Genomic DNA, 57,671 nt, shown 5'->3' with positions numbered 1-57,671 from the left:
AATCCAGTTCGTTTGCTAGCAGGAAACCATCAATACTGTTTTCGATGTAGGGCAAATTATCCGAATAAGATATCAGGGTGCTGCCCTTTACTGCGATCTGTGTTTGCGCCACATGATGGCGAATAGCGGAGCCCGGCAGGCCTATTTCACTGCTCAGATTGCCCAGTTTCACCATGTTATAGCCAAACACCCGTTGGCTTAATTCATCACAAACACCTTCGATAGCTTGTTTTAATTCTTCGCCCCCCGGTAATTCAGACCAGCTTTGTGGGTAACGCAATGGTTTGGGGTGAAACGCTGATTTCATAAACGCCTGATGTGTATAAACTGCCCGGATTAACTGACCGCATGTATTGCATGCAACCACACAACTTTATAGTATCTAAACAACCATGTACAACTTACGGACTGGACTATGCCTACCGACAGTTTTCCGGCAACTATCTCAGTTACGCCGATCCCCGCTTTTAACGACAACTATATTTGGTGTTTGCACAACGAGCAATATGCCGTTGTCGTTGATCCCGGAGATGCTGATCCGGTGCTGGCGTTTTGTAAAGCCAATAACGTATCACTGGCCGCCATTTTAATTACCCATCACCACCCTGATCATACTGGTGGAATTACTAAACTCAGTACCGCGGTGCGGGATTTACCGGTAATTGGCCCTCGCGGCGGTCATATTAGCGGTATCACAAAATCTGTAGCCCAGGGCGACCTGGTGAAACTGCCTCTGATTGGTTGTGAATTTAATGTGCTCGAGCTTCCCGGTCATACTCTTGATCATATCGCGTTTCTGGGCCATAACGCACTCTTTTGTGGTGATACGCTATTTTCTGCAGGATGCGGTCGATTATTTGAGGGCACACCGGGCCAGATGCACCGTTCACTGAATAAAATCAAACGCTTGCCAGCCTCTACCGTAATTTACTGTACCCATGAATATACTCAGGCAAATGTGAATTTTGCTTTGGCGGCAGAACCTGAAAATCAGGCACTGCAAACCTATGATAGCTGGGTAAAAGAGACTCGCGCACAAAACACTCCTACCCTGCCTACTACGTTAAGTACGCAGCTAGACATAAACCCTTTCTTACGTTGCGACTCACCGACTATAAAAAGTTCGGTCGCCAGCCACTCAGGTGCGGAACTTATTGACGAAATTGCCGTCTTTACTCATCTGAGACAATGGAAAGATAATTTCTGACTGTTGATAGAGTGGTTGGGCGACTGTGTCGCCTATAGTATTAGTTTCAACAGGATGCATTGAGACGCGAATTTGCGTACACTGGTAGGCTGTTGAATTACCTAAGGGTTCGTTTCTCAATGAAATTAAAGTTGTCTGCGCTTCATCTTATCGTTGTTGCTTCACTCAGTGGTTGTCAGTTAACTGAGCAAACCGAGCAAGCCGAGACTGAATTGCAGGACAACCGTTCAACCTGCGAGATTGCTCACACTAATATTAACGATCAGGCCGATTGCGAACTGGCCAATGAAGGCGTTATTGAAGTGATGCACCCAACCGAAGAGGTTGAAGTCGAAATTTCCCCGGTTGAGGAAGCCGTTGAGCCGGTTGTCATTGAAAACCTGTGGTTACGAGCCAGTAATCAATTTGCTTTTGAGGTGCCAGCTAACAAACGGGTGGCGGTTCAGCGCGACTGGTATTTAAAGCACCCGGCCTATATGGAACGGGTCTCAAAACGGGCCAGACCTTTCCTTTACTATATTATCCAGCAAATTGAAGCCCGCGAAATGCCCTTAGAGCTGGTATTGCTGCCTATCGTAGAAAGCGCCTTCGATCCATTTGCTTATTCCCACGGTCGTGCTGCCGGCATGTGGCAGTTTATTCCCGGCACGGCAAAACGCTTCGGTATTGAACAAACCTGGTGGTACGACGGCCGTCGTGATGTCATTGCCTCCACCGATGCTGCGTTAGATTATCTGACTTACCTGAACAAGATGTTTGACGGCAACTGGTTGCACGCTCTGGCTGCCTATAACAGCGGTGAAGGCCGCGTGGGCAAAGCGATTAAACGCAACCAGAAAGCCGGTAAACCAACTGACTTCTGGTCGCTTGATTTACCGCGTGAAACCCGCGCTTATGTGCCTAAGCTGCTTGCACTGGCAGACATTTTAAAACATCAGGACAATTATGAATTCAGCTGGCCTGAAATCGACAATGCCCCGGTCATTGCTACGGTAGATACCGGTTCACAGCTAGACCTCGCCTTTGCGGCCGAACTGGCTGGCATGGAGTTAAAATCACTGCATGCTCTTAACCCTGGCTATAACCGCTGGGCCACCGATCCGGATGGTCCACACCGCCTGGTATTACCGCTGGATAAAGCAGAAGGCTTTACTACCCAACTCGCCCAGGTCGACCGTAAAGAACGCCTGAACTGGGTGCGTCATGAGGTGAAGTCCGGCGACAGCTTGCTGAAACTGGCCAAGGAATATCACACCACCGTTGATGTAATAAAAAGCATCAACGATATACAAAACAACATGATCCGCATTGGCGATCATCTGATGGTGCCGGTTGCGCTTAAAAAACTGGATGCTTACACGTTGTCTCAGGATCAGCGTCTGGCGTCTACGCAAAACCAGAAACGAGGCAGTTACCAGCTCACGCATAAAGTGGCCGCCGGTGATACACTTTGGGATATTGGCCGTAAATATAAAATAAGCACCCGTTCGCTGGCAAAATGGAATGGCATGGCGCCTACCGATCCGCTCATGCCGGGAAAAACTCTGGTGATTTGGGTGGATGAAGCCAGTGATGAGCAAAAGCGCGATGCCATCATGCGCACGCTCACCTACACGGTAAAGCGCGGTGACTCACTGGCCCGTATTGCGCAAAAGTTTAATCTGCGCACCAGTGACATTACCAAATGGAATAACCTGAACCCGAAGAAGTACTTACAGCCAGGGCAAAAACTGACCCTGCACGTGGATGTGACACGCTTACGCAATTTAGGATAAACGCCAACTATACAGAGGGCCCATGTTTAGGATAAACCGGGAAAACCTGCGCAACAGCCACGAGGGCCCCTGGCTACTGCTCGACATCGTGATGTTGGGGCTGTTGCTGCTGAACCTGCTGTTTTTACTGTTTGATGGCTTGTATAACACAGCCTTTATTCGCGATACATTAAGCGCCTGGTCGCCGGCGTTTGTCAGTTTTTACGACCCTATCCACCGCAACTTTATTCTGGTCGATCTGGTTTTTATCACCATTTTCTTAACCGAGTTTTTTGTGCGCTGGATTGTCGCCATTAAAACCGAGGAATACCTGCGCTGGTATTTTTTCCCGTTTTTACGCTGGTACGATTTAGTCGGTTGCATTCCCCTAGGCGGTACCCGGATATTCCGTTTTCTGCGGATATTCTCAATCCTCTACCGACTGCATAAAAATCAGATTATCGACCTGAACGATACGGGGATCTATCGGTTCTTTGCTTTTTATTACGACGTGTTTGTTGAAGAATTAAGTGATCGTATTGTGGTAAAGGTACTTACCGATGCGCAACAGGACATCGCGGCCGGCTCTCCTCTGATTGACGACATCACTCAAAACGTTATTGCCCCGCGCCGACCGGTGATCAGCTCCTGGCTTTCCAACATTGTAAACCACCTTGGCCAGTCAATTAATGACAGCCAGCACGGTGATGTCATTCGCCGCCATGTCAAAGAAAGCGTTGGTAAAGCCGTCCGCGATAACGCTCAGGTCTCCACTTTATCCTATGTACCTGTGGTAGGCCGTACTATTGAAAATACCCTGGAAAGCGCAGTCACCGATATCGTTACCGCGTCCATCGTTAACCTGCTAACCGACTTAGAAGCCAGGGACATCGAGGATTTCGTGAGCTCCGGCCTGAAAGACTTTACGCCGGAGGAACAAAACCTGGATAAAGAATTTTTACTGGTGGTCAATGAGTGTATCGAGGCAATCAAGGGGCATGTTTCACAACAGCGCTGGAAGTCGCAGCTGATTGAGAAACAGCAGCAGAAGAAAGAAGCAAAATTAAAGCCGGTGGTGGACGATTCCGATGTTAAAGCACCTTGAGCTCAAAGTTCCGCCGGTGGTGGTATTTATTGCCGCCCTATTGCTAACCTGGTATTGCGCCAGTATTGATGTGATGCCGCTGCCCCACCCATTACGCCCCTTTGGTTTTGTGATGTTTGTCGCCGGCGGTTTAATTGGCGTGGCCGGTGTGGTGGCTTTCAGGCAGCAGCGCACCACCGTAAATCCCCACCGACCGCAAAATGCCAGTAGCCTGGTAGACGGTGGCATTTTTACCTACACCCGTAATCCCATGTATTTAGGATTGGTTGTTGGCGTGGCAGGTGCGGCATTTATTGTTCGCGATGCCAGCGGGTTAGTATTCGCGCTTCTCACTATGGCCTATTTACAGCGGTTCCAGATTATCCCTGAAGAGCGCTTTATGCTTGAGCTGTTTGGTGATGAGTTTAACCAGTACTGCCAGCGAACCAGGCGCTGGTATGGCCGCCAGGGTTAAGCAGTTTCCAATTTGCTGTTAGCCATAGCAGCCAGAATGTCTCCCAATACCGCTATACTCTGTTCACGGGTAGCCAGATCGCGGTCTATATAGTTAAAGCGTAAACAGTTGCGGTATTTTCCGGTAGCGGAGAACATCTGACCCGGCGCCAGGATGATCCCCCGCTGTTTGGCAAGCTCTGCCAGCCTGGCCGCATCATAGCCTTCTGGTAACTCGAGCCATAAGATAAAACCGCCTTCCGGAAAGCTCACCCGGGTGTGTGCCGGAAAATGTTGTTCAATTCCTTTTAGCATGGCATCTCTGGCCTTACGGTAAGATTGCCGCATCGACCGTAAATGCCGGTCGTAACCGCCCTGGCGAATAAAATTACCAATTGCCAGTTGTGGCAATGTGGGGCACATGGAACTGCTGACATATTTGATGTGGGTGACCTTATCACGATACCGCCCCGGCGCAATCCACCCTACCCGAAAGCCCGGAGCCAGGGTTTTAGAGAAAGACGAGCACAACAACACCCGACCATCCTCGTCAAAAGATTTAATGGTTTTGGGGCGCGGATATTCAAAGGCGATATCACCGTAAATATCATCTTCGATTATCGCTATATCGTATTCTCGTGCCAGCTGATACAGCGCCTGTTTTTTCGCAAGCGGCATCACGTAGCCCTGGGGATTATTCACCGTAGGGGTAACCAAAATGGCTTTCACCGGCCATTGATCCATGGCCAGCTTGAGCGCCTCAATACTCATTCCATCACGGGAGTCGGTGGGAATTTCCAGCGCTTTTAAATTAGCCGCTTTGATAGCCTGCATGGCACCGTAAAAGCCCGGTGATTCCACCGCAATCACATCTCCGCTTTGCGCTACCGCTCTTAAACAAACCGAAAGCGCTTCCTGACAACCAGAGGTCACTACAAAGTCTTCGGCATCAAGCTGACACCCGGTGGTGGCGGTAAGCCTTGCAAGCTGTTCACGGAGGCCTAGTTCGCCCTGCACATGGCCGTAAGACATGCCATCCTGCGGACGGTGTCTGTTGAGTTCGTAAATGTTTTTCAGCAGCGGCTTAAGAGTAGAGGAACTCATATCCGGCATGGCATGCTGAAACTCGCAGCTGGCATCCACACCATGGCCCATCAGCATGGCCAGTACATCTTCCCACAGTGACACGTCCATGGGCCGCTGGGGTGGCTTCGATTCCTTAGGCCGGGCAATTCGTTCTTTGGCGCGGGCCACAAAATAGCCGGATTTGGCTTTCGCCTCAACCAGGCCATCCTGTTCCAGCACTCGGTAAGCTTCCTGCACGGTTGAGATGCTAACCCCGTGTTCACCCGCCAGTTGCCGAACAGAAGGCAGCTTATCGCCGGGCGCAAAATAGCCCATCTGAATGTGTTCCCTGAGGCGGGTGGCCAAGTGTAAATATCTGCTCATCAAAGTGCCCGTTACCGTTAAAACCATACAATATCCAATATATCAGTACTTTTTAACAATAACCCATACAGATTGACGCAATTTGCACCACACAGCCAGGCAAACTCACAAACTGTATGGCTAAACAACGTACCTTTTGCATCTAACTAAGTACAGAAGGATACCGCATGCTATGTGTACAGCGGATGCTGATTATAAATCTGACTATTCACCCCCTAGGGAGCATATTATGGAAACATCATTATTGCTGGGCATTGCTACCTTTGCCTTTATTACCTCAGTCACTCCCGGCCCCAATAATATGATGCTGCTGGCATCAGGGGCACAGTTTGGCTTTACCCGCACGTTACCGCACATGCTGGGAATTGTATTTGGTGTAGCGATGTTATTGCTCAGTGTACTGCTGGGGCTGGGTGTGTTGTTTCAGCTTTATCCGCTAATGTATTCTGTGCTGAATGTTGCCGGTGCGGCATACTTAATCTGGCTGGCTTTCAAAATTGCCTCGGGTCCGGTTACCGGCATTCATAGTGATAATAGGCAATCAACACAACCATTCACCTGGTGGCAGGCAGCACTGTTTCAATTTGTTAATCCCAAAGCCTGGATGATGGCACTGGGTAGTGTGAGCACCTTTAGCCAACCCGGCAACAACTACGTTGAATCCGGCGCGATGATTATGCTGGCTTTTGCACTGCTCGGGTTACCAGCGATTTCCCTATGGGCAGGCACCGGCGCCAGGTTGCGGGTATGGCTGAATAATCCTCGTCGGCAGCGCGGCTTCAACCTGGTGATGGGTGCAGCAACTGCTGCAACATTATTGTTGATTGTGGAGGTTTAGTCAGGACGTTATCAGAGGCGGATATTTAGACTCCCCAATAACATGTATTGAGGTCCCCGCTAACAACGTGCGGGGATGACGATGGGGAAGCATGCGGGGATGACTATGGGGAAGCATGCGGGGATGACGAAATGGGAGTGATCATACCGGCCAAGCCTGTGTCACGAAGGAAGGCCGGAGATGAAGACGTTTTTTATCGGGGGTGACGAATTGGGTTATCAGCCCTTTACTATTACTGACGGCGCCAGGTAGTACCACCGGCACCGTCTTCCAGCACAATCCCCATGGCTGTAAGCTTGTCGCGCGCCGCATCGGCCGCCCCCCAGTCTTTGGCCGCGCGGGCATCATTACGCGCCTTAATAAGTGCTTCGATTTCTGCTACGTCATCGTCGTTGCCCGACTGCATGAATGCTTCCGGATCGCGCTGTAAGAAACCCAGGATCCCACCGATACCTTTAAGCAGGGCAGCAAGCTTACCGGCTTCTTCAGCACCGGCATCACCCTGTGATTTATGCTTATTTAAATCACGGGCTAAATCGAACAACACTGAATAAGCTTCCGGCACGTTCAGATCGTCATTCATTGCCTGCTCGAAACGCTCCAGGTAACCGCCGTAACTGAGGTCGGTTACGCTGTCGACTTTAACACCGCGCAGAGCAGTATATAAACGTTCCAGCGCTGCTTTCGCCTGATCGATATTATCCTGTGAGTAGCTTAACTGGCTACGATAATGCGCCGACATTAAAAAGAAGCGCAGGATTTCCGCGTCGTGCTCACCGAGCACATCGCGCAGGGTAAAGAAATTGCCCAGTGATTTAGACATCTTCTCGTCGTTTACCTGCACCATTCCCGTGTGCATCCACGTATTCACATACGGTGTATCAAAAGCACAGCAGGATTGCGCCACTTCATTTTCATGGTGTGGAAAAATAAGGTCTGAACCGCCACCATGAATGTCAAAATGTTCACCCAGATGCTTATGGTTCATCGCGCTACATTCAATGTGCCAGCCCGGACGACCTTCGCCCCAGGGCGAAGACCAGGCGGGTTCCCCTGGCTTAGCGGTTTTCCACAGCACAAAATCCAGCGGATCGTCTTTGCCCGCTGCCACTTCTACCCGGGCACCAGACTGTAACTGCTCGAGATTCTGACGGCTCAGTTTGCCGTATTCATCATACTTACTTACATCAAACAGCACATCACCGCTTTCAGCCTGATAGGCATACCCTTTTGCCACCAGCTTTTCGATGACGTCGATAATTTCAGCCATATGCCCGGTAACTCGCGGCTCGATGTCAGGCTCAACCAGATTTAGCGCCGCAAAGTCTTCGTGCATCATGCCAATGGTGCGTTCGGTAAGCGCTTCAGTTGTTTCACCGTTTTGATTAGCGCGGGCGATAATTTTATCGTCTACATCGGTGATGTTACGTACATACTTTACATCATAATCAAGGTGGCGCAGATAGCGTACCAGTACGTCAAAACTCAGATAGGTACGGGCATGGCCCATATGGCTGAGATCATACACAGTTATGCCACAAACATAGAGTCCCACCTTCCCTTCTACCAGCGGCTGAAAACGCTCTTTCTGACGGGTTTTGGTGTTAAACAGTTGCAACATATCCTAATTTCCTCATAAACCGGTTTGGGTGGCGAAGTTTAGCACTGTAATTATCGTCTGACCACGCTCTGGCACCAGTAATGGGTGCATTTTCAGGTGAATAAACAATTAGGTACTTAAGAGGGGTTTTCGCATTCTGGCATTTGGGCTACCATTAGCGGTCTATATAGCCAAAAACTAAACTAAATTAAGGTAAGGTTAAACATTATGGTGACGTTTAAAACAAATCACGGCGACATTACCCTGGAACTGTATGCCGATAAAGCACCAAAAACGGTTGAGAACTTTCTGTCTTATGTGCAGGAAGGTTTTTACGATAACACCATTTTTCACCGCGTGATTGATGGCTTTATGATCCAGGGCGGCGGTATGACCCCGGATATGGAACAAAAAGACACCAAAGCACCAATCGACAATGAAGCGAACAACGGTGTGGCCAATGAAGCCGGTACCATTGCTATGGCCCGTACCAACGACCCTCACTCAGCCACTGCGCAGTTTTTTATTAATGTAAAAGACAACGACTTCCTCAACTTCAGCAGCGAAAGCATGAATGGCTGGGGATACTGTGCATTTGGTAAAGTGACCGAAGGCATGGATGTGGTTGAAAAAATTAAAAATGTAAAAACCGGTAATTACGGTTATCATCAGGATGTGCCGGTTGAAGCGGTTATCATCGAAAAAGCTGTGATTAGTGAATAATCTGCACTTTGCAGCCTGACCACTGAACACGCTCCGGGGAGTCTGCAGGCTCCCTTTTTAATGCCTAAAAGCTAATAATTAATGCCGTTTACTTACTTTATTGCTGACATACATTTAAGCGCTGAGCGTGATGACATCACCGAGTGTTTACTCACCTTTCTTAAGCAGGATGCCCCGCAGGCGGAAGCACTGTACGTGCTCGGCGATCTGTTTGAGTTCTGGTTGGGTGACGATGATATCACGCCACTGTCTGAACGCGTGGCCAGTGCTTTTAAAACGCTGTCGGCTACTACTCCGGTATATTTTATTCACGGCAATCGCGACTTCGCTATTCGCCAGGGCTGGACCGACAAAGCCGGTATGACCCTGCTGCCTGAACAACAGGTTATCGACCTTTACGGCACCCCTACACTACTATTGCACGGCGATGAGTTGTGTACTCTGGATATTGAGTATCAGAAATTCAGAAAGAAAGCCCGAGGATGGTGGTGGCCCCGCCTGGTAGGTGCTCTACCGCTGTGGTTACGTCGTAAGCTGGCTCAGCGCGGACGAAAGACTAGCCAGAAAAACCAGCAAAACCTTACCGCTGAGATTATGGATGTCACCCCCGATGAAGTGGTTTACGTTATGGTAAAACACAATGTCCAGCAGCTTATCCACGGCCACACTCACCGGCCCAACATTCACTCGCTTACCGTTAACGGCAAGCCCGCCCACCGTATCGTAGTAGGCGACTGGTATACCCAGGGCAGCGTGTTAAGAGTTAGTCCGGTTGACGTGCGCCTTGAAAAGCGACAGTTTACGCTTAGCGGGTAACTTTTCTGCAACATTAACATCACCATTCTGACAACAAACCTTCATTTATAGGTCAACTATCCTTCACACATCCTGATTAGGCTAATTTTCAATCAACGCTTTGTGTAGTTTACAACCTGCACAACCGTCCAGCCGCGTTGATTAAACCTCGTTAAGCAACCCTTGGTTTGCATGACAAAAAATATAAAATGTCATAATTGGGAATACAAAAATGAAATTGATCTTGAAAGCCGCAGCAAGTGCGATAGCCCTTGCCGTTTCTTCAGGACTGCACGCTGATGTTCTGCCTGATTCTCAGGCACAAAGCGCGTGGTTTACTGACGCTCAATCTAAAATTGCACAAAAACTTGAAGTAAACAGCAAGTTTAAGGCAAAGAACGTTATTTTATTTGTGGGTGACGGCATGGGGGTTTCCACTCTCACCGCTTCACGTATCTTAAAAGGTCAGATGGCCGGAGAGATGGGTGAAGAAGGTTACCTGGCCTTTGAAGAATTTCCGTACACCGCGTTGGTGAAAACTTATAACGTGGATGCACAAACCCCTGATTCAGCCGGTACCATGACCGCCATGATGTCGGGTTTAAAAACCGACGTAGGCGTGATTGGTGTTGACGAAGACATTGAGCGTGGCGACTGCTCGACTGTGGCAGGTAACGAAGTGATTACCGCACTGGAGTTGGCCGAAATTAAAGGCTTGTCAACCGGCATCATTTCTACCGCACGTATTACCCACGCTACACCAGCAGCTACGTATGCAAAGTCTGCCGATCGTAACTGGGAAGATGTATCAGACATGCCTGAAGCTGCAGTAACTGCAGGTTGTAAAGACATTGCCGATCAACTGGTTAATTTTGAAAACTATCTGGAAGATCGCTACACAGGTATAGATGTAGACGGTATTGAAGTTGCTTTCGGCGGTGGTCGTCGTCACTTCCTGCCTCGCGATGCTGCGTTTAACAGCCCGGATGCCGTTAGCTCGGTAGAAGGCGATCGCACCGATTCACGCGATCTGACTGCAGAATGGCAGGATATGTACGAAAATGGTGTCTATGTATACGATCAGGCAGGCTTTGACGCCATTGACCCTGCCAGTACCGAACGTGTATTTGGTTTATTTAATGAATCACACATGCAGTACGAAGCAGACCGCGCTAATGATGTGGCCGGCGAGCCATCTGTAGCTGATATGACCACAAAAGCCATCGATATTCTGGACAATAATGAAAAAGGCTTCTTCCTGATGGTGGAGTCTGGCCGTATCGACCATGGGCATCATGCTGGCAGTGCCTACAATGCCCTGACAGACACCCTGGCATTTGAAGCGGCAGTAAAGGCTGCCTACGAAAATACAAATCCTGAAGACACGCTTATTCTGGTTACCGCTGACCACAGCCACGTATTTACCATTGCTGGTTACCCTAAACGCGGTAACCCTATTCTGGGTAAAGTGGTAAATGTTGGCTCTGATGAGCCAGCAATGGCCGCTGATAACATGCCTTACACCACGCTGGGTTACACCAACGGTCTGGGTTTCCAAGACCTGGGTAACGAAACAGATGCCGATGCAATCTATGCTTATACTGCCAATACGGGCCGCATGGATATTACAAACGTTGATACCGAAGCTTCTGGTTATCACCAGGAAGCCCTTATTCCTTTGGGTTCAGAAACCCATGCTGGTGAAGACATTTCACTGCATGCCTCGGGCCCGGGCAGTCAACTTGTCCAGGGCGTAGTTGAACAAAACGTCGTGTTCCACCTGATTAATCAGGCACTGGATCTGGTAGAAGAATAAGCGGAGTAATCATAATGAATTTATTTAAATTAAGTTTAGTGGCGGTAGCCATAATGGGGCTTAGCGCTTGTTCTCTCGACGGTGACGACGGGCGTGACGGTGTAGATGGTATCGATGGTGTTGACGGTACTGCTGGTACCGATGGTGCCGATGGTCAAAATGGCGCAGACGGTCAGGATGGCACTAACGGACTCAATAGTCTGGTGATCCAGACAGCTCTTGCTGTAGGTGATACAAACTGCCCTAACAGCGGTGTGCAAATTGACTCTGGTTTGGATGCCAACAGCGATGGCGCACTTACCGGTGACGAAATTGAATCCACCAGTTACGTATGTGTGCCGGCTTCAACCGAAGTTAGCAATTCAGAGCTGCTTACCTCACTCAATAATGACTGGTTTGTAGCAGCAGCTGCCGAAGTAGAAGCCAACAAAACCGTATGGCTGGAAGCCACCGGCGCGTTAACGACTAACAGCACCAGCTCAGCCAAAGTCGTAGTAACGTCCAAAGAAAATCTGCAACGCACCGTTACTGAAATGCGTGGACAGGCTAAAAACGTCATTTTATTTGTGGGTGATGGTATGGGTGTCTCTACCGTAACCGCTGCACGTATTTTAGATGGTCAGATGAAAGGTCTGGACGGAGAAGAAAACAAACTGAGTTTTGACAACTTTCCGTTTGCAGGGTTAGCGAAAACCTACAACGTGGATGCACAGACCCCCGATTCCGCTGGTACCATGACCGCCATGATGTCTGGTGTAAAAACCGATGTGGGTGTTATCGGTGTTGATGAAGACATAGAGCGTGGCGACTGCTCCACTGTGGCCGGAAACGAGTTAGTTACAGCACTGGAACTGGCGGAAATTGCGGGCAAATCAACCGGTGTAATCTCAACGGCGCGGATCACCCACGCAACGCCCGCAGCGACTTACGCCAAATCAGCAGATCGTAACTGGGAAGATGTATCTGACATGCCTGCAGAGGCTGTGACCGCCGGCTGTACCGACATTGCCGATCAGCTGGTCAATTTTGAGAGTAACCTGGAAGCACGATTTGCCGGCCTTGATGTAGATGGCATTGAAGTTGTTTTCGGTGGTGGTCGTCGTCATTTCCTGCCACGCGATGCCGCATTTAACAGCGCGGATGCCGTTAGTGCAGTAGAAGGCGATCGTACTGATAACCGCGACCTAACCGCTGAATGGCAATCCATGTACACCAATGGTGTTTATGTATTCGATCAGAGCGGCTTCGATGGTCTGAGCACCGAAACCACAGAACGTGTATTTGGCCTGTTTAATGAGTCTCATATGCAATATGAAGCCGATCGTGCCAACGATGTGGCCGGTGAACCTTCACTGTCTGAAATGACCGAAAAAGCCATTCAAATCCTTGATAATAATCAGGACGGCTTCTTCCTGATGGTGGAGTCAGGCCGCATTGATCATGGCCACCATGCTGGCAGTGCCTATAATGCGCTAACGGATACCATTGAGTTCGCGAACGCCGTTGCTGCGGCTGATGCCATGACCAGTGATGACGATACGTTGATTATTGTAACCGCCGACCACAGCCATGTATTTACCATTGCTGGCTATCCTAAGCGTGGAAATCCCATTCTGGGTAAAGTAGTGAACGTTGGTTCAGATGAGCCCGCGCTGGCTGCTGATGATATGCCTTATACCACATTGGGCTACACTAACGGTTTTGGTTTCCAGAATCTGGGGAATGAAACAGACGCTGACGCAGTGTACAGCCTGAACATCAATACTGGACGTATGGACCTTACCAGTGTGGATACCACTACTACCGGTTATCACCAGGAAGCGCTGGTACCGTTAGGCTCTGAAACCCATGCTGGTGAGGATGTTGGGATTTACGCCAAGGGTCCGGGTGCCTGGCTGGTGAATGGTACCAACGAACAAAGCGTGATTTTCCATGTAATGGATTACGCTGGTGACATGGTTGAGCAAGCCAACAACGAAGTGGAATAATCCACGACGGTAAATGCCACAGGGCAACCGTAAGGTTGCCCTACTTTGGTTAAAAAAGAGATACCTAAGATGTACAAAACGATTTTTACGCTTTTCGCCTTTTGTTTTGCCCCACTGAGCTTTGCACAGAGCTGTGAAAACAATGCTAACGCCCTGGTAGCACGCTACACCGTAGAGACTCACAACGCCCGGGGTGACCAACAAAAACTACTCGAACTGTGGCGAAACGAAAGGGTAGTCGCTCACCGCTATCCCCAAACACAAATTACTGAAGCCTGGGAGCAGGTAAATACTTCCCTGATCAAGCCTACCCGCTATTTTGATGCGCATGCCAGAGCCATTGAATATCAGCCTGGAGAAAAAGTGCACGGTAAAAGCGAAACAAACTGGTCTTTCCGCAATCAGTTATTCAGCGATGAACTCATTGCCACAATGACAGAGACCAGCCGGACTGGCAGTGGTTGTAATACATTAATTACTTTTGAACGAGAGGATAATGGCACCAGAATCACCTTGATTTGGCAGCCCGCACTCAAACTGGCCACTTCATTCAAGGCAGAATCAGCTCACCAGTCAGTTCACTGGACACTCACAAACACTGAGTTTGATAAACAACAAATTGAGCAGTTTTTTGCTGCGCGCTACGCTTATCAAAGCACCGATTTTGCAGATATAGGCGATGACCATACCGACCCGTTTTTAACCAGAATGGTCCACCAGGGGTTTATTGAAAAAGGGGCTTCCGGTTACTACAACAGTGATGGCGACGCGCTGCAAGGCGGTCACCAGCACTAATTTTACTAACAGGTTGCTGAGCACCAAGCTCGGCAACTAATGACTGACTGCGCGTTTGTCGGCAACCGGCAGGCCTGCACCCATCCAGTTTTTAAAACCACCTTCTAAGTGACAAACGTTATCCATGCCCATTTGCTGCAGTGTTAGTGTGGCCAGCGCAGAACGCCAGGCCGACTGACAATACAAAATCAACGGGCCAGACTGACCAAACACCTCACGATAATAAGGGCTGTCCGGATCAACCCAAAACTCCAGCATGCCACGCGGCGCGTGAACCGCTTCCGGGATCATACCATCACGCTCTAACTCGCGAATGTCTCTGATATCAATAAAACAGGCTTCACTTAACTCATACAGCTCCCTGGCATCTTCCAACGGGATTGTTTTTATTTGCTGCATCGCCTCATCCAGCAATGCTTTATAACCTTTACTGATCGCCATCTGCACTATTCCGGTTTACTAAAACTCAGAGTCTAACCAGCTGGCAGATACCCGACAACAAGACCTTAGTGGTATAGCCGGACTGGCGGTTTACAAATGATGTGCTATAAACAAAGGGGTGTGGATTGAGTATCCGGTTTCACACCCTACTTTTTAGGACGATCGCGACATCAGGGAAGGAGACAATGTCGGTGTTTCTGTTTACCCAGGCTTATTTTATCTACAGCGTGCCCATTCTCGTTGGGTTAATGCTGTGTACCATAGAAAGCTTGTTTCTGCTGCGCGGCAAATCGTTTTTAGGTTTATTGGATATGCCGCAGCAATTCGGTCGGCCGGAAATTACCCCATATCACTTTGTTCCGCAAACACTGCGGTTATACGAAGTAACCATTGTCTTCTGGTTTATGGTGTTTTTTATCACGTTTGGCACCAGCGGTATGCTGATCCAGCGCTTGTACTTTGCCTACTGGCAGGCTTATGCCCCTCAGGCCCTATTGTTTCCTGTTACGCTGGTAGTTGCAGCTACTGCTACTGCGGTGGTTATTCATCATCTGGCACCACATTTACGCAGCTATAACAGCCTGCTTGCAAATGAAGAATATGCCGGGCGTATTGCCACCATCGTGGGTTACAGCGAGTTTCTGGGCGCTGAAGTCCGTGCGACGGTCTTTGATCAAAACCACCAACTGCTGAACATTAAGGTTCAGCCGATGGAAGCCAGTGAACGTTTGCTGTGCGGCGATAAAGTAGTCTTGGTTAAGCGCACCAATGAGAGTTGGCTGGCCACCCGCCATATCAGCCGCGAACAGTTGAACCCTCAAACCCGGGTGAAAGTAACCCGGTAATTATTAACGCCTGGATAGCTTGTCTACCGCACTGATGATTTGTTTTGAGCCGGAGGCAATTTCACTCATCGAGGTTTTAGTTTCTGCCACGCTCTGAGCTACCTCATCTAACGTTTCCAGCCCCTGTTTAATGGTACTCACAGCATGCTTGGTTGACTGGTCGTTGCGAGAAAACACGGCCATGATCTCTTTGGTAGATTCGGTGGTGCGAGACGCCAGTTCCCGCACCTCATCAGCAACCACAGCGAATCCCCTGCCCTGGTCGCCGGCTCTCGCCGCTTCGATAGCAGCATTAAGTGCCAGCAAATTCGTTTGATCGGCGATGGCGCTAATGGCACTGACCATTTTATTCAGCTCTGAGGATTGTTGTTCCAGTTCACTGATTTCGGTTGATGCTTTCGTCATTTGTTCAGTTAGTGAAGCCAGCGAGGCCACCGTTTCAGTCATCAGTTGCTGACCGCGATCGGCTTGTGAGCCGGTCTCGGCAGACATCGACGATGCCATTTCTGCAGCCTCCTTCACTCGCCGTTCATTATCTACTTGTTGAGTTACGTTGCTGGCGAATTTAATCACCTTGTACACCTGGCCGTCGTCATCAATCACCGGGTTGTACGACGCCTCAAGCCACACCGGATTACCATGCTTATCGACTCGTTCAAAACGCCCGGAAATAAATTTACCACGGGCCAGAGCATCCCAGGTTTGTTGATAATCCGGTGCATCACTGACCACCTGTGGACAAAACATACGATGGTGTTTACCTCGGATTTCATCCTGCGAATAACCGGTGGTTTGTAAAAACAATGAATTGGCTTTGATGATAATTCCGCCAGGCTCAAACTCAATAATAGCCATGGAGCGGTCAAGGGCTTGAAGAATATCCTCATTACTCAGAGAAGACTGAGTATCTACTTCCAGGCGGGTGCCAAATACATCGATGTGATCACACACCCCCTGAGCAGTATAATGAGGTTGGATAATAAGCTGCACGCTGGTGGCTGTTTCAGCGGCCTTTAAATTAATACTGCCGGTCCAGTGATGCTGACTTTTGATAGCATCAGACAGATAACGAAACGACTTGGACTTAAGGTCCTTATCGGCAACATTTGCCGTAAAAGGCTCCCCCGCCATTCTGCCCGACCGAGACCCCAGCACACTTTCATTTTTACTGCCGCTCGACTGCACCACGCCAGCAGGCGTTAACTGCCAATATAAAAGATCGTTCTTAAGGTTGTTCGAGGCACGCTTATATTGATTAAGCTCAGCCTGGAGGCTGGCAATTTCCGCTTTTAATTTCTGATTGAACATGAATAACAGGACTTAAAATACTACATTTGCATCTAGTATGGCACAAACCAAAGCAAGTGCCATTTGCCTGTTTAAAAAGATGCCAGCCTTGGTTGCATTAAGAGAGCAATGCAGCGCGAACCAGTTTTCTATTCATCAACCTGAGTGACCGGTGCGCCACTGTGAAATTTAAAATCATCATCAGCAGATGAGATCAGCTCAGCTTCGACATCGCCAAAAAATTCCACACGCTCGGAAATATCCGTGCCGGCAATCTCTTCAGCCAGTGTCAGATAATCCTGATAATGACGTGCCTCAGAACGTAGTAACGATACGTAGAAGTCGCCCAGCCGTTTATCTACATGCGGGGCCAGCGCAGCAAAGCGTTCGCAGGAACGCGCCTCAATGTAAGCACCGCAGATCAGCTTATCGATAAGTGCCTGAGGCTCATAAGTACGCACATGTCGCAGCATCCCTCTGGCATAACGGCTGGAGCCAACGGATTCGTAAGGGATACCGTATTCTTCCAGAATTTCCAGTACCTGATAAAAATGATGCAACTCTTCTTTTATCAGCATCACCATTTTATCTATCAAATCCTGACTGTAAGGTGCGCCGGATTTGGGGATCATCGATTTAGTCAGCTTTTCATGATTGGCCAGTTCACGCCAGTCGCCCTGTTTACGGTAGGTAAAATCCTCGAAAGGTTTTAACCAGGCCAGCAGGGCTTCACCACTTTCTTTATCCACCGCATATTTGCGGATAAGGTACATGGCGGATTGGGCGGCCTTCAATTCACAAACCAGATGGTCGAGCAGCACGACCGGCAGGTTTTCCCGCTTCGTGGCCTCGTTTATCCAGCTTTGTGGTGTGGGACATTTTAGAAATGCGTTAATGGGTGATAATAGTTCATTCACCTGAGATTCTCTGACCTTATTGATACTGGTTAATAACAAACCCACGTAGTCTATCATAGGGCGCAGCTTTGAATTTAGTCTCATAAAGCATAATCACCGCTTAATTTATAAATAGTTCACGACGATTAAGGGTTTCAGGTATAGTGTTGTGACCAGGGCAAACGACAAAACCGGCTATTTAACTCGTTGTAATTCTAAAACTAATGAAACGTATTATTCAATTCCTTTTGCCCTCACTATTGTTAATACTCACCCTCGCCGCGGTGGAGTGGTTTGTTGGCTGGCAAACGATTGCGCGAGGATTTGTTCTATTACCCGGGCCGTATTTATGGTCGGCAATGGCATTGATGCTATTTTCTTATGTACTGCGCACCTGGCGGATCCAGGCGAGCCTGATGATTATTGGCCACTTCACCAGGCTGTTTAAGCTCTCACTTACACATAATATCCTGAATATCATGATGCCCATGCGGACCGGAGAAGCCAGCTTCCCCATTTTTATGAAAGCGCAATTTAGCGTTCCCATGCTCACAGCATCATTACACCTAATCATGTTCAGGCTGCTGGACTTACTTTGTCTGCTTTGTATTGGCGGCGTTTTGCTCTTATGGCGAGACTTCCCGCTTCTGTCAGTAGTCATCACCGGTTTATTTGTAGTGGTGATCATGTTTACTGAAAAGCTCAAATTACTGGCCCTCCTACTGCTGCGGCGCACTCATCAACCATTACTGGTTAAGCTCAGAGAAACCCTGGCTCAATTACCAACCAAAGGTAAAACTTACGTCATTATTGCCCTGCTCACTCTCACGTCCTGGCTCAGCAAACTGAGCGCATTTGTGTTAATTGTTTTAGGCATTTCTGAATTATCCTTCCACACTGCATTACTGGGGATTGTTGGTGCCGACTTATCGTCTGTGCTACCCATACACGGTGTCGCCGGTAGTGGTACCTTTGAGGGCGCATTTATTCTGGCAGCAGAAATGACGGGGCTCAGCAATCTGAAGTCGAGTTTCCCGGAACTCCTTGAGGCCAGCGTGCAGCTTCATGTTTTCTTGCTCGCCAGTGCCGCCTCGATTTATGCCTTGAGCATCGTCATGGTGGCTGCTAATCCCCTACCCGCCAGTAAGTCTTAACACCTGCCGGCTCCCCTATATGGTTGGTGCAGGTCCCGTAATCTGCTGTGCTGTTTAATTTATCAACAAAATGTGTTGACTTAGTTTTCGCTTTGGATAAAACTGAAATTGTTGATTATTTGTTAAATAAATAACAAATTAAAAACATTCTCAGCACTGAGGGAAAGAATATGATCCTGAACCACCTGTGGGGTATTTACACCCATCCAAAAGAAGAATGGCAAACCATTGATAAGCGCCACGAAAACTACTTTTATGCGTTTAGCCACATAGCCATCATTGCACTGATCCCTGCAATCGTCGCCTATTACTCGGCTGCCCACCTGGGCTGGAGCTTTGGCGCAGGTGAGGTCATTAAACTCACCCCGCAAAGTGCTATGACCATGAGCGTAGCAATGTATTTTGGTTTAATTGCCGGAGTGGTCGCGTTGGCGGCACTGATGCATGAACTGGCAAAAGCATTTGATACGTCCCCCACTTATACTCAGTCACTGGAACTGGCAGCTTACACAGCAACGCCGCTGTTCATGGTTGGCTTTGCCGGTTTATACCCAGAACTGTGGTTTATTATGACCGTTGGCCTGGTAGGACTTTCCTATTCTGTATACCTGCTTTATTCGGGCGTGCCAATCATGATGCACATTCCTGAAGAAAAAGGGTTTATCTACTCAAGTTCAGTGGTTACTTGCGGGTTGGTGTTGCTGGTAATACTAATGGCAAGTTCGGTGATTTTATGGAGTATGGGCCTGGGCCCGATTTACATGCATTAATACAAGTTCACATAAGCAATAAAAAGCCGTTCATCTGAACGGCTTTTTTATATCGGTTATACCACTTACGACTCGAAGTTATGCATATCGAGATTGGATAGCTCAGCCTGAACCACCGGCGCTTTTCTGGCCAAATCATTACGGGCTGCATCAATACGTTCAAGGTAAGCCTGGTCCACGTCGCCAGTAATGTAATTACCATCAAACACCGAGGTTTCAAACCGTGAGATCTGCGGATTCTCATGTTGAACGGCATCTACCAAATCTGAAATATCCTGGAAAATCAGGCCATCAGCCTGGATCAGGTCTGAAATCTGGTCAATTTCGCGGCCATAAGCAATCAGTTCGTTAGCCGACGGCATATCGATACCGTACACATTAGGGAAGCGAATCTCAGGCGCCGCTGACGCAAAGTAAACTTTTTTGGCACCAGACTCTCGGGCCATCTCGATAATCTGTCCTGAAGTGGTACCACGTACAATAGAATCGTCAACCAGCAGTACGTTTTTACCTTTGAATTCAGAGGAAATCGCATTTAGTTTACGACGCACTGATTTCTTGCGCTGGGTCTGGCCGGGCATAATAAACGTTCGACCAATGTAACGATTTTTTACGAAGCCCTGACGGTAAGGTAAATCAAGGGTAATCGCAATTTGTAACGCGACATCCATGGAGGTTTCCGGAATGGGAATAACCACATCGATATCCAAATCGGCCCATTCACGAGCAATTTTCTCACCGAGCTTTTTACCCATGTTGACGCGAGAGGCGTAAACAGAAATACCGTCAATAAAAGAATCCGGGCGGGCAAAGTAAACAAATTCAAAAATACACGGTGAGGTCACTGGCGTTTGGGCACATTGTTGAGTGAATAACTCACCCGCTTCGGTAATAAATACCGCTTCGCCCGGCGCTACGTCGCGAATAAACTGAAAGCCTACCGCATCCAGTGCAACGCTTTCAGAGGCAACCATGTACTCTTCACCCATTTCTGTAATGCGCTTACCCAGCGCCAGTGGACGAATACCATTGGGATCACGAAACGCAACAACGCCAAGTCCGATAATCGCCGCAACACAGGCATAAGCACCACGCGCTTTAATATGAACGTTAGTTACCACCTCAAAAATGTCTTTTGGAGAAACCGTTAACCCGGTGGTGCGTTGCGATAACTCATGCGCAAAAATGTTCATCAGAATCTCAGAGTCTGATGTAGTATTGATATGACGGCGAGCAACTTTAGCTACTTCGATTTGTAAATCGAGGGCATTGGTCAGGTTGCCATTGTGGGCAAAGGCCATACCGAAAGGTGAGTTAACATAAAACGGCTGGGCTTCAGCCGAGCTGGACGAGCCTGCCGTTGGGTAGCGGCAATGGCCAATCCCCATATTCCCTGTGAGGCGCTTCATATGACGGGTGTGAAACACGTCCCGAACCAGTCCATTGTCTTTACGCAGATTAAATACACCGTTGTCGATCGTCATGATGCCAGCCGCATCCTGACCACGGTGCTGTAAAACGGTTAAACAGTCATAGAGTGACTGAGCAACTGGTGTTTTACCAACTATTCCGACAATACCACACATGTAGGTTACCTATTTAAGCGGGAGTTAAAAAACTGGAGCTGTCTTTTACGTAACTAAAAAACCACTCAATGATCATTGCAAATTCCGGCACCAGTACCGATTCATCCCACCACTCGGATGAGGCTGAAGGAGTAAACGTATCCAGGAAAAATAATAGCGCACTTACAATAAGAATGCCGCGCAATGCGCCGAAAACAGCGCCGAGCGCTCTGTCTGTACCCGATAAGCCGGTGGCCTGAACCAGTTGGCTAATGGTGTAGTTTAACAAAGCCCCTAACAAAAGAGTTGCCACAAAGAGAGCGGCGATGGCAGCGCCGTTACGGATAAGTTCGTCACTGATGCGCGAGAAGTAGACGGCCAGATCGGCGTAAAACTGGCTGGCAACGAACATGGCGGTAAACCACACTGCCAGTGAAATAGCTTCTTTAACAAAGCCACGCACCAGACTAATTAGCGTGGAGAGCGCTATCACACCTATAATCGTGTAATCCAGCCAATTCATTTGAAGATTCTTACCCGTCCTGTTAACGATGTGTTGGGCTAGCCCCTATGTTTACTATAGAGTTTTACACAACACCATCGCGTCAAATTCGCGCGCATTCTACCAGAAGTCTGCCTGATTACCAGTGCCGAAATTTTATCCAGTCACCGGCTGTCAACAATTCTGTCCTGCGTACGCCTGTTGGTTTAGTTGTTTACACTGAAGCGGGTTACTTTACCTCGTAAGCCGGTCAGCTCCTGAAGGTGAGATAAGGCACCATCCAGTTCGCGCTTGTTCAAATTTGGTCCGACAAACACTTTGGTTAACGAACCGGAACTGGTTTCTATGGGCCGGCTAAACGCTCTGTATCCGGCGTTTTCCAGTTTATCCAATAATTGCTTTACGTTTTTCTGGTGCCTGAAGCTGCCCAGTTGGATCACCCAGCTGTTATTTTGCTCTGATTCTTGCGGTGCTTCTACTACGGTTTGGCGCGCCAGGTCATCATTGGGCGAGTTATTCACCTGTGCCGTGGCATCACTGTTGGTATCGGTTGCTGGTTCAGAGGCGGCTTCGGGTTCGTCAAGCGCCCTTTCATTAACAATTTCAACCGGTCGCTGCGCTGACGCAACAACCCTTTCATCGGGAAACGGCTCGGGATTAACAATCGGCTTTTTTGCTGGTGCCGCCGGAACATTAACAAACACGTCCCCATTGCTGGATTTTTTGCCGTCCAGCATGTCTGGTAATATGATTACTGCTATTGCTACCAAAATAACAGTGCCTACCAACCTGTTCTTTAACGCTGCCGCCACTACCTGTGATCCTGTTATGAGTTTTGTGTATTGTGCGGTAACGCCAGAATATCTGCAACTGTATGAAAGGAACCAACGACCAATATCAGGTCTTGCGTCTGAGCATTCTTGCGGGCTTGCTCATAGGCTTCGGTCACTTCCACAAACAAATAGCGCTGAGAATGTTCCACGGCATCTGCCAGCTTTTCGGAAGACAGACCACGAGGGCCGTGTGTGGTAGCCAGATACCAGTGCGGCGTAAAACGCTTAAAAGGCGCCAGAGAAGCTGCCGGCGCTTTATCATTGAGCATTGCCACCACAATATGTAATTGCGCAAAGTCTTTGCCGTCGAGCCATTCTGCCAACGATTCTGTGGCCTGCGGGTTATGCCCCACATCCAGATAAGTAGCTGGCTGCCGCGCTATTAACTGACGTCGTCCGGGCAACTCTGTACTGGCTACAGCCTGCTGTACTTTATCATCGCCTGGCGTGAAGCCTGCGTGTTTAAGTACTGCCAGCGCGGTGGCGACGTTGTTCAGAGGAATAGCGGTATCCGCCAGCGTCAATGCCTGCTCGCCCGCAGTAAACTTAACAGAGCCGTCAGCGCGGCGCGTAATGGTAAAATCATCATCACGCCACCAGGCATCGGCTTGCAAACGATGTACGGCTTCGAGTAACGTTTGCGGTGGTTCAGGTTCGCCGATAACGACTTTGCCGCCAGCGCGAATGATGCCGGCTTTTTCCAGAGCAATTTTTTCTCGTGTATCGCCCAGCCAGTCCTGATGGTCCAAACCAATGCTGGTGATCACTGCACAATCCGGAGCAATTATATTCGTCGCATCAAGGCGACCGCCTAAGCCTACTTCAAGTATCACAACATCCAGTTCTGCGGCCATCAGCATAAGCATTGCAGCCAGAGTACCAAACTCAAAATAAGTTAAACTAATTTCACCACGCGCTTGCTCAACCTGTTCGAAGGCTGCGCAAAAAGCGGATTCTGACGGTAACGCACCGTTAATACGAACCCGTTCACGGTAGTCGAGTAAATGTGGTGAACTGTATACCCCCACTGACTGGCCATCAAGCAGTAAGGTGTTTTCGATGAGTGCAGAAGTTGTGCCCTTACCATTGGTGCCACCAACGGTAATAACGCGGGAGTTAAAGCTAATGTTGAGTCGTTGCGCAACATCATTAACCCGTTCCAGCCCCATATCAATGGCACTGGGGTGAATGGACTCAAGGTATTCGAGCCATTGCGGAAGTGTTTTACTCATAAGAAATAAAAAGCCCTGAATTAATCAGGGCGATGCAATTTAGTCAGTACGCTATGCATTTTGTCTCGCATCTCGCGGCGATCAACAATCATATCGATAGCGCCTTTTTCGAGCAGGAATTCACTACGCTGAAAACCTTCAGGTAACTTTTCACGTACAGTCTGCTCAATAACCCGGGGGCCGGCAAAACCAATTAGCGCTTTCGGTTCGGCCACATTAATATCACCTAACATGGCTAAGCTGGCTGAAACACCGCCCATGGTAGGGTCTGTCATCACTGAAATGTACGGCAAGCCTTTTTCACTCAGCTTGGCCAGGGCCGCAGACGTTTTGGCCATTTGCATTAACGACAGCAGCGCTTCCTGCATCCGCGCACCGCCACTGGCAGAGAAACAAACTAACGGGCAATTGGCCGCTATCGCAGCATTCACGGCCGCCACAAAACGGGCGCCTACTACAGAGGCCATCGATCCGCCCATGAAAGCAAATTCAAAGCTGGCCACAACAATTGGCATGCCTTTCAGCTTGCCTTGCATAACAATTAAGGCATCTTTTTCATTGGTCGATTTTTGGGCCGCGGTAATGCGGTCTTTATAACGCTTGGAATCTTTAAATTTCAGCACGTCCTGAGGCTCAAGATCACCGGCTAATTCCTGTCGGTCACCGGCATCAAGGAAGGCATCCAGGCGACGACGGGCGCCAATGCGCATGTGATTATCGCACTTCGGACAAACTTCCAGTTGCTTCTCAAGATCCTGCTTGTACAGCACGGCCTGACAACCATTACATTTAGTCCAAATACCTTCAGGTACGTTACCTTTAGTGGAAGTTTGTGTCTTCGGAAGTATTTTTTGTATCCAGCTCATGCCAGAGATGTCCTTTTAGCTAACCTGTTACGCCCGGCTTTTTATACTTGTTCGTGCCCGGTACAGGATGATGAAATAATAAACGATGGATTATATCCGCATATGGCGACATATTAGAGCATATTCAACGCAATAGCGAAAAATAAAACTGGTCTAAGAAGTACGAATATTTATACGTATAAAGGCTTTTATTGCCAATGCCTGATAGGTTTTGGTGTTAATTTCAACAACCTGCCCCCCGGCATCGGGTACCCGGTTAATTATCAGGCAGAAACAATGGGCCGAGCACCGCGTGCGGTAAACCAAAGGCAGCAGGATAATCCACATCCACCAGATATAACCCGTTAGGCTTAGCCGTGGCGGCTGCCAGCGTGCGGTCTTTCCCGGCCAGCAGGGTAGCAATCCAGTCGAGCGGCTGATGGCCACTGCCTATCTCTACCAGTGACCCCACAATATTACGTACCATGTGATGTAAGAACGCATTGGCGCTGATATCAACAATGACGTAGCACCCCTGGCGGGTAACCGTTACTTTAGTCACATTACGAAACGGGGTTTTCGACTGGCAAAGAGATGCCCGGAATGCACTGAAGTCCTGTTCCCCCAGCAATGCCTGGGCGGCCTCGTGCATACGTTTTTCGTCCAGCTCACGGTGCACATGAGTGACCCCATGATGCAAAATCGCCGGGCGCATTTTATGGTTATAGATGATATATCGATAGCGTCTGCCCGTTGCCGAGAAGCGCGCATGGAAGTCTTTGCTAACCTCGGTACACCACTTCACTGCCACGGAATCGGGTAAATTAGCATTGACCCCCATAGTCCAGGCTTTTAGCGGCCGCGTTACATCACAGTCAAAATGTACCACCTGCCCGGTTGCATGAACGCCCGCATCGGTACGCCCGGCACACTGAACATCAATGGCTGTGTTAGCGACTGTCGACAACGCTTTTTCTAAATAGCCTTGCACGCTGGGCACTTGCTGCTGTCGTTGCCAGCCAAAGTGCTGGGCACCATCATATTCAATACCAAGGGCTATTCGGGTCATATCTTCTGTTGCTTTGTGTTTCGTTGAGGCGCGTAAGTTTACGTAAAGCGAGGCCGTTGGGCAATCCGGATAATCAGGAAGATTGGCATTTGCCGCAGAAATTCCGGGGGAGCAGTCATGACTACTCCCCGTTTAACCCGGTTTTATTGACGATAATCCACGCCGCTGTTGGCGGCGTACCAGGCAAACATTGTGTAAATAGTGGTATTCACCTTCAGGGCTTCCTGATCCACCTTATCCAGTGTGTCATTTTCAGTATGATGGTAATCAAAGTAGTCCAGTCCACCCGGCGCAAAATTAAATGCCGGCTGACCGGCTTCGCCCAATAAACTCATATCCGACTGCCCTTTAGCGGTATTAGTACTTGCCAGGCCAACACCCATGGGTGCCAGATATCTGGCAAAGTCGCGAACCGAGGCCAGGGCTTCTGGACCCACTCCCGGTTCGAGCTCATAAATACGACCGTTACCAAAGTCCCATTCGGCACCAATGATGTGCTGCGCCATCTCGTCTTTGTGTCTGGCTACATAGTCACGCACACCCACCAGGCCAATTTCCTCAGCCGCAAACAAAATAACCCGAACGGTACGTGCCGGGCGCTGCTCCATGTGAGCTATATAATGGCCAGCGGCCAGCACTATGCCAATACCTATGCCATCGTCGATGGCACCGGTGCCAACATCCCAGCTATCGATGTGCGCACCCAGTGTAATCAGTTCATCGGGCTGTTGAGCACCAGTAACTTCGCCAATTACATTCGCGATAGTCACAGTATCACCGGTTGGGCCGCTGGCACTGGTCTTTAACGAAAAGGTTACCGGCTGGTTGCGACGTAACATATTTTCCAGCAAGTCCGCATCCGGATTAGACAGCGCGACTGCGGGTATTTTAGCGACGCCCTCTTCATAACGCATCATGCCGGTGTGACCAATACGGTCGGTATCAGTGCCGACGGAGCGCATAATAAAAGCCAGTGCCCCTTTTTTAGCCGCTGCCGAAGCACCAACCACTCGAGCCCCTACCGCCTTACCGTAGCCATGACCGTCGATATGACGCTCCATTCGGTAACCAACATAAGCAATCTTACCGTTAAGACTGTTCTTTGGCGCTTCCTGCAATGCTTTCAAATCGGCGAAATAAGCCACTTCGGCGTTGATTGCCTTGCCATCAGTACCAACACTTCCGCCTAATGCGATAGCCACCAGTTTATGCGGATAAGGGGCAATGATGCTGGCAGTAAGATCGCCTCGCTGCCATAACTGAGCCTGGCTTTCTTCCACCCAGACTTTGTCAAAACCCAATGATTGCATTTTCGCTACTGCCCAGTCAGTTGCCGCATCAGCACCTGGTGTGCCTACCATTCTGGCACCAACTTCGGTGGTTAAGGATTCAACAATGTCATAAGAAAGGGTTGAGGTGCTGACAGTCTGTTTAATGCTATCGAGCACTTCGGTTTGTACCGACTGTCGTGCTTTTAATTCCGGCGATGCTAACCCTACAGCAGCAAGACCAATTGCCGCAGCTAACAGCGTGACTAATTTATTTTTCATTATTATCCGTGTCCGTAATCTGAAGTGTTATCTTCCCAGGATTATTGTGTGCCAAATACAGCAAGCAGAGAATGAGAATGCCACGACTGGTCGAAAAATCATGATGAAGGATAACGGCGTTGTGTTTTCCACGTCGCTACATGTTAGTGGCAATCAGTAGCGATTTCATGCCCCCATTTTTAGATGGTTTGTACAGTAAAGCATGGTTTGACTAAGACATTTGGTATTTCGTCAGAGATCAGAGAACCCGGTAGAGTGTAGTGACTTCGCCGTCTGCACTTTTAAACGTAAAGGTTTCAGAGGTGAGTTCAATGATTTCATCACACCAAAACTCACCAACAAAATCGGTCATGGGGCTCGATTCGGTAATGGTCAGGCAGGAAAACGTGCCGAATTTAACTTTAATCGCGTAGGTGGCCCGCACTTTATAACTGAATTCGGTCTCCGGGTAGGTACCCCAGGACACCAGTGTGCCGTCTTCGAGGTATTTGTCGTAACCCCAGAATGTCTCGCCACCATCTTCAGAATTGCCCCAGGTACCAATCAATAATGCGGTGTTAACCGGTTTTGCAAAGCTAGCGGATACAAAACACAGTAGCAGGAGGCACAGAGCGCCATTAATAAATGACTTCACCATTATAAGGTTTCAATCAGTTTTTTGGCTTCTGCCTGTTGAGCTTCTGACCCTTCGCTCATGACTTCTTCAAGCAACTCGCGCGCAGCCTCCGAATCATCCATTTCAATGTACACGCGGGCGAGGTCCAGGTTAGCGTTCTGACCTGCGTCTTTATCGATATCAAACACATCATCATCGTCGCTAACACCACTGAATTCAGACAAACTCACATCGAGGTCAAGGTCTCTTTCATCCTCGGCATCCGGCACATCATCAGCTTGAGCCATCAGCGTTTCCACATCCACGTAGTCTTCTTCTGCTGGTGCTGAGTCCTCTTCACTTTCAGCGTCAGTGTCGGCGGTTTCTGGCTGCTCCCTGAACAACGCATTCAAATCAAGATCCGGATTATCCAGCGCCAGTTCTTCGATTTCTTGTTCAGGCTTCGCTTCGTCTTCGTTATCGATTGCACCAAGCAGTTCATCAAATTCACTGTTATCCAGTTCATCCAAAATGGCCGCTTCTTCACCGCTGTTGCTATCGTTTAACCACTCGTCGAGACCGGGAACATCTTCCAGTTCGTCAAAGTCGCCGGGGCGTGAAGCTCGTTCTTCTGAGGCTTCATTTTCACCGGGTAATACGCCATCCTGCTCTTGCGCCAGCTCAAAACTGTCGATTTCACTTTCAAAATCTTCCAGGGCCTGGTCTAGAATATCATCATCGGGCGCTTCTGAAGTGGCTGCCTCAGCCGGTTCAGGCTCCCCTGAAAACGACGGAATGTCATCCATCATCTGCTGGTCAAATTCAGCTAAAGCCTGCTCTAGCGCGTCGTCAGATACGTCGTCGATGTCCGCTGAGTCTTCTGCTGGCTCTAACGATTCAGTAGTGTCGCTCGATGCCTGCGATTCTGCCTCTTCAGGGGGGAGTTCTTCATCCCCTTCGGTGGTATCTTCCACACTAATTTCATCATCACTGACGTAAGCAGGTTGTGCCGTGTCCAGTTCATCGAGTTCTTCACTGAGAGCCTGGGTTTGTTCGTCGTTGTCTTCGCCTTTCTCATCGCCAGATAACTCTGCGAGCAGGTCGTCGGTTAGCGGATCGTCAAAATCAAGGCTTTCTTCCGCAATGGCGTCATCAGTATCAATGGCTTCATCTGACTCAACAGGCTGCTGATCAGGCTCAACCTCCACCACATCGTCATCTTCGTCATTCTGTTCCAGCTCGCTTAGCAGTTCCCGGGTCAGGTCATCTTCGAGATCGGACTCATCGAAATCGTCCGCCTCGTCATCCACGGCAACTTCCGGTTCGACATCCTCGTCGACATCATCACCTTCCAGTTCTTTTAAAAGCTCATCGGTAAGATCGTCGCTGATTTCCTGTTCAAACTGTGACTCATCGAAATCATCTTCGTCTGTTTCTGCTGACGGTGTTTCAATATCATCGTCTTCTTCTGGTAACTCCGCTTCCAGTTCGGCCAGCAACTCATCGGATAGTGGATCGTCAAACGCGTCAGCATTTTCGATGTTATCAAAATCAATCTCGTCCAAATCTTCGGTGATGTCATCCAGACTTTGCAGTTTGGATTCGTCGCTGTCTGCACTTTCAGTTTCAATAGGCGCATCAAGTAAATCGCTGTCTTCGTCCTCATCGTCCAGATCGCCAGCCAAATCACCCATCATTTCGATTTGGTCTATCTCGTTGATAATGCTGTCGGTTAAGCGGTCAATGGCCTGCGATTGCTGAGAAATTTCATCATCCAGCTTCTCCAGCATTTCATCGCCTACCGGACCGTCGTCTACCGGCAGATTGGCTTTTTCTTCCTCGCTGAGTTTATTCTCTTCCAGCAGGTCATCAATGGAGATTTCCGGCGTTTCATCTTCCTCGCTTACCGCAGATGCGGCACTCTCAGCCGCGGGTTGCTGCGCAGCCAGAATCGCATCGATATCGTCGTCATCGGTTACGTCACCGCTGTCGTCATCAACGTCAGCGTCCGGCGCTGGTTCAGACTGATAAACCTGTTCCGGGTTTTCCAGCAACGCGGCCAGCTCTTCGTCTGAGGTTTGCTCTGCCTCATCCAACTCCGGCTCAGACTCTTCCGAGAAGTCAGCCAGATCGTCGTTGCCCTCTTCCTCTTCAAAGCCGTCGAGTAAATCATCGGCATCCGACAGATCGATGGCCTCATCGGAATCCTGATTACTGAATTCTTCATCGAACAGACTATCAAGGTCGTCCTGATCCAGGGCTGAGTCACCCGCTTCGAATCCTTCTTCATTGGAGTCGTCAGGCACCAGCATGTCGTCATTTAAATCGGCAAAACTGTCATCGTCATTAAGTGATTCTTCCAGCTCAGTAGACAATACATCATCAAGCAGATCGTCATCGTTAAAGAGCTCTTCATCCGACAGCTCTTCACCGCCGAGTTCCGATTCCAGCGCGGTGGACAGATCGGCAATGCCTTCTTCAGGTTCAGGCGTCGTCTCTTTAGGCGGCAGTGTTATTTCTTCTTCCGGCTTTGATTTGCGTTTCATCAGCCAGACAATAAGACCCGCGATAGCAGAAAACGTTAACAAGCCGGTACCGGCAATCAGCGCCATGGGACTGGTTAACGCGTTCATTAACGAATTAGACTGCTCAGCTTCCTTGGCCGCTTTGTCACTTAAAATAAGTTCACGCAACTCGCGCTGCAACGCCAGTTGTTCATCCACCTTCACTTCAACATCGTCGTCAACGCGCCCGCGTAAGGCGCTCAGGTCGGTGTTGATTTGCTCAATGCGTTCATACAGTTTGCGGTTATCGTCGAGCAACATCTGAACGCTGTCGATAGACGCGGCAAACTGGTCGCGCAATTCCTCAAACTGACGGGCCTGGGAGGCATCAATCTGATTGAGCTGTTGTTCTATTTGCGTTTTGGTTTGTGTGAGGTCGTCCTGATTAACCAGCGGGACCGGTGGTTTAAGGTTATTCAGGCTGTCACCGGGCTGATTGACCATGCGTGCGAAAGCAGCATCATCGGCCTCGGCTTTCTGGCGGGCCTTTTGTTTATCAATACGGGCAATGTAACGTTCTGATGGCAGCTTTAAGGTGGCCCCGTCAACCATCAGATTGAGGTTGTTTTGCTCGAACGCATCCGGGTTGAGTTCATAAATCGCCACCATCACCTGATAGATAGACAGGTTAGGATTCTGACGATAGCGGCTGGCTACCCGCCACAGGGTATCATTCGCATCAATGGGCCCGAACACCACACCAGAATACTGGTTAGTCGCGTCTTTTGGCCCTCGAAGGGGCGTACTTTGTGCGGCAACCGGGTCGCTTACCATGCTGATCAACATCATCAGTAGTATGCAGCCGGTTAAATGCAATTTCATAGCGTTCCTTTTTTGCCCTCAAGCGTCATGTGCCGGATGTCATCATCACTTATCACATTCGCGTGCCAGCCCGTTACGTTAGCGCGGAAAAGCTGGCCTGTTTGTTGTTATGTTGGCAATTTTTCCCCTTAACTTCTGCGGGGACGGCTTTGGTGGACCACCTCACGGGATTCATCTCACCTTGCTTCGTTGTAAGCCTTTAATAGCCTGTTTATGGCATTTTTCACTCATAAAATATAAACCAGTTACCCGGGTCGATCTAGAAAATGTTGCATGTTGATGACCTTTCGGGCGCATTTATAGACCTAAGTTTAAAAGCATCCACCGTTAAAACCAACAAAAGCGGGAACCAGCCCGCTTTTGTGTTATCGACCAAATTGGTCAGAAGTTTAGAACGCTCAGCGCGTTAGCTTACAAATAGTCGCGAATTAATGTTTCGGCAATTTGTACGCTGTTCGTGGCTGCACCCTTACGGATGTTGTCAGACACGACCCACATGTTGATACCATTTGGGTGAGTGATGTCGTTACGAATACGTCCAACATGAACGTCATCGTTACCACTGGCACTGCTCACCTGAGTGGGGAACTCTTCACGGTTGTCATAAACTTTAACGCCCGCAGCATTAGCCAGCAGCTGTTTTACTTCTTCGGCATCAATAGGCTGACGGGTTTCAATGTGGATCGCTTCACCGTGACCAAAGAATACCGGTACACGTACCGCAGTCGGGTTAACCAAAATGGTATCATCACCCATGATTTTCTTGGTTTCCCAAGACATTTTCATTTCTTCTTTGGTGTAATCGTTATCCATAAAGACATCGATTTGCGGGATAGCATTAAAGGCAATCTGACGGCTGAAGGCTTCCGGCGTGATCTCACGCGAACTCAGCAGATCGGCCGTTTGCTTAGCCAGTTCTTCCATGGCTGATTTACCGGCACCAGATACAGACTGATAAGTACAAACGTTAATTCGCTCAATGCCCACAGCATCCTGGATGGGTTTTAACGCCACCAGCATCTGAATGGTTGAACAGTTTGGGTTAGCAATGATATTGCGATTACGGAAATCTGCCAGCGCATGGGCATTCACTTCAGGCACGACCAGCGGAATATCCGGTTCGTAACGGTAGTGTGAGGTATTGTCGATAACAATACAGCCTCCTTCAGCGGCGCGCGGGGCAAATTCTGCAGACACACTGCCACCAGCAGAGAAGAAACCAAACTGCACCTGAGTCCAGTCAAATTCTTCAGCATCCAGCACTTCTACTTCTTCGCCCTTAAACGTAATCGTACCGCCGGCAGAACGTTTACTGGCTAACGGATACAGTTTTGCAACCGGAAACTTCCGTTGTTCCAGAATTTCAATCATGGTCTGACCAACCAGACCGGTGGCACCAAGAACGGCAACGTTAAAGGCTTGTGACATAGTAGGTTAAGCTCCTAATACTCTAACTTGGCAGGTATCTGCCCTTTAAAAAAACTGACTTTTTCTGTTCTGTCGTTATTTTAGGTTAAAGCCTAATTTAGTAAGTTGCGCAGCCAGCGCTGAGTTCGTTTGTGGCGACAATTCAACCGTGTGACCGGCTAACTCGCGACGAACCCGATACTGTTTGCGCATGGCAGTAAAGCTCGTCGGCCCTGCCAGCCCCTGACGAAAATGATTATTGTCTTGTTTTACATCGTATACCGACAGCACCAGTGCTATCGCGGGGGCAAGATTGTCGCCTTGATCGCGGCATAATTCAAGGTCTACGTGCAAATTTGGCCGTTCTGGTAAAAAATCATCCAGCGTTTTGTCTGGCGTTTGTCCGGCCAGGTCACAAATGGCTTCATAAACCATCTGCGTACCCGAATATTTGCCCTCCAGGCTATGCCCGGCAATGTGCGGTGTCGCCAGCCACACATACTGCAGTAAGTCTTCGTCAATAGCCGGCTCGTTAGCAAACACATCCAGCACCACTGTGGGACCATTGCCAGACTGAAGGCGTTGTTTTAACGCCACTTCATCTATTACTTCACCACGACAGGCATTAATCAGCAGTTGCTGGTTGGTTAAACACGCCAATGCCCCGGCATCGATCATCTTGTCGGTTGGATAAACGCCCCCCGGCACAAAAGGGACATGCAGCGAAATGACGTCACAGCCTAATATCGTCTGCCAGTCGGTAAACGCTCTCTCATCGCCCTGCTCTGCCAATGGTGGGTCATACAGTACAGAGCTAATGCTCAGGGTATCCAGTAAGCGCGACAAGGCCGTGCCCACATGCCCGGCACCAACAATGCCGACCCGCGCTGTGCTGAGATCCGTGATCCCCTCAAGGTGAGCATTACACAGCGCGCTCAATACATACTCAGCTACGGCCTGGGCATTACACCCGGCTGCCGACATCCAGCAGATGCCCTGGGCATCGAGGTACTGAGTATCAAGGTGATTGATACCTGCCGTTGCCGTACCCACCAGGGTTAACCGGTTTGCACAGTTGAGCAATTCAGGCGTTACCCGCGTAGTGGAGCGCACGGCCAGCACGTCAACATCCACCAGCTGTTCTGGCGTTAAGGAACCTACGTCATAGCCTTCGGCCTGACCCAGGGAGCCAAAATATTGCGCTGCCAGCGGCAGGGATTGTTCGTAACGTATTTTCATGGGATGGGAGTTTATCGCAAGTCTGCAGGGAACCGTAAAACGATTCTGTGCAGTGTAATCACAAATGGGAATAACAGCCGGAGCAGAACGCTCCGGCTGACACTTATTGCTTATTTCTCGAAACGCTTCATGACCAGTGAAGCATTAGTACCACCGAAACCGAAACTGTTAGACATAACCGTATTCAGTGTGGCTTCACGGGTAGCGGTTACCACGTCAAGGCCAGCAGCCGCTTCGTCAAGGTTATCAATGTTGATCGACGGCGCAATAAAGCCATGTTTCATCATTAACAGGCTGTAAATGGCTTCGTTAACCCCTGCCGCGCCCAGGGCGTGACCCGTCAGTGACTTGGTTGAGGCCAGTGGCACACCGGATTGCCCGAACACTTCCTGGATAGCCGCCAGTTCTTTTACATCACCAACAGGAGTAGAAGTACCGTGGGTATTCAGGTAATCGATGGGGTCGTCAATGCCTTGCAGTGCCATTTGCATACAGCGCACAGCGCCTTCGCCAGACGGTGCCACCATGTCGTAACCATCAGAGGTGGCTCCGTAGCCGACTATTTCTGCATAGATAGTGGCGCCACGGGCCAGGGCATGTTCAAGTTCTTCAACCACAACCATACCGCCGCCGCCAGAGCTGACAAAACCGTCACGGTCAGCGTCGTAGGTGCGAGAGGCGGTTGCCGGGTCGTCATTGTACTTTTTAGACAATGCGCCCATGGCATCAAACTGACCAGACAGCGCCCAGCTCAGTTCTTCACCACCACCGGCAAACACTACATCCTGTTTACCTAACTGGATAAGTTCCATCGCGTGACCAATACAGTGAGCACTGGTAGCACAGGCTGAAGAAATGGAGTAGTTCACACCCAAAATTTTAAACGGCGTAGCCAGACAGGCAGAGACCGTAGAGCCCATGCAACGTGGCACCATGTAAGGGCCAACACGCTTCACGCCTTTTTCGCGGATGACGTCTGCGGAGCTGACCTGATTTTTGGACGAACCACCGCCAGAACCCGCCACAATACCGGTACGGATATTAGATACCTGCTCTTCGGTGAGGCCGCTATCTTCAATAGCTTGTTTCATGGCCACGTAAGCATAAGCGGCAGCGTCACCCATGAAGCGCATCACTTTGCGGTCGATATGCTCGTTAAAGTCAATATCAACGTTGCCCCATACCTGGCTACGCATGCCCATTTCTGCAAACTCTTCGGAAAAGGTAATACCAGATTTGCCTGCTTTGAGTGAGGCGGTAACTTGTTCTTGATTTATGCCGATACTGGATACAATACCCAGCCCTGTAATAACTGCTCTTCTCATAATTATCCTTTTGCGTTAGTGCCGCATATGGTAATGATTTTATGACACTAAGTGGTCTGCTCTTTTGCGACCCTGTTCTACGTGATTTGGTAGCAAATTTCCACCTCAATCCAAGAATTTTACCATTGTAGTGTATTTCGACCGCGATGTCGGCTTCAGGTTCGATTTCTGTTATGCATTAACTATTACTGATATTATAGCGCGCTTTCAACGATTGACCCGAACCGCAACACTATGAGTAAACGCCTGCAATCTGCCAACGTCCATTTTAACGAATCGGGGACCCCGATTGCAGACAGCTTTGATGATGTCTATTTCTCCAACGACAGCGGCTGCGACGAAACCCAGCATGTATTTATTGAGGGCAACGACCTGAGTGAACGCTGGTTAAGCTGGCAGACTCCGCACTTTATTATTGCCGAAACCGGGTTCGGTACCGGGCTCAACTGCATTATTGCCATGCAGCAGTTTAAGCAATTCAGAGCCGCTCATCCAGAGCATCCGTTAAAGCGCTTATTTATCCTCAGTACTGAAAAATTCCCACTGGCAGTCACAGACCTGCAAAATGCGCTGGCTGTCTTCCCGTCTGTGAGCAAGGAAGTCGGCGCTCTGGTTAGTCAGTATCCACCGGCACTGACTGGCTGTCACCGTATGCATTTTGATGCCTGGCACACCAGCATCGATTTATGGCTCGGTGATGTACACGAGTTATTACCACTATGGCACTGCCCACAGGACGGTCTGGTAGACGCCTGGTTCTTAGATGGCTTCGCCCCCAGTAAAAATCCGGACATGTGGACCGACGCGCTGTTCAGTCAGATGGGCCGGTTAAGTAAAATCGGCGCTACTCTGGCTACCTTTACCGCGGCAGGAGTGGTAAAGCGAGGCTTAAGGGAAGCCGGATTCGACATTGCCAAGCGCAATGGTTTTGGCCGTAAACGAGATATGCTCACTGGCGTGCTCACTAATCCGCCGGCCAGGCGGGTAACTACCCCGTGGCATTATCGCTTCCCGGATACGCCCGCCAGCGCCGCACAGCACATTGCCATTATTGGCGCAGGTCTGGCGGGTACAACTCTGGCACTGGCCTTGTGTCAGCGCGGCATTAAAGTCAGCTTATTTGGTCAGGCCCCGGCGGCGGCCGATGGCGCATCGGGTAACCGCCAGGGCGGTTTTTATCCGCAACTGCAGGCCGATCAGAGTAATCCGGCGCTTATTCAGGCCCATGGTTTTTTATATGCCAGGCGTTACTATGACGCGCTCGCTGCCCGGGGCCTGACGTTTACCTGGCAGCCCTGCGGTGTATTGTTACTGGGTTTTAGTGAAGAGGTGCAAAAGCGCCAGCAAAACCTGTTACATAAAGACTTATGGCCTGAGCAACTGGTACAGGCCGTAACTGCCACTGAGGCCAGTACGCTAAGTGGTATTGATATACAACATGAGGGGCTGTTTGTGCCTCAGGGCGGCTGGTTATGCCCGGCCGAAGTGGTTGAAGCTCAACTTAAGGCAGCTCGTGAAACAGGCCTACTAAGTGAGTTTTATAATCAGCGAGTGTCCCTTACCACCGCTAACGGGTCGGTGCTGCTGGAAAGCGAAGATGAATCATACCGTGCAGACCGCATAGTCATTGCCGCCGGTCATGAGTGCGCCGAAATGGACGCGCTGGCTCACTTACCGCTACGACCGGTGCGTGGCCAGGTAGAAGCCATTCCCGAACAGGCGCCGCTGCATGAGCTTAACACAGTGCTGTGCCATAAAGGCTACTTAACTCCGGGGTGGGAAGGCCGCCACGCGCTGGGTTCTACCTATATAAAAGGCGACACCAGTATCACGGCCAGAGCTGAGGAGAGCGCACAAAACCTGGCCACCCACGCTAAAGCACTGGCTGGCTATGACTGGGCTCAGGCCATTGAACATGATCATACTGCCAGAGCTTCAATACGCCTGGGCAGCGCCGATCATCAGCCAGTAATGGGTGCGGTTATACCGCCACACAAAACCACAGAACGGTACAGGGAGTTATATAAAGGCAAACATGTCAGTCAGTATGAGGTTGCCACTGACCAACAGGATTTACTTGTGCTGACCGGTCTTGGCTCAAGAGGGCTGACCACAGCGCCACTGATGGCAGAAATACTGGCCAGTCAGCTTTGTCACGAGCCCCTGCCAATGAGCGAAACTCTGTTGCAGGCGCTGGCCCCTGAAAGGTTTATGCTTCGCACCTTCAAGCGCCCGCCGGAGGCGTAAAGCTATTCGGTGTCGATAACCGGTGCCATAGGCACCAGCGAGGTCACCACAAAAGACGGAATAAACACGTTGGCACTGGCTACCACCCGTTGTTTATCAATAGAGATGATCCGCGCATTCACATTCACGCCACGCGGCTGTTCTACCAGCGTACCGGTAAGAATGTGATCCATTTCCATGCGTTTAGCGATTCGGCGTCCCTCGCGGCTCAGTGCAAGATCGCCATAATCGGTCACATCCAGGCTGTTGGCCAGTTTGAAGTCCACCACTCCCAGCCCGTATTGCTGTAACTCTGCAATCAGGTATTCGGAGAGCTGGTTGCCCAAAATAGTGGTTTCACGCAAGGAACGGTTAAAGCGGACAAAACTGGCAATCCCGACAAGTTCATCGGTATTCACCTGCACCGACCCCTCCATCAATGCCATGGCCAGACTGGCGGCATAATCGTTGAGTGCTTTATGGGTAATTCCGGGCGTAAAACCGGTTTGCAGTGGGTCCTGATAGCCCCGAACATTCTGCTGAACGCGATACATTTCGATATCACGGGAGTCAGGCCGGTACTCCAGGCCGCTGTCCTTAGGAGGGCGCACCTGCGACTGACCTGCCTGAGGGGGCGTTTCATCCTCGTTACCAAACCAGAAATAACCGGTTTCAGGCTGGCTGGCACAACCACTAAGCACCATTACGCTTAAAAGACTGGCAAATAACTGGCGCATCATTACCCCCGGCTTAATTTAACACCATCACGCATACCACCACGCTCGCTGCCATCACTGGGGATCAGCGCATCTGCCACATAAAAAGGGATCAGCATTTGTGCGCTGGCGACCACAGCCCGCGACTGAATACCAATAATGCGGGCATTCACCATCACCCCACCCTGATGTTTAGCCATCGTGCCGGTAAGGACGTACTCCATGGGTAAACTGGCATCAAGTTCAAGGTAATCGCGCGTAAGCACAAAGTCGCCCTCTTCGGTAATGCGGATAAAGTCGGTGGCTTTGTAATCGATCACCGGAATGCGGAATTTATGCAGTTCATGTACAAAGGATTCAGCCATTTGCTGGCCGAGTAAATTGGTTTGCTGCAGATCGGAATCCAGCAATGCAAAATGGGTAACGCCCACCGGTGTTTTATTGGTGACATATTCCATGTTAGCGATGAGATCCTGCGTCAGGGCCTTAACATAATCGCCAACGTGCTTGGTTAACGGGCGTCCTTTATAGGCACCCTGCACACTCGAGTACAAAGGGGGCTGGCCCAATGCGCCAAAGCTATCAACGTCTTCGGCCATCATGGGCTGATGATTAGCGCGATCGGCGGCAGTAATATCCACCACATTGAGCGCCGGCATTTTTTCAGGCGCAGTGGTTTGCACCATTTCCTCGTCCATACTCTGACAGCCTGCCGTGGCAGTTGCCACCAGAAGTATGCCAAGTCGTGTTGCCCTTGCTGCCCTTTGCATAATGATTACCCTTTATTCTCTGTACGATATAGCCGGCCATTACGGGTTGTCACCTGCTCATCCAGCCAAAATAATTCTGCCGGGAAAAAGCGCGTTGCGGCTGCCACCACATCGCGGGTCCGGGCATTAATAATACGCGCGTTAACCATAGCCCCTTCCTGCTGATAAACCAGCGTGCCGGTAATAAAAAAGTCGACCCGCTCCATAGCAGATAACTGGTCAATATCGCGCGACAAGACCTTATCGGACTTTTCTCCTACTATTATATCGTTCGTCAGCTTAAACTCTTGAGCAGTAAATCCACGTTTTGTGGCTTCGGTGAGGATCCCCTCTTCCAGTTGATGCCCGAGTAATTGCAGCGGGTGCTGAAAGGTCTCATCGTAGGTCAGCGAGTCAACCGGCACGAAACCAGTTACCGCATAGCGGATTTGCCGGGCCGGACGCACATTAGCAAACAGTTCGTTGGCCAGCACATAGGTGTGATATTCCACGTTGCCCAGCGCCGGTACCGGCACCTGATCATTGGTCATTTCCATCACCGGCGGCGCAGAACTGCATCCCCCCAGTAACGTGGTGGCCAGTAAAGCTGTAAGAAAAGTCGTTCGCAGAAAATATTGACGCATAATGGGATCCAACCTGTGTTAACAGTTCAGAGTCTGCAATTATCGCACCAGCTTAACTGCCCTTGTAAAATGCGGGGGTAGCCGTAACAAGCGGCAAAGTCCTGCCACATCTTAAAGGCTGGTCAGCAATTTTTGCCACAACACAGTTACTGCTTGTTGATCAGCCGGCTCCAGCTCGTTGTTGGCAAACGCCTGCTCAAGGCTTTGCTGCATGATGTGACTGAGCTTTTCCACCGACGCCGTTTCATCCAGTTCGAGCTTGCGTGCTTCCACCGCAAAGTGTCCTTGCAGATAACTGGCAATAAACAACTCATCGTCACTGCCATGGTCCACCACACTGTCCAGTGCGCTATCGATAGTGGCTACGGCATTAACAAAAGCATCGCTGGCTTTAACCTGTTGTTGCATAGTGTCTCGCTTATTTTTCGTTAATTAATTGCTGTTACTACTGCAGCGGATAATACACCCGGTCGTCATAACCGGTTATTACTGCAATAATCCCGGCCAGTTCGCTATCGAGCTCCTCGTCGCCGGTATCGCTGCGTAATGGTCTGCCTTCCAGTTGCTGAAGTTTTTGTTTGGTGGCCGCTACCAGAATGTTGTCACGACCAATGGCCCTTAATACATCCGGGCTTAGCTGCTGATTGCCGCGGCCAAAGATATGACCCTGTCCGCCTATGGCGGTGATCACCAGCCGGGCCGGAGAGTCACTGACCAGCTTAAGCAACTGTGCGGCGGTCACGTCGGCGGCGATGACCTCGCCGTTTTTGACCACATCCACCCCCAGCAGGGTATTGGCCAGCCCCAACCGGGCCATCACTTCCCCCACGGTGGAACCTGACCCCATGACATATACATGTTCGTCATCGTCGGCAATCATTTCACTTAAGTATTCGGCAATGTCGTTAATGACCATTGACTCATCCTCACGGCCGCCCATCTTTACCGACTGCACGTAAGTAAGTTCATCAGGCACCTGCATTTCACCATAATGCCGGGCCCGTACTTTGCCTTCCCGGAATGCTGACTCATCTATGTCGCGGACCTCTGCCTGACGCACACTCACCAATTCACCGGTAAGCATTTTGGCCACCACATCACCGGCTGCCGATGGCGTGACCGCATACACCCCGGAATGAATTTTAACGCCCGCTGGCACGCCGAGCACAGGCACTTTATCATCAACGATACTGCACACGTTGCGCGCCGTGCCATCGCCGCCGGCAAACAGAATTAAGTCGACGCCTTGCTCTACCAATTCCCGCACCGCGTTTTCCGTATCAGTATGCGTGGTCTCGGTGCTCTGGCTGGTGTAAATCACGCTATAATCGAACCCCAGCGCTGCGCAACAGGTCTCGCCCATTTCGCCGCTGGCCGTCAGTACACAAAGCTGCGCAAAGTCTGTTAGCTTGCTCAGTGCCCGGGTCATTTTCTCGTTGGCCAGTTTGGTCGCTCCCGCCGCCAGCGCCTGCTGACGAATAGTATCGCCATCACTGCCTTTAAGCGCCATCGCACCGCCAATACCGGCGAACGGATTGATTACCACGCCTAATCGAAAGGCTTTACTCATTGCGGATACTCCTTATTTAGCCAGGTTTGACATAACACCGGACCGTTAAACTTATTTCGCAACGCATTAATAAACTGGCTGGCCCGGGGCGGAAAGCCGGTTTCCAGATAGCGGAGCAGTTGCTCTCGGACACGACGGGTAAACCCTTCGCGGTCTGGTTCGGCGCCATTTAAATTATCGGTACTCACCTGAAAGCGGCGGTTCGCGGCAATGGTCATGGCCCATTCAATGGCCTGAGGTTTTACTTCTACCTGTTCAAACGCCAGCTGTTGACTGGCATCACGGCCATCGGGGCAGTACCAGTAGCCATAATCTTCCAACAATCGACGCTGTTCGCCGGCAATGCACCAATGGGCAATTTCATGTAGCGCACTGGAAAAATAACCGTGGGCAAAGACCACCTGATGATAGGGCGTTTGTGGCCCGGCGGGCAGATAAACCGGCTCGTCCTCACCTCGGATAAGACGTGTATTGAACTGCGCTGCAAAGGTCGCATCAAACAGCGACATTAGCGGTGCGACGTCCGCATCTTCATCACATTCTGGGGCCCGGTTCATTGCCTGTTGCATACAAAAACGCTTCAATTGGAGTAGTGGATTTATCAGGCGCGCAGAATAGCAAACTCTGCCCGGGGCGGCCACTACAGCGCATCACACAACCGCTAATTTCCAGCTGTCAGCCACGCATCGCTCCACTAACCCTGGGGTTGTGGGGTAATGCCGCCCAGGATGATTTGCTTAACGGATGCCAGTGTACGATTAAAGAATTCAGGCTGGTTAAGATCGTTGCCCGTAACCGCCGTAATTTGCACATTGAAATCGGCATAATGCTGGGTGATTGCCCAGATACTAAAAATCAGGTGGTAAGGGTCCACCGGCAACAACTTACCTTGTTCAATCCAGCTGTTGATAACTTTAACTTTGGCGTCCACTAACTCACACAAGGGGGATTCCAATTCGTTTAGTAGTAATGGTGCGCCCTGCACGACTTCCATACAAAACAACTTGGATTCTGCCGGATGATCACGCGACAGGGTAAGTTTCACCTTTATATAGTCAGACAAGGTTTCAATAGGATCCTGGTGCGCCTCAAACGACTTCAGTGGACTTAACCAGACATCCAGCAAGTGCTGAATCACTTCGATATACAACTGCTCTTTACTGGCGAAGTAGTAAAGCAAATTCGATTTTGATACCTGACCGGCCTCGGCAATTTGCTCTACGGTGGTGCCGTTCACGCCATGTTTAGAGAAAAGCATTAACGCCGCACTCATAATGCGATTGCGTTTGTTTTTTAACGCTTCCTGACGTTTTTTCTGCGTGTCGGGTTTAAACACCCGCGGGGATTTTTCCGGCTTAACTGGATCATTATTCGAAGAAGTCATGCGCTTCGCTTGTCTCACCTTAAATTGCTTATGCCGCAGAGTAATGCATTTTCTGCCACAAAGAAATTGCACCAGAAGCGATCAGTTGCCTTTGTGGAAGTGAACCAAATTGGACCAATTGGTCCAACTTCGACCTTAACAAAAACATAACCATATGATATTTAGCAACTAAAAATATTGGCGCACTTCCTGCTGTACGATTATTGCACGCTGTCAGTAACACGGCTCGACCGGGAGGACGAACTCAGCTGACGTTTCAAACCTAAGCAACGAAGCGAGAATGAAAATGGATATAGGCGTATTTATTCCAATTGGCAATAATGGGTGGCTGATTTCAAAAAATTCACCGCAGTACAAACCTTCCTTTGATTTAAATAAGGAAATCGTACTGAAAGCAGAACACTACGGGCTGGACTTTGCCCTTTCAATGATCAAGTTGCGCGGGTTTGGCGGCGAAACTGAGTTCTGGGATTATAATCTCGAGTCATTCACCTTAATGGCCGGGCTGGCCGCTGTGACCAGCAAAATCCAACTATATGCCACCGCAGCAACACTGGTGCTGCCCCCTGCCATTATGGCGCGTATGGCAGCCACCATAGACTCTATCTCCCACGGCCGTTTTGGCGTCAACCTGGTTACCGGCTGGCAGCGACCTGAGTATTCACAAATGGGCATGTGGCCCGGCGATGAGTTCTTCGGCAATCGTTACGAGTATCTCGAAGAATATATCACTGTCGTCAAAGAACTGTGGGAAACCGGTAAAAGTGATTTTAAAGGCGAACATTTTCAAATGGACGACTGCTGTATGCTGCCTAAACCCGAGGGTAAGATCCCGCTAATCTGCGCTGGCCAGAGTGCCGCCGGCATGGGCTTTTCGGCAAAACACGCAGACTACAATTTTTGTTTTGGTAAAGGGCTCAATACCCCCACCGCGTTTGCCCCCACCGCTGAACGACTCATTGCCGCGGCCGATAAAGAACAACGCACCGTGACCTCAGCGGTACTGATCATGATTATCGCCGATGAAACCGATGAAAAAGCCATGGCAAAGTGGGAGCACTACAAAGCGGGGAAAGATCAGGCTGCACTCGACTGGATGTCGCAACAGGGCGCCGCCGATAAAAAATCAGGGAAAGATACCAATGTCCGGGATATGACCGACCCAACATCTGCGGTAAACCTGAATATGGGCACGCTGGTTGGTTCTTATGCCTCCGTGGCCGCCATGCTCGATGAAATTGACACCGTGCCCGGCTGTGAAGGCGTGTTACTGACCTTCGATGACTTTATTCAGGGGATGGATGACTTTGGTAACAAGATTCAACCGTTGATGAAGTCACGTCAGCATCTTTATGATGCGTCAGGAGCCGCCTGATGTCAGCCAACCAGCCCATAGAGATAGCCGGCTATTTTCAGGCCGACAAAGCCCCGGCCCCCGGCGTGCCGGTATTGCCAGCCAAACCTGAACCACTCGCCCTGGATCCGGCTCTGACTGCCGTGATTGTGGTGGATTTACAAAATGCCTATGCCAGCAAGGACGGCTATCTGGATAAAGCCGGCTTTGATGTGTCGGCCACCGGGCCGGTCATAGAAAGCACGCTTAAAGTAATCAATACCGCCAGAGCAGCAGGCATGCCCATCGTATTTTTCCAAAATGGCTGGGACCAGCAGTATCAGGAAGCCGGAGGGCCCGGCTCACCCAACTGGTATAAGTCCAACGCGCTGAAAACCATGCGTAAACACCCTGAACTCATGGGTACATTACTGGCCAAAGGCAGCTGGGATTACGAATTGGTTGACCAGCTTTCCCCCCAGCCCGGCGATATCGTGATTGCCAAACCCCGCTACAGTGGTTTTTACAACACCAGTCTGGACAGCATCCTGCGCAGCCGCGGCATTAAAAACCTGGTCTTCACCGGTATTGCAACCAACGTTTGCGTGGAATCGACCCTGCGGGACGGCTTCTTTCTGGAATATTTTGGTGTGGTCCTGGCCGATGCCACTCACCAGGCCGGCCCCCCTGCGATCCAGCAAGCCGCGCTGTTTAACATTGAAACCTTTTTTGGCTGGGTATCCACCGTTAGCGATTTTTGTGAATTATTTGCTTCATCTCATTCAACCAACGCATCAGTTTAAGGAATAACACCATGAGTAAAACGTCAATCATTCCACCAGGGACAGGTAACCCCATTGCACCGTTTGTACCCGGTTCAATGGCCGATAATGTGTTGTATGTATCCGGCACGCTACCCTTTGATAAAGAAAATAACGTGGTACATGTAGGCGATGCAGAAGCCCAGACCCGCCATGTACTGGAGACTATCAAAGGGGTAGTTGAAGAAGCCGGCGGGACGATGGACGACGTCACCTTTAATACGATTTTGATTACCGACTGGGACAATTATGCGGCAGTAAATAAAGTCTATGCCGAGTATTTTCCCGGCGAAAAGCCCGCCCGGTATTGCATTCAGGTTGGTCTGGTAAAGCCTGAAGCCCTGGTTGAAATAGCCAGCATCGCACACATAGGCTAGTCATGTATTACGAAATCCATGGCAATACCGCTGAACAGGCCCCAACACTGGTGTTTAGCGCCGGTTTAGGGGGCTCAGCCAACTTCTGGCAACCGCAGTTGGCCGCCTTAAAAGATGACTACCGGATTATCCTGTACGACCACAAAGGCACCGGGCGAAGTCCGGCCCCCCTGCCCTCACCTTATAGCATTGAGCACATGCGTGATGAAGTAGTCACCTTACTGGAAAAGCTGGCTGTAACAACCTGTCATTTTGTTGGTCATGCCTTAGGCGGACTGGTGGGGCTATCGCTGGCCAAACACGCGGAGCAACGGGTTCTGAGCCTGACCCTGATAAACGCCTGGAGTGCCCCCAACCCGCATACGCTGCGCTGTTTTGATATCCGCAAAGCCATCCTGGCTAATTGCCCGAAGGCGACTTTTCTGCAAATGCAGGCCCTGTTGCTTTATCCGCCGGACTGGATTGCCCACCATGCTGAACAGCTGAAACAGGAAGAAAGTCATCTGGCAGCGCATTTTCCTGATGAGGATAATTTACTGGCCAGAATAGGCGCACTGAGCCAGTTCGACATGCACGCGCAGCTGCCTGCGATACACACCCCCACTCTGGTGCTGGCCAACAAAGATGACATGCTGGTGCCCTGGTATTGCTCAGCGTTACTGGCCGATGCCTTACCCAACGCGAACTTATCGTTACTCGATTATGGCGGCCATGCGTCAACGGTAACGGTAGCAGACCAATGCAATACCGTACTTAAGGCCCACCTCGATAAATTCCACCACAACGATAAAGCGCCTGATAAGGAACTATCATGAATACACCACTCAACGACGCCGCTCTGGGACAGCTATTCAGCCAGGCTCATAGTCACTCAAACTGGCAGGATAAACCCATTCCCGACGAAGTAATTCAACAACTGTACGAGCTGACTAAGCTGGGTCCCACCTCAGCAAACTGCTGCCCGGCGAGGTTTGTTTTTATTACTTCCGAGGCCGCAAAGGCAAAACTTAAGCCCTGTTTATCCAGCGGGAATGTAGTGCAAACCATGAGTGCTCCCTGCACCGTTATCGTGGCGTACGATGCACAATTTTATGACCAGCTGCCCACACTGTTTCCTTATGCGGATGCCAAAAGCTGGTTTACATCGAGCCCTGAAGCGGCCTATGAAACCGCCATGCGTAACAGCTCTTTGCAAGGCGCCTACCTGTTAATTGCAGCCCGGGCACTGGGCCTGGATACCGGCGCGATGTCAGGATTTAATCCCGACAAATTAAATGAAACGTTTTTTGCCGACAGCAGCTGGAAAGTGAACTTTCTGATCAATATTGGCGTGGGTGCCCCGGACAAGGTACACCAACGCCTGCCGCGGTTAAATTTCAACGATGCCTGCAAAGTACTTTAATAAGGAAACCCTATGACTCTCAGTGCCTTAACTGAAACAAAAGAAACAAACGCCGGCACCGTTACAGCGCAACAATACTGCCAGGGTATGGCCAGTGTTGCCGCCGCAGTGAATATCGTAACCACCAGCAATCATGGCACGCCCGCAGGCTTTACCGCTACGGCCGTCTGCAGCGTGAGTGACGACCCGGCAACCTTACTGGTGTGTTTGAACCGCCAGTCGTCGGTCCATCAGGCGTTCAGCCAGAGCCGGCATCTGGCGGTGAACACCCTGGCCGCCGGGCAGGACGCCTTATCAAATCTGTTTGGCGGACGCGCGCCCATGGCAGAACGCTTTTCACAGGGCAACTGGTCAACGCTGAGCACCGGCTCCCCCGTACTTAGCAATGCCGCAGTGATCTTTGATTGCCGCATTATTGATGTCAAAAGTGTCGCTACTCACGACGTTTTTTATTGCCAGGTAGTCGCCATTCAGGAGCAACCGGATACCGGCGCACTGCTGTATTACCAGCGCGGCTACCATACGCTGACATAGCATTGATACACAGGCAGCACAGCCATTTTCACATAATGGGCTGTTAACAGGGAAAGCGCGGTCAGTCACCGCGGTACGGCAACAAATAAGGGACAAAATGAAAGTTATAGGTCATTTTATTAACGGCTCTACCTGCACGCCGCAAGGCTATATGCAGGATGTGTTTAACCCGGCTACCGGGCAGGCAGAAAAACAGGTGCTGCTGGCATCAGCGACAACCGTAAAAGAGGCCATCAGTGCTGCGCAGAAGGCCTTTTCTGCGTGGCGAAATACGCCGGTGAATAAACGGGCCCAGGTGATGTTTAAATTTAAGCAATTGCTGGAAATTCATGCCGACACTCTCATCGAACTGATTGGCCAGGAGCACGGCAAAATAGGCCATGATGCAGCCGGCGAATTGCAAAGGGGTATTGAAAACGTTGAATTTGCCTGCGCAGCACCGCAGTTGTTAAAAGGCGAGCACAGCAAAAACGTCGGCCCGGCCATTGATGCCTGGAGTGAGTTTCAGCCCTTAGGCGTTGTTGCAGGTATAACCCCTTTTAATTTTCCGGCGATGGTGCCGCTATGGATGTTCCCGTTAGCGATCGCCTGCGGCAATACCTTTGTGTTAAAACCGTCAGAGCGTGATCCGAGCTGCGCTATGTATCTGGCAGCATTACTCACGGAGGCCGGATTACCCGACGGTGTAATGAATGTTGTTAACGGCAATAAGGAAGCGGTTGATACGCTGCTGGATGACAAGCGTGTCAAAGCAGTTAGTTTTGTTGGCTCCACACCGGTAGCTGAGTCCATTTACCAGACCGCCAACGCCCGGGGCAAGCGTTGCCAGGCCCTGGGAGGCGCAAAAAATCATGCTATCGTAATGCCTGATGCCGATATTGAAAATGCGGCCAATCAGTTACTCGGCGCTGCATTTGGTTCATCCGGTGAACGTTGTATGGCGTTATCGGTGGTGGTTGCCGTGGGAGATAACACCGCAGATGCGCTGATTGGTAAGCTCAAAACGGCCATGGCAACGTTGCAGGTAGGCTGTTATAACAATCCGCGCAACGATTTTGGCCCGTTGATTACCCCGCAGCATAAAAGCCGGGTCGAGCAGTATATTACCAGCGCCGAAGAACAAGGTGCTAAAGTAGTGGTCGACGGACGGCGCTTCAGTGTCCCCGGCTTCGAGCAGGGCTTTTTTGTGGGCGCTACACTGATTGATCGGGTCCTGCCGTCAATGGACAGCTACCGGGCGGAGATATTTGGCCCGGTATTACAAGTGCTGCGGATCAACACCATGCAGCAGGCTATGCAACTGATTGACGAACACGAGTATGGCAATGGCACCTGCATATTCACCCGCGATGGTGAAGCTGCGCGCTATTTTTCAGACCATATCGAAGTGGGGATGGTGGGCATCAACGTGCCCTTGCCGGTGCCGGTTTCCTACCACAGTTTTGGCGGCTGGAAACGGTCCTTGTTTGGCGACTTACACGCCTACGGACCCGATGGCGTGCGGTTTTACACTAAACGAAAAACCATCACACAACGCTGGCCATCCAGCGGCGTAAGAGAGGGCGTGAGTTTCTCATTTCCCAGTTAACCTAACCTGGTGTTTAACCTGCGAGGCGCTTTATGGAACAGCCACCGATTCAGCAGCAGTACGACAGCGATTTATGGAATCCTGATTTAGCCCCCACCACGGTGGCTGAACGTACCTGGACCTGGCACCATTTCGCCTCGCTCTGGATTGCCATGGTGGTTTGTGTCCCCGCCTACATGATGGCGGCAGGATTAGTGTCTGAAGGGATGAACTGGTGGCAGGCGGTGGGCACCGTGCTGTTAGGCAATGTAATTGTGCTTATCCCAATTCTCCTTATTGGTCATGCCGGGGCCCGCTACGGTGTGCCATTTCCGGTATTACTGCGCTCCTCCTTTGGCACCCGAGGCGCTCGGATCCCGGCCTTAGCCAGAGGCTTAGTCGCCTGTGGCTGGTTTGGCATTCAAACCTGGGTAGGGGGTTCAGCTATTTACGTCATCGTTAACGCCCTGACCAACAATGTACTGACAGGCGCTCCTCTGCCCTGGCTGGGCATCGATATCGCGCAGGTGGTCTGTTTTATCGCATTCTGGCTGCTGCATGTGGTATTCATCCGCTATGGAACCCAGGCTATTCGCGGTCTGGAATCCTATGCTGCGCCTTTCCTTATTGGAATAGGTCTGGCATTGCTGGCGTGGGCATATGTAATGGCCGGCGGGTTTGGTGAAATGCTGTCGACGCCCTCACAATTTGTCACAGGCGGCGCCAGAGAAGGCCAGTTTTTGGCGGTTTTCGGACCGGGCCTGACGGCGATGGTTGGCTTTTGGGCCACCATGGCGCTGAATATTCCCGACTTTACCCGGTTTGCCAAAACCCAGCAGGCGCACATCATCGGCCAGGCAATTGGCTTACCACTCCCCATGGCTTTATTTGCTTTTATTGGCGTTGCCGTTACCTCGGCCACAGTTACCATCTACGGTGAGGCAATCTGGGATCCGGTGGTGCTGGCAGGCAAAATGGGCGGCATGAGTGTGGTAGTGGCGCTGGCTGCCCTTGCACTGGCTACTCTTACCACTAATCTGGCCGCTAACGTAGTGGCACCGGCTTACGGATTTTCAAACCTGCGCCCGCAAAGTATCAGTTTCAAAATGGGCGGTTATATTACTGCGGGGATTGGTATTGCCATCTTTCCATGGAAACTACTGGAAAGCGCCGGCGGCTACTTATTTGTCTGGCTGGTCGGCTACTCTGCATTACTTGGCCCCATTGCCGGGGTGTTGCTGGCGGATTACTTTTTACTGCGCAAAGGTCGGTTAAACGTTGATGCGCTATTCATGCATAATTCAGAGTACGGCAGCAACAATGGCTGGAACCTGGCTGGCGTAATCGCCCTGTTGCTTGGCATTTTGCCTAGCTTACCCGGTTTTCTGCACGCCGCGGGGTTATTAGACGCCGTACCGCCAATTTTCGATACTCTTTATGGTTATGCCTGGTTTGTAGGGGTGTTTACGGCAGCCGCCATCTACCTGTTATTAGCCAGCAAGAAAACGGCGGATTAACTGCACTGCCTGTTACAGCCCATGGTACGGCTCCCCCTATTTGAGGTAACATAAGCGGCGACATGACATAAAGTTGATCGCTAAGCTACAAGGATGCCGTGTGGTTGAACAAATTATTGCCCATTTACGCCAGGTTAATGCCCGGCGAAGTCTGGCAGAACAAATGCAGTTATTAGCGCCTATTCAGGCGCTGCAGGAATGGCAGTGTCAACGATTACTCGCCACCCATGCAAAACTGGCTCAAAAGCCCTCTTACGCCAAAGCCATGGGCTTTTTTGTTGATGAGCTGTACGGGCCAAAAGACTTCAGTCAGCGTGATGCCGACCTGATGCGGGTGATCCCCAAACTCGCCAAAGCCCTGCCCAACAAAGCCATGCATGCCATCGAACAAGCGCTTTGGCTTAATGCCCTGTCGTTTGATTTGGACATGGCCGTGGCACAGAGTCTGGCAGGTGCACCACTTAACCGGGATAGTTATGCCCGGGCCTATCGCGAGGTGGGACGCGGCGAAGATCGGGCCCAACAGATCCAAATTGTGGCCGGGTTGGGCGAACAGTTAGCCGATGTGGTGAAAATTCCCGGCATCGGCTTGTTAATTAAACTTTCACGTCGCCCGGCTAAAATGGCCGGCTTGCTGAGTATGCATGAGTTTTTGCAGCGCGGGTTCGTTGCCTTTAAAGACCTCGGTAATGTAAACGCCTTTATCGAGCCGGTGATTGCCACCGAAACGGCGCTCAACCAAAAACTGCTCGACCCTGATATAAACCTGACTGAAGAGAATCCGCTCCCCTATGTCTGACCTTTTTGACTGGCAGTATCCGGCGCCTTTTACCAGCACATGGGAAATACAGCCCCAGGATATTGATCATTACCATCACGTGAACAACGTGGCCTATTTAAGCCAGCAGGAAAAACTCGCCTGGGCCCATTCCAGAGCGCTGGGACTGGGGTTTGAACATTACCAGCAGGCCGGCCGCGGCATGGTAATATTCCGTCACGAATTAAATTATTTAAAACCGGCTTTACTGGGCGACACCCTGCACTGTGCCACCTGGATCACCCGGTGCGATGGCAAAATAACACTTACCCGCGAATTTCAGTACATCCGGGAAAGTGACGGCGAAACAGTATACCGGGGGCACACTCAGTTTGCCTGCGTAACGCTGGCTACCGGTGCTCCCACCCGAATGCCAAAGGCGTTTGTTGATGTTTATCTGCCAGCTTGCCTGGCCAGCCAGGCGGATTAATCCGTGTCGCGCTATGCTCTGCTTGTTACTCTTTGTCTACTGGTATCAGTCAGCCTTAATGTGTATTTACTCTGGCCTGTACCAGCGCCCACTGCCGTTGAACGCCCCCCGGGCCAACCAGCCACTACGGTAACGGCAGACAGCGTGAGAAAACCGCTGGCCTCAGCAGTGCAGCAGTCAGCGCCCAACTTTCAAACCGAGCAAGAAGAAACACCAGCCCCCCACATCAATACCGTTCGGCAGTGGCTGGAACAAGGCAATTTTGCCCGGGTGGAACGCTTTTTAATTGACGCTCTGCGCGAGAGCCCCGACTCTGCCGAACTGTTGTTACTGGAAGCCGATTATATTCTGGCTACCGAGCCCCTCAGTGTGGCCGTGACTCACTTTTATGCCATGCAAGAGCTCAGCGTGTTTAATCGTGCTCAGCTTGAAACACTGCAAAACAGAACGGCTGAGCTAATAAAGAGCACCATCACCGCGCTGTATAACGCCGGTGACTGGGATATGCTGGCACAGTTTTTAGAGCCTTTATTTCAGCTCAACAGCACCGACCAAACGCTGACGCTAAAGCTCGCTGAAGCCTACGCCCGGCAACAGAAATTCACCCTGATGGAAGATGTGCTGGCGAATTTAAGCACCAGTAATGCCGGTGCCCGCAGTTTACGCCAGCGTTTTTTACCCGGTCAGGCACCTGGCTTACAGGACACCGCGGAAAGCCCTACGGCCACAGCGCAGACACCAGTTACGCGACTGGCACTGACTCGCTATGGCGATCAGTACATTGCCAATGCCGAAATGCTTAACCGGCCGGCAGCGCTGTTACTGGATACCGGCGCGAGCAGCACGGCCATCAGCTTTGAGCTGTATAAAGCGTTGCGGCGATTTAATCAGGTCGACGTAATAGGATTGTTCGATGTGCGCACGGCAGGCGGCACTATCCGTTCGCCACTGGTACGTATTGAGAGTATGACCCTGGGCCCGTTCAAGCTCAGCAATATTGGCGTATTTGTGATGCCCGAGGACGCTTTACAACAAGCCGATGGCCTACTGGGTATGAACGTATTAAAACAGTTTCATTTCCAGCTTGATCAAACTACCGCTGAGCTGTTGCTCACTCTTCGCGACAACAGTGCCCCCTGACCCAGGCCGCCTTAGCGGGTGAGCCAGGCTTTCATTTGTTCGGTTTGCGGAATAGAGCCACTGTGAACCAGTTGGCCGTCAACGACCACCGCAGGGGTACTCATTACACCGTACTCCATGATCACCTGAGGATCCGTTTGTTTGCTCACAGTTACCTCGATGTTCATTTCCTGCGCTAGTTTTTGTAACTGTTCGGCGGTTTTAGTGCATTTTGCACAACCACTGCCCAATACTTTAATATCTTTCATTAGTCACCTCACATAAGTGCTGCTAAGGCATTTAATAGCCAACCCACCAGGGTAAACGACACCAGCAGCATCACGAAAACACAACTCAGCAAGCGCCACTGCATCACTTGTTTGAGTAAGATAAATTCCGGAAAGCTGGCCGCCACGGTACTCATGCAAAAGGCGATGGTGGTTCCCACTGGCAGGCCATTTACCAGCAAGCTTTCCATTACCGGGATCACACCGGTAGCATTAGAGTAAAGCGGTATGCCCAACACCACCGCAGCGGGTACCGACCACCATTGCCCCTCCCCAAAATGCTGCGCAATCCAGCCATCCGGTACCACGCCATGCAAAGCGGCCCCTAACCCAACGCCAATAAGTACCCATTTCCAGACCCGGCTAAAGATATCCAGCGCCTCTTGTTTGGCAAACTGGTGACGTTGTTTGAGAGTCAGGGAGGGTTGCTCGCTCTGTGAATTGCTGACGGGTGCTTGCCGGGCTTTTTGTAACGCCTTCAGAGCAAAGTCGCGGAGCCATCGTTCGGCTTTGATCGAGTCCAGGAAGGCACCACCGAGGATGCCTGTCATCATACCAATCAGGACATACATCAGCGTTATTTTCCAGCCCACCAGACTCAGCAACAGCAGCACTGCCACTTCATTAATTAACGGAGAAGTAAGCAAAAATGCCATGGTAATCCCCACCGGGATGCCCGCCGAGGTAAACCCCAGAAAGACCGGAATACTGGAACAGGAGCAAAACGGCGTGACGGCTCCGAACAGACTGCCCAGCACATAGCCAATGCCTTTGTTCTTTCCCGCCAGGTAATCGCGGACCCGTTCGACATTAAGCGCTGCCCGTATTAATGCAATCAGATAGATCATCACCACCAGCAAAACATAAATTTTGCTGATATCTTCAATGAAAAAATGTACCGCATCACCCAGTTTTGTTTCAGCTGACAATCCCAATACGGTATAGGCCAGCCAGTCGGCAAAACGGGTAAATATCTCAAGCATAATAATGGGTCCACTGCCGTCGCGCCTGGCGCTGATCGAGGTTGCAACTTTGGGCTACTCATTTCATGATACTTAATGGCTGGCAATGTTTATTGTCCGAAAACAATAAACGGGGCTGGTGGTGTTATTTTTATAATTTCCCCTGAATAGCAACGACCAATAGCACTACAGACCTCATAGTTTTTACTATTTTTCTATTGCGCTGGTTTGCGATTTGTCATCTACTTGTAGATGGCGTGAAGCATCCTGTCCTTCAGGCTAAGTCAAAATAATCCTTACACTTTTTCTGCCACATGAGAATTTACAATGATGAAAGACACCCGACAGCAATTTAGTAAAATCACCATCTCACTGCATTGGGCAGTCGCTTTGCTGATGATTGCCTTGCTGACCGTCGGCATATACATGACCGAAAATAAAGACTATAGCTTGTATGGCCTGCATAAATCCTTCGGCGTGATCGTACTGGCACTGGCGCTGGCCCGGGTTTACTGGCGGATGAAAAACGGCTGGCCTGTGGCGGCGGGCAACTATAAAGTCTGGGAACATAAACTGGCCCATATCGTGCACTGGGTACTTATTCTGGGCACACTGATAATGCCCATTTCCGGTGTCATTATGTCGTCGATGGGTGGCCACAACGTGCCGCTATTCGGTATCGACTTAATTCCTGCCAATCACGATCCGGCCAACCCGCAGGATGTTATCCCGCGCAACGCCCAGCTGGGTGAAATGGCAGAGGAAGTCCACGAAATAGTAGGTTATCTGCTGATAGCTTGTATCGTATTGCATATTGCAGGCGCGCTTAAGCACCATATTATCGATAAAGACGGTACGCTAATGCGTATGAAAGGAAAGCGAATAGACGTGGAGTAACCGTCAGGGAATAAAGGGGTCAGAGTCCATTATCGATAATAATGGACTCTGACCCCTTTAATTTTTAGATAGCCATGGCCACTTTGGTGCCCTGTTCGATGGCCCGTTTGGCATCAAGCTCCAGCGCTTCATCGGCGCCACCGATAAGGTGATAAGGCAAGGTAAGACCCTCTACCAACGCCCGTTGCGGCTCCTGACCGGCACAAATGATCACATTATCCACGTCAAGCACTTGTTGTTCCTCACCCACCGTGACATGCAGACCGTCATCATCAATTTTATGATACTGCACGCCCGGGATCATTTTTACCCCTTTCATTTGCAAGCCCAGGCGGTGTGCCCAGCCGGTGGTTTTACCCAGGCCCGCACCCACTTTACTGGACTTACGCTGCAGTAACACGATTTGCCGTGGAGAAGGCTCCGGTTGCGGCTGCATACCTTCCACGCCGCCACGGGCTGAGAAGGTCATATCAATCCCCCACTCGCGCATAAAGGAGGCAATATCCTGACTGGGCACTGACTTACCGTGACTTAAATACTCCGCAGTATCAAAGCCAATGCCACCGGCACCAATAATGGCCACTTTAGCGCCTACCGGTTTTTTCTCCCGCAGCACATCGAGGTAAGTCATGACTTTACTGTGGTCGATACCTTCGATAGCAGGTGTCCGCGGCACAATACCGGTAGCCAGTAATACTTCGTCAAAGCCTTGTTCGTTTAACGTTTGTGCGGTGACCTGAGTATTTAGCTTCACCTCGACATTAAGCAGCTCCAACTGGCGCTTAAAATACCGCAGGGTTTCATAGAACTCTTCCTTACCGGGGATCTGCTTGGCAATATTAAACTGCCCGCCAATTTCTGCGGCCGCATCAAACAACACCACACTGTGCCCGCGTTTGGCTGCTGTGGTAGCGGCGGCCAGTCCTGCCGGACCGGCGCCAACAACTGCCACTTTTTTCGGCGATTCGGCCGGCTTCATTTTGTACATCAGCTCATGACAGGCAAACGGGTTAACCAAACAGCTGGTGAGATTGCCGGCAAAAATATGATCCAGGCAAGCCTGGTTACAGCCGATACAGGTATTAATCTCATCGCTGCGCTGGGTTTGCGCCTTATTAACAAATTCCGGGTCTGCCAGGAATGGCCGGGCCATAGACACCATATCGGCATCGCCCCTTGCCAGCACTGATTCGGCCACTTCTGGGGTATTAATACGGTTAGACGTGATCACCGGAACACTCAGTGCCTTGCGAAATTTAGCCGTCACCCAGGTAAACGCTGCCCGTGGCACTTTTGTGGCTATCGTCGGGATACGCGCTTCGTGCCAGCCAATCCCGGTATTAATAATGGTCGCACCGGCTTTTTCGATCGCTTGCCCAAGAGTAACCACCTCATCGTAAGTGGAGCCGCCTTCCACCAGGTCGAGCATGGACAACCGGTAAATGATAATAAACGCCTCACCTACAGCCTCGCGTACCCGGCGCACTACTTCCACTGGCAACTTGATGCGGTTTTGGTAATCTCCGCCCCATTCATCACTTCGATGATTAGTTCGGGCCGCAATAAACTGATTGAGGAAATACCCCTCAGACCCCATGATTTCAACGCCATCGTAACCGGCAGCTTTGGCCCGTTTGGCGGTTTCAACAAAATCGTTAATCTGCCCGTCAATTTCTTCGCTGGTTAGCTCTCGGGGTTTGAACTGATTAATCGGCGCCTGTAAGGCAGAAGGCGCTACCAGATTGGGGTTGTAGGCATAACGGCCGGTATGCAGAATTTGCATACAAATCTTGCCCCCGTTGGCGTGCACCGCGTCGGTCACCATTTTGTGGTGCTCCACCGCTTCATCGCTGTCGAGCATCTTGGTTTTAATGTGTACGCCGCCTTCCTGGTTAGGCCCGATACCGCCGGTAACCATCAACGCCACACCGCCCTTGGCCCGGGTAGCATAGAACTCAGCCATGTGAACGTGTCCGTTAGGCATCTCTTCCAAACCGGTATGCATGGAGCCCATAACAATACGGTTTTTTAGCTGAGTGAAGCCTAAATCCAGTGGTTCGAATAAATGCGGATACGACTGGTGTTGATTTGCAGCGGTTGCCTGCGACATGAGTGCCCCTTTTATTAACCTTTCATTAAACTGAACAGTGTCAAGATAGGCTTATAATTTGACACTGTCAAGATAAAGATTATGCTAGTCAGCAATTGTGACAATCTTAGGAAGCAACATGCCGTCAGCCGGCAATCAAACTTATCACCATGGCGATTTACGCTCGGCGCTATTAGACGCCGCGTCGGCCCGTATTGAAAACCAGGGCATAGAAGGCCTTTCATTACGCAAACTGGCCGACGACGTGGGTGTCTCCCGCTCAGCGCTGTACCATCATTTTCGTGATAAGAACGCGCTGCTTAATGCGGTAGCCGCTAATGGTTTCGCCAATTGGATTGCAATGACCTCTGAATCCGGCGGTGATGAGTCCGTCCCTGCGCCAGTACGGATGAAACAGTTTGTGCATGGCTATGTTCACTGGGCGGTAAAACATCCGCAGCTTTACGACTTAATGTTTGGCCGCCCTATCTGGAAAAACGATCTGGCCGACGATGAACTGAAAGACGTGGCCTACCCGGCCTTTCAATATATGCTGAGCCTAATTACCCACTGGCAGCAACAGGGTTTGCTGCTGGCCGATAAACCAGCGCTGCGTCAGACTCAGGTGATCTGGGCGACTCTGCACGGCCTGGCAAAACTGGTTACCGACGGCGTGTACGCCGACTCCAGCCATATCGATGAAATGTGTGACTGCGCAGTAAACATGCTACTGCCTAAGCAATGATGAGGTCCAATAATGGGGTCAGAATACATTAGCCGAGATAAT

General features: G+C 50.4%; 55 protein-coding genes (1 of these 55 running past the window's edge). 27 read left to right on the top strand and 28 right to left on the bottom strand.

Annotation, left to right across the window (positions count from 1 at the left end):
• Nucleotides 1-307: the 5' end (the start) of a methyltransferase domain-containing protein gene (locus tag AC27IB_RS20270; protein ID WP_296050182.1), read on the bottom strand. Its footprint begins 455 nt before the window's first position; only the first 307 of its 762 coding nucleotides appear in the window; it begins with the start codon at nucleotides 305-307; its stop codon lies beyond the left edge, outside the window.
• A 108-nt stretch (nucleotides 308-415) separates the two neighbouring features.
• Here AC27IB_RS20270 and gloB point away from each other — a divergent pair, with 108 nt between their 5' ends.
• The 4 genes from gloB (at nucleotide 416) to AC27IB_RS20250 (ending at nucleotide 4,520) form a co-directional block, all read left to right on the top strand.
• A complete protein-coding gene (gene gloB / locus AC27IB_RS20265) occupies nucleotides 416-1,207 on the top strand; it encodes a hydroxyacylglutathione hydrolase (protein WP_296050184.1) in 792 nt (263 codons plus the stop codon).
• Nucleotides 1,208-1,326: 119 nt separating this feature from the next.
• Nucleotides 1,327-2,982: a lytic transglycosylase gene (locus AC27IB_RS20260; RefSeq protein WP_487123192.1), complete on the top strand. Its 1,656-nt coding sequence runs from the start codon at nucleotides 1,327-1,329 to the stop codon at nucleotides 2,980-2,982.
• A 22-nt stretch (nucleotides 2,983-3,004) separates the two neighbouring features.
• Nucleotides 3,005-4,066 (top strand): ion transporter, encoded by a 1,062-nt coding sequence (locus AC27IB_RS20255; RefSeq protein ID WP_487123190.1) that lies wholly within the window; start codon nucleotides 3,005-3,007, stop codon nucleotides 4,064-4,066.
• Nucleotides 4,050-4,520, top strand: coding sequence for a methyltransferase family protein (locus tag AC27IB_RS20250; protein ID WP_296050191.1), 471 nt, complete (start codon nucleotides 4,050-4,052; stop codon nucleotides 4,518-4,520). The genes AC27IB_RS20255 and AC27IB_RS20250 overlap by 17 nt, the downstream gene beginning before the upstream one ends.
• Here the strand turns inward: AC27IB_RS20250 and AC27IB_RS20245 are convergent.
• Nucleotides 4,517-5,947: an aminotransferase-like domain-containing protein gene (locus AC27IB_RS20245; protein WP_487123188.1), complete on the bottom strand. Its 1,431-nt coding sequence runs from the start codon at nucleotides 5,945-5,947 to the stop codon at nucleotides 4,517-4,519. The two genes, AC27IB_RS20250 and AC27IB_RS20245, sit on opposite strands and share 4 nt — an antisense overlap.
• A gap of 229 nt (nucleotides 5,948-6,176) precedes the next feature.
• Between AC27IB_RS20245 and AC27IB_RS20240 the strand changes: the two genes are divergently transcribed.
• Nucleotides 6,177-6,785: a LysE family translocator gene (locus tag AC27IB_RS20240; protein ID WP_296050197.1), complete on the top strand. Its 609-nt coding sequence runs from the start codon at nucleotides 6,177-6,179 to the stop codon at nucleotides 6,783-6,785.
• A gap of 232 nt (nucleotides 6,786-7,017) precedes the next feature.
• On the opposite strand, the gene cysS is transcribed toward AC27IB_RS20240, so the two are convergent.
• Nucleotides 7,018-8,406, bottom strand: coding sequence for a cysteine--tRNA ligase (gene cysS, locus AC27IB_RS20235; RefSeq protein ID WP_296050199.1), 1,389 nt, complete (start codon nucleotides 8,404-8,406; stop codon nucleotides 7,018-7,020).
• Nucleotides 8,407-8,613: 207 nt separating this feature from the next.
• Between cysS and AC27IB_RS20230 the strand changes: the two genes are divergently transcribed.
• The 5 genes from AC27IB_RS20230 to AC27IB_RS20210 all read left to right on the top strand — a co-directional run bounded on the left by AC27IB_RS20230 (nucleotide 8,614) and on the right by AC27IB_RS20210 (nucleotide 14,502).
• Nucleotides 8,614-9,108 (top strand): peptidylprolyl isomerase, encoded by a 495-nt coding sequence (locus AC27IB_RS20230; RefSeq protein WP_296050201.1) that lies wholly within the window; start codon nucleotides 8,614-8,616, stop codon nucleotides 9,106-9,108.
• 81 nt (nucleotides 9,109-9,189) lie between these two features.
• A complete protein-coding gene (lpxH, locus tag AC27IB_RS20225) occupies nucleotides 9,190-9,924 on the top strand; it encodes a UDP-2,3-diacylglucosamine diphosphatase (RefSeq protein WP_296050202.1) in 735 nt (244 codons plus the stop codon).
• Nucleotides 9,925-10,135: 211 nt separating this feature from the next.
• Nucleotides 10,136-11,719 carry an alkaline phosphatase gene (locus tag AC27IB_RS20220; RefSeq protein ID WP_296050204.1) on the top strand — a complete coding sequence of 528 codons (1,584 nt, stop codon included), beginning with the start codon at nucleotides 10,136-10,138 and terminating at the stop codon, nucleotides 11,717-11,719.
• A 14-nt stretch (nucleotides 11,720-11,733) separates the two neighbouring features.
• Nucleotides 11,734-13,707: an alkaline phosphatase gene (locus AC27IB_RS20215; protein WP_296050205.1), complete on the top strand. Its 1,974-nt coding sequence runs from the start codon at nucleotides 11,734-11,736 to the stop codon at nucleotides 13,705-13,707.
• Nucleotides 13,708-13,776: 69 nt separating this feature from the next.
• Complete coding sequence (locus AC27IB_RS20210) at nucleotides 13,777-14,502, top strand: hypothetical protein (protein ID WP_487123184.1); 726 nt, start codon at nucleotides 13,777-13,779, stop codon at nucleotides 14,500-14,502.
• Between the two features lie 36 nt (nucleotides 14,503-14,538).
• On the opposite strand, the gene AC27IB_RS20205 is transcribed toward AC27IB_RS20210, so the two are convergent.
• Nucleotides 14,539-14,943: a rhodanese-like domain-containing protein gene (locus AC27IB_RS20205; RefSeq protein ID WP_296050207.1), complete on the bottom strand. Its 405-nt coding sequence runs from the start codon at nucleotides 14,941-14,943 to the stop codon at nucleotides 14,539-14,541.
• Nucleotides 14,944-15,128: 185 nt separating this feature from the next.
• Here AC27IB_RS20205 and AC27IB_RS20200 point away from each other — a divergent pair, with 185 nt between their 5' ends.
• Nucleotides 15,129-15,788 carry an OB-fold-containig protein gene (locus tag AC27IB_RS20200; protein ID WP_296050208.1) on the top strand — a complete coding sequence of 220 codons (660 nt, stop codon included), beginning with the start codon at nucleotides 15,129-15,131 and terminating at the stop codon, nucleotides 15,786-15,788.
• Nucleotides 15,789-15,791: 3 nt separating this feature from the next.
• On the opposite strand, the gene AC27IB_RS20195 is transcribed toward AC27IB_RS20200, so the two are convergent.
• Nucleotides 15,792-17,096: a methyl-accepting chemotaxis protein gene (locus tag AC27IB_RS20195; protein WP_296050210.1), complete on the bottom strand. Its 1,305-nt coding sequence runs from the start codon at nucleotides 17,094-17,096 to the stop codon at nucleotides 15,792-15,794.
• A gap of 128 nt (nucleotides 17,097-17,224) precedes the next feature.
• The gene (gene miaE, locus AC27IB_RS20190) at nucleotides 17,225-18,049 is read right to left on the bottom strand and encodes a tRNA isopentenyl-2-thiomethyl-A-37 hydroxylase MiaE (RefSeq protein ID WP_296050219.1); all 825 of its coding nucleotides are present in this window, start codon (nucleotides 18,047-18,049) and stop codon (nucleotides 17,225-17,227) included.
• A 146-nt stretch (nucleotides 18,050-18,195) separates the two neighbouring features.
• Here miaE and AC27IB_RS20185 point away from each other — a divergent pair, with 146 nt between their 5' ends.
• Nucleotides 18,196-19,125: a lysylphosphatidylglycerol synthase domain-containing protein gene (locus tag AC27IB_RS20185; RefSeq protein WP_296050212.1), complete on the top strand. Its 930-nt coding sequence runs from the start codon at nucleotides 18,196-18,198 to the stop codon at nucleotides 19,123-19,125.
• 170 nt (nucleotides 19,126-19,295) lie between these two features.
• Nucleotides 19,296-19,895, top strand: coding sequence for a Yip1 family protein (locus tag AC27IB_RS20180; RefSeq protein ID WP_487123181.1), 600 nt, complete (start codon nucleotides 19,296-19,298; stop codon nucleotides 19,893-19,895).
• 65 nt (nucleotides 19,896-19,960) lie between these two features.
• On the opposite strand, the gene purF is transcribed toward AC27IB_RS20180, so the two are convergent.
• The 12 genes from purF to fabB all read right to left on the bottom strand — a co-directional run bounded on the left by purF (nucleotide 19,961) and on the right by fabB (nucleotide 35,443).
• The gene (purF, locus tag AC27IB_RS20175) at nucleotides 19,961-21,481 is read right to left on the bottom strand and encodes an amidophosphoribosyltransferase (protein WP_487123179.1); all 1,521 of its coding nucleotides are present in this window, start codon (nucleotides 21,479-21,481) and stop codon (nucleotides 19,961-19,963) included.
• A 13-nt stretch (nucleotides 21,482-21,494) separates the two neighbouring features.
• Entirely contained in the window at nucleotides 21,495-21,983 is a 489-nt protein-coding gene (locus tag AC27IB_RS20170; RefSeq protein ID WP_487123177.1) for a CvpA family protein, read from the bottom strand.
• Between the two features lie 185 nt (nucleotides 21,984-22,168).
• Nucleotides 22,169-22,774: an SPOR domain-containing protein gene (locus tag AC27IB_RS20165; RefSeq protein ID WP_296053661.1), complete on the bottom strand. Its 606-nt coding sequence runs from the start codon at nucleotides 22,772-22,774 to the stop codon at nucleotides 22,169-22,171.
• A 14-nt stretch (nucleotides 22,775-22,788) separates the two neighbouring features.
• On the bottom strand, nucleotides 22,789-24,027 hold the full coding sequence (gene folC / locus AC27IB_RS20160) for a bifunctional tetrahydrofolate synthase/dihydrofolate synthase (RefSeq protein WP_487123175.1): 1,239 nt from the start codon (nucleotides 24,025-24,027) through the stop codon (nucleotides 22,789-22,791).
• Nucleotides 24,028-24,047: 20 nt separating this feature from the next.
• A complete protein-coding gene (gene accD / locus AC27IB_RS20155; protein ID WP_487123173.1) occupies nucleotides 24,048-24,893 on the bottom strand; it encodes an acetyl-CoA carboxylase, carboxyltransferase subunit beta in 846 nt (281 codons plus the stop codon).
• A gap of 256 nt (nucleotides 24,894-25,149) precedes the next feature.
• Complete coding sequence (gene truA, locus AC27IB_RS20150; RefSeq protein WP_487123171.1) at nucleotides 25,150-25,941, bottom strand: tRNA pseudouridine(38-40) synthase TruA; 792 nt, start codon at nucleotides 25,939-25,941, stop codon at nucleotides 25,150-25,152.
• A gap of 143 nt (nucleotides 25,942-26,084) precedes the next feature.
• Nucleotides 26,085-27,491 carry a M28 family peptidase gene (locus AC27IB_RS20145; RefSeq protein WP_487123169.1) on the bottom strand — a complete coding sequence of 469 codons (1,407 nt, stop codon included), beginning with the start codon at nucleotides 27,489-27,491 and terminating at the stop codon, nucleotides 26,085-26,087.
• A gap of 238 nt (nucleotides 27,492-27,729) precedes the next feature.
• Entirely contained in the window at nucleotides 27,730-28,128 is a 399-nt protein-coding gene (locus AC27IB_RS20140; RefSeq protein WP_487123167.1) for a hypothetical protein, read from the bottom strand.
• Complete coding sequence (locus AC27IB_RS20135) at nucleotides 28,128-31,472, bottom strand: FimV/HubP family polar landmark protein (RefSeq protein WP_487123165.1); 3,345 nt, start codon at nucleotides 31,470-31,472, stop codon at nucleotides 28,128-28,130. Before AC27IB_RS20135 ends, AC27IB_RS20140 begins: the two co-directional genes overlap by 1 nt.
• A gap of 411 nt (nucleotides 31,473-31,883) precedes the next feature.
• Nucleotides 31,884-32,900: an aspartate-semialdehyde dehydrogenase gene (locus AC27IB_RS20130; RefSeq protein ID WP_487123163.1), complete on the bottom strand. Its 1,017-nt coding sequence runs from the start codon at nucleotides 32,898-32,900 to the stop codon at nucleotides 31,884-31,886.
• Nucleotides 32,901-32,975: 75 nt separating this feature from the next.
• Nucleotides 32,976-34,118, bottom strand: a complete 1,143-nt coding sequence (locus tag AC27IB_RS20125; protein ID WP_487123161.1) for a 4-phosphoerythronate dehydrogenase — start codon at nucleotides 34,116-34,118, stop codon at nucleotides 32,976-32,978.
• Nucleotides 34,119-34,228: 110 nt separating this feature from the next.
• Nucleotides 34,229-35,443: a beta-ketoacyl-ACP synthase I gene (gene fabB, locus AC27IB_RS20120; protein WP_487123159.1), complete on the bottom strand. Its 1,215-nt coding sequence runs from the start codon at nucleotides 35,441-35,443 to the stop codon at nucleotides 34,229-34,231.
• 234 nt (nucleotides 35,444-35,677) lie between these two features.
• Between fabB and mnmC the strand changes: the two genes are divergently transcribed.
• Nucleotides 35,678-37,690, top strand: coding sequence for a bifunctional tRNA (5-methylaminomethyl-2-thiouridine)(34)-methyltransferase MnmC2/FAD-dependent 5-carboxymethylaminomethyl-2-thiouridine(34) oxidoreductase MnmC1 (gene mnmC, locus AC27IB_RS20115; protein WP_487123157.1), 2,013 nt, complete (start codon nucleotides 35,678-35,680; stop codon nucleotides 37,688-37,690).
• A 2-nt stretch (nucleotides 37,691-37,692) separates the two neighbouring features.
• On the opposite strand, the gene AC27IB_RS20110 is transcribed toward mnmC, so the two are convergent.
• The 7 genes from AC27IB_RS20110 to rutR form a co-directional block, all read right to left on the bottom strand.
• A complete protein-coding gene (locus AC27IB_RS20110; RefSeq protein WP_487123155.1) occupies nucleotides 37,693-38,406 on the bottom strand; it encodes a FlgO family outer membrane protein in 714 nt (237 codons plus the stop codon).
• Between the two features lie 2 nt (nucleotides 38,407-38,408).
• The gene (locus tag AC27IB_RS20105) at nucleotides 38,409-39,155 is read right to left on the bottom strand and encodes a FlgO family outer membrane protein (protein WP_487123153.1); all 747 of its coding nucleotides are present in this window, start codon (nucleotides 39,153-39,155) and stop codon (nucleotides 38,409-38,411) included.
• Nucleotides 39,156-39,160: 5 nt separating this feature from the next.
• On the bottom strand, nucleotides 39,161-39,778 hold the full coding sequence (locus tag AC27IB_RS20100; protein WP_296053023.1) for a FlgO family outer membrane protein: 618 nt from the start codon (nucleotides 39,776-39,778) through the stop codon (nucleotides 39,161-39,163).
• A gap of 111 nt (nucleotides 39,779-39,889) precedes the next feature.
• Nucleotides 39,890-40,186 carry a YfcL family protein gene (locus AC27IB_RS20095; RefSeq protein WP_296053021.1) on the bottom strand — a complete coding sequence of 99 codons (297 nt, stop codon included), beginning with the start codon at nucleotides 40,184-40,186 and terminating at the stop codon, nucleotides 39,890-39,892.
• A gap of 37 nt (nucleotides 40,187-40,223) precedes the next feature.
• On the bottom strand, nucleotides 40,224-41,348 hold the full coding sequence (locus AC27IB_RS20090; RefSeq protein ID WP_296053020.1) for an ATP-NAD kinase family protein: 1,125 nt from the start codon (nucleotides 41,346-41,348) through the stop codon (nucleotides 40,224-40,226).
• Nucleotides 41,345-41,917 carry an elongation factor P hydroxylase gene (locus AC27IB_RS20085; protein WP_296053018.1) on the bottom strand — a complete coding sequence of 191 codons (573 nt, stop codon included), beginning with the start codon at nucleotides 41,915-41,917 and terminating at the stop codon, nucleotides 41,345-41,347. Before AC27IB_RS20085 ends, AC27IB_RS20090 begins: the two co-directional genes overlap by 4 nt.
• A gap of 125 nt (nucleotides 41,918-42,042) precedes the next feature.
• Nucleotides 42,043-42,732 carry an HTH-type transcriptional regulator RutR gene (rutR, locus tag AC27IB_RS20080; protein ID WP_296053016.1) on the bottom strand — a complete coding sequence of 230 codons (690 nt, stop codon included), beginning with the start codon at nucleotides 42,730-42,732 and terminating at the stop codon, nucleotides 42,043-42,045.
• 280 nt (nucleotides 42,733-43,012) lie between these two features.
• On the opposite strand from rutR, the gene rutA reads away from it, so the two are divergent.
• The 11 genes from rutA (at nucleotide 43,013) to AC27IB_RS20025 (ending at nucleotide 52,670) form a co-directional block, all read left to right on the top strand.
• Entirely contained in the window at nucleotides 43,013-44,107 is a 1,095-nt protein-coding gene (gene rutA / locus AC27IB_RS20075) for a pyrimidine utilization protein A (protein ID WP_296053014.1), read from the top strand.
• On the top strand, nucleotides 44,107-44,868 hold the full coding sequence (gene rutB, locus AC27IB_RS20070; protein ID WP_296053012.1) for a pyrimidine utilization protein B: 762 nt from the start codon (nucleotides 44,107-44,109) through the stop codon (nucleotides 44,866-44,868). The genes rutA and rutB overlap by 1 nt, the downstream gene beginning before the upstream one ends.
• A gap of 11 nt (nucleotides 44,869-44,879) precedes the next feature.
• Nucleotides 44,880-45,263, top strand: a complete 384-nt coding sequence (gene rutC / locus AC27IB_RS20065; protein ID WP_487123149.1) for a pyrimidine utilization protein C — start codon at nucleotides 44,880-44,882, stop codon at nucleotides 45,261-45,263.
• 2 nt (nucleotides 45,264-45,265) lie between these two features.
• Complete coding sequence (rutD, locus tag AC27IB_RS20060; RefSeq protein WP_296053752.1) at nucleotides 45,266-46,078, top strand: pyrimidine utilization protein D; 813 nt, start codon at nucleotides 45,266-45,268, stop codon at nucleotides 46,076-46,078.
• Nucleotides 46,075-46,665: a malonic semialdehyde reductase gene (locus AC27IB_RS20055; RefSeq protein WP_296053751.1), complete on the top strand. Its 591-nt coding sequence runs from the start codon at nucleotides 46,075-46,077 to the stop codon at nucleotides 46,663-46,665. The genes rutD and AC27IB_RS20055 overlap by 4 nt, the downstream gene beginning before the upstream one ends.
• Nucleotides 46,666-46,677: 12 nt before the next feature.
• Entirely contained in the window at nucleotides 46,678-47,199 is a 522-nt protein-coding gene (locus AC27IB_RS20050; protein WP_296053749.1) for a flavin reductase, read from the top strand.
• A 97-nt stretch (nucleotides 47,200-47,296) separates the two neighbouring features.
• On the top strand, nucleotides 47,297-48,787 hold the full coding sequence (locus AC27IB_RS20045; protein ID WP_487123146.1) for a CoA-acylating methylmalonate-semialdehyde dehydrogenase: 1,491 nt from the start codon (nucleotides 47,297-47,299) through the stop codon (nucleotides 48,785-48,787).
• Between the two features lie 32 nt (nucleotides 48,788-48,819).
• Nucleotides 48,820-50,283 (top strand): NCS1 family nucleobase:cation symporter-1, encoded by a 1,464-nt coding sequence (locus AC27IB_RS20040; RefSeq protein WP_487123144.1) that lies wholly within the window; start codon nucleotides 48,820-48,822, stop codon nucleotides 50,281-50,283.
• Between the two features lie 100 nt (nucleotides 50,284-50,383).
• On the top strand, nucleotides 50,384-51,082 hold the full coding sequence (locus AC27IB_RS20035) for a DUF8198 family protein (protein ID WP_487123142.1): 699 nt from the start codon (nucleotides 50,384-50,386) through the stop codon (nucleotides 51,080-51,082).
• Complete coding sequence (locus AC27IB_RS20030; RefSeq protein WP_487123140.1) at nucleotides 51,075-51,530, top strand: acyl-CoA thioesterase; 456 nt, start codon at nucleotides 51,075-51,077, stop codon at nucleotides 51,528-51,530. Before AC27IB_RS20035 ends, AC27IB_RS20030 begins: the two co-directional genes overlap by 8 nt.
• Nucleotides 51,531-51,533: 3 nt before the next feature.
• Nucleotides 51,534-52,670, top strand: coding sequence for a retroviral-like aspartic protease family protein (locus AC27IB_RS20025; RefSeq protein WP_487123138.1), 1,137 nt, complete (start codon nucleotides 51,534-51,536; stop codon nucleotides 52,668-52,670).
• A gap of 11 nt (nucleotides 52,671-52,681) precedes the next feature.
• Here AC27IB_RS20025 and AC27IB_RS20020 read toward each other — a convergent pair whose 3' ends face one another.
• Nucleotides 52,682-52,918, bottom strand: coding sequence for a thioredoxin family protein (locus AC27IB_RS20020; RefSeq protein WP_296052437.1), 237 nt, complete (start codon nucleotides 52,916-52,918; stop codon nucleotides 52,682-52,684).
• Nucleotides 52,919-52,926: 8 nt separating this feature from the next.
• Nucleotides 52,927-53,919 carry a permease gene (locus AC27IB_RS20015; RefSeq protein WP_487123136.1) on the bottom strand — a complete coding sequence of 331 codons (993 nt, stop codon included), beginning with the start codon at nucleotides 53,917-53,919 and terminating at the stop codon, nucleotides 52,927-52,929.
• A 306-nt stretch (nucleotides 53,920-54,225) separates the two neighbouring features.
• On the opposite strand from AC27IB_RS20015, the gene AC27IB_RS20010 reads away from it, so the two are divergent.
• Nucleotides 54,226-54,795 carry a cytochrome b gene (locus tag AC27IB_RS20010; RefSeq protein ID WP_487123134.1) on the top strand — a complete coding sequence of 190 codons (570 nt, stop codon included), beginning with the start codon at nucleotides 54,226-54,228 and terminating at the stop codon, nucleotides 54,793-54,795.
• Nucleotides 54,796-54,859: 64 nt separating this feature from the next.
• On the opposite strand, the gene AC27IB_RS20005 is transcribed toward AC27IB_RS20010, so the two are convergent.
• Complete coding sequence (locus tag AC27IB_RS20005; protein ID WP_487123132.1) at nucleotides 54,860-56,905, bottom strand: NADPH-dependent 2,4-dienoyl-CoA reductase; 2,046 nt, start codon at nucleotides 56,903-56,905, stop codon at nucleotides 54,860-54,862.
• A 118-nt stretch (nucleotides 56,906-57,023) separates the two neighbouring features.
• Between AC27IB_RS20005 and AC27IB_RS20000 the strand changes: the two genes are divergently transcribed.
• Nucleotides 57,024-57,629 carry a TetR/AcrR family transcriptional regulator gene (locus tag AC27IB_RS20000; RefSeq protein ID WP_296052429.1) on the top strand — a complete coding sequence of 202 codons (606 nt, stop codon included), beginning with the start codon at nucleotides 57,024-57,026 and terminating at the stop codon, nucleotides 57,627-57,629.
• Nucleotides 57,630-57,671 lie beyond the last annotated feature (42 nt).

It is taken from the genome of Alteromonas sp. 4NH20-0104, from assembly GCF_057547795.1.
Note: the sequence above shows the minus strand (reverse complement) of the source record. Positions and strands in the feature narration are given on the sequence as shown.

Coding starts and splice junctions, on each gene's coding strand:
- rutB (WP_296053012.1), top strand. CDS start 44,107: ATGTCAGCCAACCAGCCCATAGAGATAGCCGGCTATTTTCAGGCCGAC.
- rutA (WP_296053014.1), top strand. CDS start 43,013: ATGAAAATGGATATAGGCGTATTTATTCCAATTGGCAATAATGGGTGG.
- AC27IB_RS20240 (WP_296050197.1), top strand. CDS start 6,177: ATGGAAACATCATTATTGCTGGGCATTGCTACCTTTGCCTTTATTACC.
- truA (WP_487123171.1), bottom strand. CDS start 25,941: ATGACCCGAATAGCCCTTGGTATTGAATATGATGGTGCCCAGCACTTT.
- fabB (WP_487123159.1), bottom strand. CDS start 35,443: ATGAGAAGAGCAGTTATTACAGGGCTGGGTATTGTATCCAGTATCGGC.
- rutD (WP_296053752.1), top strand. CDS start 45,266: ATGTATTACGAAATCCATGGCAATACCGCTGAACAGGCCCCAACACTG.
- gloB (WP_296050184.1), top strand. CDS start 416: ATGCCTACCGACAGTTTTCCGGCAACTATCTCAGTTACGCCGATCCCC.
- AC27IB_RS20030 (WP_487123140.1), top strand. CDS start 51,075: ATGTCTGACCTTTTTGACTGGCAGTATCCGGCGCCTTTTACCAGCACA.
- AC27IB_RS20040 (WP_487123144.1), top strand. CDS start 48,820: ATGGAACAGCCACCGATTCAGCAGCAGTACGACAGCGATTTATGGAAT.
- rutR (WP_296053016.1), bottom strand. CDS start 42,732: ATGACTTCTTCGAATAATGATCCAGTTAAGCCGGAAAAATCCCCGCGG.
- AC27IB_RS20135 (WP_487123165.1), bottom strand. CDS start 31,472: ATGAAATTGCATTTAACCGGCTGCATACTACTGATGATGTTGATCAGC.
- AC27IB_RS20180 (WP_487123181.1), top strand. CDS start 19,296: ATGATCCTGAACCACCTGTGGGGTATTTACACCCATCCAAAAGAAGAA.
- AC27IB_RS20050 (WP_296053749.1), top strand. CDS start 46,678: ATGACTCTCAGTGCCTTAACTGAAACAAAAGAAACAAACGCCGGCACC.
- AC27IB_RS20145 (WP_487123169.1), bottom strand. CDS start 27,491: ATGAAAAATAAATTAGTCACGCTGTTAGCTGCGGCAATTGGTCTTGCT.
- folC (WP_487123175.1), bottom strand. CDS start 24,027: ATGAGTAAAACACTTCCGCAATGGCTCGAATACCTTGAGTCCATTCAC.
- lpxH (WP_296050202.1), top strand. CDS start 9,190: ATGCCGTTTACTTACTTTATTGCTGACATACATTTAAGCGCTGAGCGT.
- AC27IB_RS20250 (WP_296050191.1), top strand. CDS start 4,050: ATGTTAAAGCACCTTGAGCTCAAAGTTCCGCCGGTGGTGGTATTTATT.
- purF (WP_487123179.1), bottom strand. CDS start 21,481: ATGTGTGGTATTGTCGGAATAGTTGGTAAAACACCAGTTGCTCAGTCA.
- AC27IB_RS20000 (WP_296052429.1), top strand. CDS start 57,024: ATGCCGTCAGCCGGCAATCAAACTTATCACCATGGCGATTTACGCTCG.
- AC27IB_RS20210 (WP_487123184.1), top strand. CDS start 13,777: ATGTACAAAACGATTTTTACGCTTTTCGCCTTTTGTTTTGCCCCACTG.
- AC27IB_RS20100 (WP_296053023.1), bottom strand. CDS start 39,778: ATGCGTCAATATTTTCTGCGAACGACTTTTCTTACAGCTTTACTGGCC.
- AC27IB_RS20020 (WP_296052437.1), bottom strand. CDS start 52,918: ATGAAAGATATTAAAGTATTGGGCAGTGGTTGTGCAAAATGCACTAAA.
- AC27IB_RS20200 (WP_296050208.1), top strand. CDS start 15,129: ATGTCGGTGTTTCTGTTTACCCAGGCTTATTTTATCTACAGCGTGCCC.
- AC27IB_RS20215 (WP_296050205.1), top strand. CDS start 11,734: ATGAATTTATTTAAATTAAGTTTAGTGGCGGTAGCCATAATGGGGCTT.
- accD (WP_487123173.1), bottom strand. CDS start 24,893: ATGAGCTGGATACAAAAAATACTTCCGAAGACACAAACTTCCACTAAA.
- AC27IB_RS20195 (WP_296050210.1), bottom strand. CDS start 17,096: ATGTTCAATCAGAAATTAAAAGCGGAAATTGCCAGCCTCCAGGCTGAG.
- AC27IB_RS20090 (WP_296053020.1), bottom strand. CDS start 41,348: ATGAGTAAAGCCTTTCGATTAGGCGTGGTAATCAATCCGTTCGCCGGT.
- AC27IB_RS20220 (WP_296050204.1), top strand. CDS start 10,136: ATGAAATTGATCTTGAAAGCCGCAGCAAGTGCGATAGCCCTTGCCGTT.
- AC27IB_RS20245 (WP_487123188.1), bottom strand. CDS start 5,947: ATGAGCAGATATTTACACTTGGCCACCCGCCTCAGGGAACACATTCAG.
- mnmC (WP_487123157.1), top strand. CDS start 35,678: ATGAGTAAACGCCTGCAATCTGCCAACGTCCATTTTAACGAATCGGGG.
- AC27IB_RS20045 (WP_487123146.1), top strand. CDS start 47,297: ATGAAAGTTATAGGTCATTTTATTAACGGCTCTACCTGCACGCCGCAA.
- AC27IB_RS20105 (WP_487123153.1), bottom strand. CDS start 39,155: ATGCAAAGGGCAGCAAGGGCAACACGACTTGGCATACTTCTGGTGGCA.
- AC27IB_RS20260 (WP_487123192.1), top strand. CDS start 1,327: ATGAAATTAAAGTTGTCTGCGCTTCATCTTATCGTTGTTGCTTCACTC.
- AC27IB_RS20255 (WP_487123190.1), top strand. CDS start 3,005: ATGTTTAGGATAAACCGGGAAAACCTGCGCAACAGCCACGAGGGCCCC.
- AC27IB_RS20055 (WP_296053751.1), top strand. CDS start 46,075: ATGAATACACCACTCAACGACGCCGCTCTGGGACAGCTATTCAGCCAG.
- AC27IB_RS20095 (WP_296053021.1), bottom strand. CDS start 40,186: ATGCAACAACAGGTTAAAGCCAGCGATGCTTTTGTTAATGCCGTAGCC.
- AC27IB_RS20085 (WP_296053018.1), bottom strand. CDS start 41,917: ATGCAACAGGCAATGAACCGGGCCCCAGAATGTGATGAAGATGCGGAC.
- cysS (WP_296050199.1), bottom strand. CDS start 8,406: ATGTTGCAACTGTTTAACACCAAAACCCGTCAGAAAGAGCGTTTTCAG.
- AC27IB_RS20230 (WP_296050201.1), top strand. CDS start 8,614: ATGGTGACGTTTAAAACAAATCACGGCGACATTACCCTGGAACTGTAT.
- AC27IB_RS20110 (WP_487123155.1), bottom strand. CDS start 38,406: ATGCGCCAGTTATTTGCCAGTCTTTTAAGCGTAATGGTGCTTAGTGGT.
- AC27IB_RS20170 (WP_487123177.1), bottom strand. CDS start 21,983: ATGAATTGGCTGGATTACACGATTATAGGTGTGATAGCGCTCTCCACG.
- AC27IB_RS20005 (WP_487123132.1), bottom strand. CDS start 56,905: ATGTCGCAGGCAACCGCTGCAAATCAACACCAGTCGTATCCGCATTTA.
- AC27IB_RS20140 (WP_487123167.1), bottom strand. CDS start 28,128: ATGGTGAAGTCATTTATTAATGGCGCTCTGTGCCTCCTGCTACTGTGT.
- AC27IB_RS20205 (WP_296050207.1), bottom strand. CDS start 14,943: ATGGCGATCAGTAAAGGTTATAAAGCATTGCTGGATGAGGCGATGCAG.
- AC27IB_RS20130 (WP_487123163.1), bottom strand. CDS start 32,900: ATGTCACAAGCCTTTAACGTTGCCGTTCTTGGTGCCACCGGTCTGGTT.
- AC27IB_RS20125 (WP_487123161.1), bottom strand. CDS start 34,118: ATGAAAATACGTTACGAACAATCCCTGCCGCTGGCAGCGCAATATTTT.
- AC27IB_RS20010 (WP_487123134.1), top strand. CDS start 54,226: ATGATGAAAGACACCCGACAGCAATTTAGTAAAATCACCATCTCACTG.
- miaE (WP_296050219.1), bottom strand. CDS start 18,049: ATGATAGACTACGTGGGTTTGTTATTAACCAGTATCAATAAGGTCAGA.
- rutC (WP_487123149.1), top strand. CDS start 44,880: ATGAGTAAAACGTCAATCATTCCACCAGGGACAGGTAACCCCATTGCA.
- AC27IB_RS20185 (WP_296050212.1), top strand. CDS start 18,196: ATGAAACGTATTATTCAATTCCTTTTGCCCTCACTATTGTTAATACTC.
- AC27IB_RS20015 (WP_487123136.1), bottom strand. CDS start 53,919: ATGCTTGAGATATTTACCCGTTTTGCCGACTGGCTGGCCTATACCGTA.